The sequence below is a fragment of the Phormidesmis priestleyi BC1401 genome (genome assembly GCF_001650195.1).
Lineage (GTDB): Bacteria > Cyanobacteriota > Cyanobacteriia > Leptolyngbyales > Leptolyngbyaceae > Phormidesmis_A > Phormidesmis_A priestleyi_B.
The window spans coordinates 1-57671 of record NZ_LXYR01000026.1; the positions used below are offsets into that span (position 1 = coordinate 1).

The window sequence follows — 57671 nt, forward strand, 5'->3', positions numbered from 1 at the left end:
CAAGGCTAGAAACAGAACCAACCAGAGGGGATGGCTTTGACCGCGCTTGCTTCGCGGATCGGGAATCGTTTTTAATTGGTCTATGAGGGACATGGACGGCTACTTTTATGATGATTCCAGTCCATCCTCATTTTTCTCTCTAGACCTTGAAACCACCCTGCTTCCCCATATCCATCAAGGGGCTGCCACTCGCTAGAAAGCCGATCGTACAATTGGCGCGCTTTATCGGCTGTAACTTTATTTTGAATCGTCACGTGGGGTCGATAGCCTTGCCGATCTTGTTTACTTAACCAATCATTCTAACCCTGCGCGAGATGGTGCTGCAACTGAATTAAGCCAGGACTCTCGATTTCTATAGCAACGCCTCCACCCAGCGATCGCACTTTGGGAAACCGAATCGGCAACACTGAAGTCCGATCGCAAAGCGTTTGCAGCGTCTCTCGAATGGCGGGTTCTCGATCTCCAGGAAGGGCATGAAAGAGCGTAACGTGAGCAGGCAAAAAGTTTCGTTTGGGTGGAAAGTGCTGCTGACGTAATGGATTGAGAATCTCAAAGGCGATCGAGTCAAGCTTGAGGGTCAAGACTAGGGGATTTGAAATGTTTGGCGATCGAGATGACAAAATCCGCGTTCCATAAAACTCAAACCTAACGAACGAAACAAGACAATACTACTTCTTTAGGAAAGATTCTCTCTGCTGTAATGACTCAAGTATAGAAATTCAGTGATGCTACAACTTCTTCCCATTCTGAACTTATATCCCTAATGTTTAGAGTTGCGTCAATATTCATATTTCTATTTGCGTTATTTTTACCCGTATTAAAAGATGATTCGTCGTATAGCCATCGCCACTTTGCTTAGGACATTTTTGGTAGTGTGCTTCGCGTGCTGCCAAAAATGTCCCTGTCCTAACCTATGTGGCGGTAGCTATATATGAAAAATTAGCCCTGATACTATAATCAGAGCTAATGAGAAGAGAGCATTCAATATTGTTAATGTCTACTGAGTTCGTGTCGGTAATTGAAAAAACTTCTTGGGTGCAGCTTTCTCAACCACAACTTTTTCTGCTGGCTCCAGAATCAAGTAGCCGTCAACAGCAGATGATTCTGGAAGTGCTGTGATTTTCTGTTCAAACTCAGACGGGGTGAGTTCTTGAATCTTTAAGAGTTCATACTGAGCGACGTATCCCTCAAATACTTGGCTTCTAGCAATCAATTTTCTGATCGATGGAATGACCATTTGCTGCTCTTTTTTCAATCCTACACCGATGTTTTTGTTTAAGCCAGCGCCTCCATTCATCATAGGAAGCCAGCTTTTAGCGTACCAAGGCTCGTCCAACTTGCCGCGTAAGTCGTCAATCCACTGGTGACTTTTGGAGTCTTCGTTCGCAAAATCTAACCACTCAACCAGTTCAGAGACGGAGACGGAAGCAACGAAATCACTAGCTAAAAATCGTTCTGAGTGTTCTCCAATCAAAATCTCTTTAGCGATACGTTGTCCTTGTGCTTGCCAAATTTGATTTACCTCTTGAGCTTCATGATGAGCAACCTCTAACATCCCTAGTTCAGCCGTGCAGCGCATCTGAGCGAGTGCAGTCAAAGCAAAATATTCTTCACACGCCATTGCTGTTTCAATCGTTGTCGCGCTTGCTAACAGTTCTCGATAGCGCATATTGATTTCGGTCAGTGTTTGTCGAGCGTTGTGCAGAATGATATGGCGATGCTCAGTGGGCGTTTTGTCTAGCTTGAGTAAGGAACCGAGTGCGGCAAATAGTTTGGCACGTTCACTGCTGGCTAGAAACTGTTGAATCGCTTGAACGTCTTTTTGGATATCTTTGAGCCTGCTGTCAATTGTGTTGAGCTTTTTATTGATGGCAATAAAGCCGACACAACTCACCGCAAGCCCTAAACCAGACAGTAAAGCAGTGCCTGTAGCAATTTGGAGAACCTGTTGGGTAGTTTGAGAAAGTGCTCCAACTTGAGTAGAGAGCGCCGCAACTTGATTAGAGACTTGAGCAATCTGAAGGGTATTAGCTTGAGCAATATCCTTCAACTGAGACATCTGCACACTCGCGACGATGCCAGGAATGAAGTTGAGTCCTGGAATGAAGTTGAGAAATTGTGACCCCGCTGGAAGTAAGTGGCGCACAATCTGCCCAGCGTTTTCTGTACCACCTGCCCAACGAATGACACCGCCGTAAATTTTGTATTGTCCAGCCAATAAACCCGTTATCACATCTGGCGGAATTAGCCGTGCTATAGCTACCGCCACATAGGTTAGGACAGGGACATTTTTGGCAGCACGCGAAGCACACTACCAAAAATGTCCTAAGCAAAGTGGCGATGGCTATACTTCCCAGCCTGGAAATATCATAATCTTGTCCTCGACTAATTAAGTTCTGAGCAGCACTTCGGCTACTCATAGCACTTAGTGTTCACTGTCGATCGTAATATCTAACCTGCAAAAGTCTGATCATTAGGCGATGTGCAGCTTTAAACTTTATCTTTGAAACCCTTAGGCGATGTGCAGCTTTAAACTTTATCTTTGAAACCCTTAATTGATCCTGGAACAAGCATCTTGCCTGTTTCATCCAGGTAAGCGGGATGCTCACGCCACAAGCACTTTGAAAAAGTTGCACATCGCCTATCTTTTAACGCAAACCTCTCTGTTTCAACAGCGTCAGCAGCACATCAGGAAAATCGGTGATCAGACCATTCACGCCCAGATCGATTAGTCGCTCCATAATAGCGACATCATTTACCGTCCACGGAATGACTGGAAACCCTGCCTGCTGAATCTCTTGAGTTGATTGAATAAAATCTTTTGAGTTGGGCAACAGCGTCTCAAAGTTGGGAGAGTAACGATCGATAAACTCTGCATTTTTGAGCAACTCTGCAATGTTGCCGCGATAGCGCCTAAAGTCTAACCCCGCTAAAAATGGAGAAGCGATTCCCGCTTGAGACAGCAACGTGCCAGGTTTACCACGCTTTTGTCTCACCAATGCCGCCGTTTGAATCTGAGAATCTATCTTCTTAACTGCCAGCAGCACCCGCCAGTCAAACGACTGAATCGTGACCCGATCGAAGATCCCATAATCACGTACCAGATTCACAACACATCGGGCAAACAGATCTGGGCTAAACGTGTCTCGCGATCGCAGAGGGCTGACCTTACACTCGATCGTATAGCGCACCTGCGACTCTGGAAAGTGCTGCATCTGATAGTCAAACACTTGAGCCAGCGAGGGCATTTTTTCACCTGGCACAAGCTGCTGATTAGGAAACTTCACCGGATCAGGGTTGAGTGAGCCACAGTCAAAACGCTGTACATCTTCTAAAGTCAGCTTGCGAATTAACAGCCGGGGATAGCGCCGCACAGATTTGCCGTTTGGATGTAGACAAAGCGCTGGAGAAATTTTTGAGTCGTGGCTGACGACCAACGCTCTATCTGCCGTCATGCCCACATCTAGCTCTAACGAATCGACTCCTAAGCTCAATGCCAGACGAAAGGCAGACAGGGTGTTTTCGGGTAACAGTCCGCGTGCGCCTCGATGCCCGATCGCTTCAAAGTTCCAATCGGGTGTCTCAATCGGCTGACTCACACTGCTGTCGATGAGCGATCGCGTTGTCTGAATGACCATCTGACTCCTCCTCCGTTGTGTTTCCAGACTACCCAAGAAAGGTGAACTCTGTGTTAAGCCTTTGAAGCAAATCACAGATTAGATGGAGTGAACCCCCTCTGTAGTGATCTGCACTACATCAATAGGTTGAGGGAAGCTTCTCTTTCTTAAGAGAGAGTTATTCAATCGGGAGGAATGGAAAGATAGATCGCGGCATTGAAATTTACGCAATCTTCAGCAGGACTTAACCACGCTACTCAGTTGGGTGGCTATGATCACTGGTGAACGGTTACGCAAACTGGGCGATCGCGCTTGTTTAAGTGTTAAGCTGCGACCTTTTCTCAAACAGCCAATCGCTGTGAAGTCCGTCATGGTTCTTGTTACGCACTCGGCTAAAAATGGGCACTTTCAGAAAGCTTCCAACGTTTACTCTTCCTCACACTAAGTCAACATGAGCAAAAAAACTGAAATTCAGTTCCCGGAGCGTTTGCCGGAAACCCTCACAACTCTTGAGTCTTTGTCTGGTTCTTACGATCGTTCGTTTAACTTTGAGCAATGGGCACAGCAAGTCAGACCGCAGCTACTGGCGGCGCTTAACAAACGCGGGGCAAAATAAGGGAATTTCAGCCCAACGAAGTAACGACGAGCTTCGACTGCATTCAGTCCTCGACGTTTAGCCAAGGAGGTAAGCGCAGTCGAAACTAGCCATTGACTAGGGCTGACACCCTTGCCCGAAATCCTCCCTTGGTCAGGGCAGTAACGGTTGCCTGTTCATCGTGCACTCGAAACTTTTGCCCAAACCGGACGAAGTGACGGCGATTGTGAGCACTGACGATCGCCACTACCGGGATTTTTGCGCTGTGGTCTTCGCCTCGCTGCTCCTGCAAAATCTGCCGCAGTCGATATTGTTCTTGACTGTCGTTCGCCGCACTGGGTTCGAGTTCGACCATCACCATCCGAACCGTCTCGATCGATTCTGCATCGTCGATGATGAATTGCACTTGGTCATCGCGGCGATCGACTTTGCCCCACACCATCAAACGGGCATCGGGGACGATCAGATCGCCAATGCGCTCAAATGATTTGGGAAAGACGACAGCTTCTGAGTGCCCGGTCAGGTCTTCGATCGTGATGATTGCCATGCGATCGCCCTTTTTAGTCGTAACGGCTTTAACCGCAGTGAGCATAACGATCGCGCTAATGCTGTCTCCTTCTTGGCGATCGCCCAGATCACTCAAGCTGATGGGCGCAAGCATCTTTGCCGACTCCTGCAACTGTTTGAGCGGGTGGTCAGAAATATAGAACCCCAGGACTTCTTTCTCTAATCGCAGTTTCTCTTGCTGCTGAAAGTCGGGCACTTTCGGCGCTTTGGGTGCTGTCTCAAAGCTCGACTGCTGACTTGCACCGCCGCCCATCAAGTCGAACAAATTGCCCTGACCGCTGACCCGATCTTTGGCGCGAGATTGTGCCCAATCCATGACCAGTTCTAGGTCTTGGATCAACTGATTGCGGTTTGGATCAACGGTGTCAAAGGCTCCGCAATAGATTAAAGATTCTAAGGCTCGACGGTTAATCGCGCGGGAGTCTATGCGATCGCACAAGTCTGCCAAGGATTTGAATTCACCTTTTTCTTCTCTAGAGACAAGGAGGGCTTCGACTGCGCTTTGTCCCACGTTTCGCACGGCGTTTAAGCCAAACAAAATACTTTCTCCGGTGGGCGTAAAGTCTACACCAGAGCGATTAATGTCAGGCGACTGCACCTGAATATTCATGCTGACGCAAGTGGCAATATATTTCTGGACTTTATCTTGATCGCCACTGTTTGCAGTGATCAATGCCGCCATATATTCGACAGGATAATTTGCTTTTAGATAAGCTGTTTGATAAGTGACATATCCATAAGCAGTCGAGTGAGATTTGTTGAAACAATATTCGGCAAATTGCACCATTTGCTCAAACAAAGCATCCGCAATTTTGGGCGCAACTGCGTTTTTCCCGGCACCCTCCACGAACATTTCGCGGTGCTTTTCCATCTCAGATTTTTTCTTTTTACCCATTGCCCGACGCAGCAGATCCGCCTGACCGAGCGAATAGCCTGCCATATCTTGAGCAATCTTCATGATTTGCTCTTGATAAACCATGATTCCATAGGTTTCGTTGAGAATCGGTTTGAGAATGTCGTGGGCATACTCGATCGCTTCTCGCCCGTGTTTGCGGTTGATAAACTTGGGAATCAGCCCTGCATCAAGGGGACCCGGACGATAAAGGGCAAGCACTGACGAAATATCTTCAATGCCTGACGGTTTGAGTTCGCGGACGATTTGCCGCATTCCCGACGACTCAAGCTGAAACACGCCTTCTAACTCGCCTCGTGCCAGAAGCTGATAGACGGCGGGGTCTTCGAGCGATAGATTGTCGAGGTCGATCGTCACATGGCGGGTCTGCTCAACCAACTCCACCGTTTTTTGGATCATCGTCAGGTTTTTGAGTCCCAAAAAGTCCATTTTGAGCAGACCCAGGGTTTCGATGTCCTCCATGTAGTATTGGGTGAAAACGGCTCCGTCGGCGTTGCGTTGTAGCGGCACAATTTCGTCGAGCGGATCGGATGAAATCACGATTCCGGCAGCGTGGATGCCCACACTTTTGTTGGTGCCTTCAATTCCGATCGCCGTATCTAACCAGTGCCGCACTTTCGGATCTTTGTCATATTTCTCTTTGAAGTCTGGCGCAGGCGTTTTGTCAGAAATCATCACCTCTAACTTGACGGGCTTACCTCGAATCACGGGGATTAGTTTTGCCATGCGATCGGCATCCCCGTAGGGCACATCCAGCACTCGCGCGGTGTCTTTGAGAACCGCTTTAGAAGTCATGCGGTTGTAGGTGATGATCTGCGCGACGCGCTCAGTCCCATATTTTTGGGTGACATATTGAATGACTTCATCTCGGCGATCGATGCAAAAGTCGGTGTCAATATCTGGCATTGTATTCCGTTCGGGGTTGAGAAACCGCTCGAACAGCAAGCCGTGATGTACCGGATCGATATTGGTGATTCCAAGGGCATACGCCACCAGTGATCCGGCTGCCGATCCCCGCCCCGGACCGACAGGGATGCCGTGATCTCTGGCATATTTGATGTAGTCCCACACGACTAGAAAGTAAGTCGCGAACCCCATCTGCTGCATCATTTCAAGTTCATAAACCAGACGATCTTGATAGACCTGGTTAACCTCGGCGCGAGACTGACATTTCAGTCGCTTAAACAGTCCTTCCCAGGTGATTTTCTCTAGATAAGCATCGTGGGTCTGACCTGCTGGGACAGGATAGTTGGGAATCCGTGGCTCATCGAAAAGTTTGTATTCCTCGATTTTGTTGGCAACCTCGACGGTAGTGACGATCGCTTCTTCGATCACGTCATCGGGCAAGTGGTCGCGAAACAACATCCGCATTTCGTCGGCTGATTTGAGATATTCGGTGCCGCTATATCTCAGCCGTTTGTCTTCTGAGATCAGCTTGCCCGTCTGAATGCACAGCAGCGCATCGTGCGCCTCTACGTCATAGCAAGAAATATAGTGAGAGTCGTTCGTCGCAATAATTTTAATGTCTAGCTCACGGGAAATCTTGACGACTTCAACGTTGACGATCCGATCTTCGGGTGAGCCGTGATCTTGAATTTCTAAATAATAGTCATCGCCAAATAGATCTTGATACCACTTGGCGACGCGACGAGCGATTTCGGGCTTGCCTTGCAAAATCGCTTGCGGCACCTCACCGCCAAGGCAGGCACTCGTAACGATTAAGCCTTCGTGATATTGCTCTAATAAATCTTTGCTGATGCACGGGCGAGAGAAAATTCCTTTTCCCTGGACTCCTTTGAGATGGGAAATCGTGGTGATTTTGACTAAGTTTTTATAGCCTTGAGTATTTTTTGCCAGAACGACCTGATGGTAGCGAGGGCGGCGTTCTTGCTTGGTGATATCGCCGTTGATCACATACATTTCATTGCCGATGATCGGCGTAATCTTGCCTTTGCAGACCTTCATTAGCTCGATCGCGCCATACATTACGCCGTGATCGGTGAGGGCGATCGCGGGCATTCCCAGTTCTATTGCTCGATCGACCAGTTTAGGTAACTGGCTGGCACCATCAAGCAAGCTGTAGTCGCTATGAATATGTAGACCAACAAAAGACATAACTGCTCAAACCACACAACGGAATGAGATTAGAGTAACCGATCGTAGACGCTATGGATAACATTTTTTTGAGTCGCTGACCCTATATGTGGAGTCAATGCCACTTGAAGACGTAAATCTGAGATTTCTCTCCAGTCCTACGCCTTCCGCAAAAATAGCTTAGTACCAATGTATCAAACTTATGCAGAAAAGAGGTGATTTTGTACTATCTTTTCCCATGAGAAATCTCCCAGTTTTTTCAAGAAACCGAGAGTCAGATCGCGTTGAGTGTGGGAAATAATTTGCTGACTACTTCTGAATTTGCTTGACCTTTCCTTGTTTTGCCAACGCCTCATAGACCAAGGCAGCGGCATCTGCGCGGGTTGCGCTCCGATTAGGGTTCAATTTGTTTGAGTCGGGATAATTGGTCACTAACCCAGACTCGATCGCCGCTGCAACCTTATCAACTGCCCACTTTGGCACTTCTTGAGCATCGGCATATTTGCCCACTACTTGCTCAGGATTTGCTGGGGTAGGGAGATTTAACCCGGTGATCAGCGCCACTTGAAGTTGAGAAAGCAGAATCGGCTGATCGGGACGAAACACCTCGCCAGGGTAGCCGTTCATAAATCCAGTTTGAACGGATTTCTCGATCGCTGCATTTGCCCAATAAGTCGGGGCAATATCTTCAAACTGCAACGAGGGTTGGGTCGGAGCTTGATCAAAAGCTTTACTGACAATTCCGGCAAACTCGGCGCGAGTGACAGGCTTGTCAGGCTGAAACGTCCCGCCCGGAAAGCCCCCTAGAACGCCGCGCTGGGTCAAGGCTATGATGTAAGGAGCCGCCCAATAAGTCGGTGGCACATCTGAGAATGCAATCACTTCTGGAGATGGCGCAGGAGTCGAAAAGGGTTGAGCAGGGAGAGGCACCGGGACCACAGAAATCACCGGATCAGAAGTGAAACCTTCAGGAGACGGAGATAGCGTTGCTTGCGGAGCCGGAACCGCCGTAATCGAAGAGTTTACTCTAGGCGCGATCGTCGTCAGTGGACTGGGCACGGGAGCGGGTCGAGGAATTAACCCTCCAGACATTGAGGAGAGATCAAATCCAGAATCTGATTGTCCGATCGCCCAAAAGAAAATGGTGCCAATGCTGCCGAACGCTACCAGGATGGCAATTAATTCGTCAGTGTCGAGCTTTTTACGAGAAGGAGGCGGTTCAGGTGAGGCAGTCATATTAAATTACGACACTTTAAAGAATTCTTTGTCCAAATCCTAAGTCAAATCCCTGAGAAGCGATAGAGCTATCCCAAATCTTTGAGCAATTTTGTGATATTTCTCGATCGATCGACCTCTAGCTTGCGGCTGATAGCAAGGTGACACGCCAAAAGCTGTAATCGGGAAGTAGCAATCAAGACACTTTTAACGGGTGGCTGCTCATAGATTTCCTTGAGCATGAAGGATGAAAATCTCTGCTTAGAGTCAATCTCTGGCTTTACGATCGTTCATTCATCACGATTTCACCCACCAGCTTAGCGAAAAAAATCTACACGCCATCGCGCTCAAGCCGATTGCCTCACCCCCGCCTTGGTAGAGAAACCCATAGAATATTAAGTGTATCTGTAATTTTTTACCTTATCATTAACTGGGTTCTCACCCTCGTGTTGAATGACTTCCACCACTTCTCACTCTCACTCATCTATTCGCTACGCTCAAAAAACGCTCGATCGGGCAGAGCGAGCCGTTCGATGTGCGCCTTTTCGAGTAAAGCTTTATGCCACAATGGTGACGCAAAGTGTTCCACTTTTAGCCGTTGTGGGCACGACGGGGATACGTCATCAATATAGTAAGCGTTCAGTCACAGAATTAATTGCCGAAAGTGAGTTGCTGTGGCTGATTCAAGTTGGGCTTCTCAGGCGAGAAGTCGATGGTCAAGGTCTCACCGACAGCTTTCGCCTCACGCCGCTCGGTCGGCAACTCGTTGCCCGATGGCACAACTCAGGACGCGTTGAGCTAAAGCCCAGTTGGAGCGATCGCTTCTACAACATTTTGAGTCGCTGGTTTCGACTGCCCTTCTAGAAATCACCCTCTACCCGGAGTTTACACGTTATGCTGCTCTGCCCCTCTAGCCGTCTTGGAGGTATTTGATGAAAGCCATTATGGTGGTGGGCACAACCTCCCACGCTGGAAAATCATTGATCACGGCTGCCCTGTGTCGAATTTTGGCTCGGCGGGGTTGGCGAGTCGCTCCGTTTAAAGGGCAGAATATGGCGCTCAACTCCTACGTGACGGCAAACGGGGGCGAGATTGGCTATGCTCAGGCGGTTCAGGCTTGGGCGGCAGGAGTGGTTCCCTGGGTCGAGATGAATCCGATTTTGCTCAAGCCGCAGGGAGATATGACTTCTCAAGTGGTGCTTAAGGGCAAAGTCATCGGCAAAATTGGAGCCGCCGAGTATTATGAAAAGTTCTTTGATCAAGGTTGGCAAGCGATCGAAGAGTCGCTGCGTCGCTTGGGTGAGGAGTTTGATCTCGTGGTTTGTGAAGGGGCAGGCAGTCCGGCTGAGATCAATCTCAAGCATCGTGACCTGACCAATATGCGGGTCGCCAAACATTTAAATGCGCCCACCTTGCTGGTCGTGGACATCGATCGGGGCGGAGCCTTTGCCCATGTGGTTGGCACTCTAGAGCTTCTCGACCCAGACGAACGGGCATTGATCAAAGGAGTGATCATCAACAAGTTTCGCGGACAGCGATCGCTGCTGCAATCAGGCATTGACTGGCTCGAAGAACGCACCGGAATTCCGGTCATTGGCGTAATTCCTTGGTTAGATACGGCGTTTCCGGCTGAAGACTCGCTGAGTCTGTTCGATCGTCAGGCGGCTCCTAGTAGTGAATTGACGATCGGAGTGGTTCGTCTGCCGCGCATCTCAAACTTCACTGATTTTGACCCGCTCGAAGCCGAGTCCACCGTCTCAGTTAAATATATCCACCCCAAACAATCGCTGGGGCACCCGGACGCGGTGATTATCCCAGGTTCAAAGACGACGATTTCTGACCTGGTTGCGCTCCACAAGTCTGGCATGGCAGAAGAGTTGCAAAACTATGCGGCAGCAGGCGGCACGATTTTGGGCATCTGTGGCGGCTATCAAATGCTGGGCAAGATTTTGGCAGACCCCGAAGGCATCGAAGGTCAAGAAGGTCGCTATCGCGGGTTGGGGCTGCTGCCTATCAAAACCGTGATTGCGGGGCAAAAAATCGCCCGTCAGCGCAGTGTCACGTCCAATTTTCCTCAAGAAGGGCTGCCTGTCACGGGCTATGAGATTCACCAGGGACGCACCCGCTTGATCGAACCAGAAGGCACCCAGTTCTTATTTGACGACCAAAATCTGGGGCTGGTTGACGAAACTCATTCAATTTGGGGCACTTATCTGCACGGCATTTTTGATAACGGTCCTTGGCGGCGTGCCTGGTTAAATCGCCTCCGTCAACAGCGTGGGTTGCGATCGCTGCCGACGGGCGTTCCTAACTATCGCGAGCAGCGAGAACTGTTGCTCGATGAGTTAGCCGATGCGGTTGAGCCACATCTTGACTTAAAGACTGTTTTGCCTTAGCTCAAATTATAAGCGCCCCTTTTGAGAATTTTGCTATGAGTGTTAGCATTCATTTTTTGCCGGATAATGTGACGATCGCTGCCGAAGCCGGAGAGCCGCTGCTGCAAGTGGCTGAACGGGCGGGGGTTTTGATTCCGACGGGATGTTTGATGGGGTCTTGTCACGCCTGCGAGGTCGAAGTCAACGGAGAGGAAAGCATTTGTAGCTGCATCAGCGCTGTTCCGACAGGGCAAACGCATTTGACGATCAACCTCTACTCCGACCCAACGTGGTAAATCTGCTTTCTCTTTAATCTGCACTGAACTATCAAGCCATAAGTTTTCTGAAGGATAGGTGAATCGTCCATTCTTTAGATTACTGAGGACTGGGAAGTGAGTAAAACCGAAGATCGCGGAGGGTTTATTGAGCGATCGATAGTAAACAGAATCAACTGTAAGATGCGTTTGGCTCCATTCAAAGCCAGAACTTCTAGCAGATTGAGCACAGCCAAAACTCACTTATCCGAGTTGACTTTAATTAAGTCTGCCTATTTAGCAAAACGCACCGACTTTAATCTTCGGCTTTGACCCGCGCTAATCTTCGGGCTTGACGATCGCTGACTTACGTTTGTGAAGTGCAGCAGCCCCCAGACCGATGAGACCTGGAAGCAAGGCAGGTGTGGGAACACTGGTTGCGTTCTTTGATCCGCATGGGTTATTCGAGTCCTTCGCTAAGTCTCTCTGCCCGCATCGTGTCTGTGTTTCTTGAGTCGGCGGAGGATCACCGCTGCCGGGACCAAAAAGCAAGCAAATTATATAGACAACTGCTGCGACAATTCCAGGTACAGGCATACGGTTATCCTCTAGGTATACTTAGAAAAATACTGAGGTAGGCTGACGAATCATGATCTTTTAGCTGCTTCTCTTAAATTTTTTAACTAAGCATAAGATAAATAAAGCTCTTGTAAAGCTTGCACTATGACGCAGTTAGTCAATGAAAAATATGCAACAGGGATAGACTGCCTAATAGTCGAATCTGAAAACGGGATGCCGATGACTAAACGTCGAGTGCTGCCTGGGCATTCATCGCATAGTCTCGAAATCGCTCTAAGTCAGCTTTTAGCGACGACTCAACCACTCGACCGAGAAACAAGTTATCCATCAACTGACCGAGAAACCCAGGAATCGCGTAAGCGACGGTCATTTTGACAACGCTGCTAGTGTCCCGATCGTAAAACCGAATCGCCCCCCGATTGGGCAGTCCGTCCACCGATTCCCATTGAATAATCTGATTGGGAATTTGTTTGAGAATGCGAGACTGCCAGCTAAACTCTAAGCCGCCCGTCGCCAGTTTCCAGCGAGACAGTTCTGGGTTGTCTGGCAAAATCGTCACCGAATCGATCCATTTCATCCAGCGCGGCATTTGCTGCAAATCTGACCACAGACTCCAAACAAACTCGATCGGGGCATCTACTTCGACCTGGACGGTGTGTTCTAACCAATTGGACATAGGTGATCAAAAGAAGGTTAATACTTAAACAATCCGTTGCCCTGAACTTTGTAGCCTGTGGGTTCAAGAATGGCTTGAGCGGCTTGCATACCAGAGATTGTCGCACCTTCCATGCTATCGATATAGTCCTGTTGGGTATAGCTTCCGGCTAGAAAGAAATTCTCGATCGCTGTTTTCTGACGCGGACGATAGACATCCATTCCAGGATTCTCGCGATAGAGCGACTGGGCAAGCTTGACGACGCTATACCAGGTCATCGTCAGTTCTCGCGATGACGGGAACAGATCCTGAATTTGTTTGAGCGCGTGTTGAGCAATCTCTTCGTTACTCATTTTGATAAAGGGGTCACCGGGAGTCAGAACAACCTGCATTAAAGATCCTTGTCCTTCTCGGTAATAGTCTTTGGGACTGGACAGTGCCAGATCGGCAAAACAGGAGAAATCGGCATCGGCACTGTAGAGCAAATTATCAATGCCAGCCGCGCGATCGACTTGTTTCCGGGCTTCTGGGTCGTTAAGTTCGGTCACCCAGCCGTTAAAGCGCAGTTGAACGGTCGTTACTGGAACCGCTTCGAGCTTGTAGATATTGTCAAATTCTGGAATGCTGCGCCATTCTTTGGGCAACAAGCGCTGAATTCCGGGCACATCACACGCGGCAAGATAGATATCAGCCGTCACCGTCTCTTCGGTTTCGCCGTTTGCCACCTGCAAACCCGTCACCTTCAGCGACCCGTTGTTGTCTTCAAACAGAATCTTGCGCGTCTGGCGGCGAGTGTGAATTTTGCCGCCTCTGGCTTTGATGTAATCGACGATCGGTTTATTCAAATATTCGCCCGGAGACCCTGCCAATAGATTGAGCCGCGACGCTTCGGTTTTGGACGCAAACATCATAAAGATGGTCAGCATACAGCGAGCAGAAATCTCTTCGGTGTTGATGAAACCTAGGGCAAGGGCGATCGGGTCCCACATGCGCTTGAGGCTATTTTGTGAGCCGCCATGACTGCGAAACCAATCGGCAAAGCTGATGCCATCGAGGTCACGAATCAGCTTCATCGCAAAGTCAGGGTTGATCAAACCCGGCACGATCGGACTTGTGCCCAGAGCGATCGCGTTCTGCAACTTGTCTTGAAGGGTCAACTGTCCGGTTGTGAAAAACGCTTTCAGCCCGTGAAAAGGCGCACCTAACAGGAACCGAAAATCAAGTTCTTTCGTAACGCCGCCCCGATTGACAAAGGTGTGAACGTGTTCTTTAGGCAACAGGTTCTCAAATGCGCCGACCTTCTTCGCCAAAGCAAACAGGTTATGGTAATTGTTGAAAAAGACGTGCAGCCCCATCTCAATGTGGTTGCCATCGCCATCGACCCAACTGCCCGCCTTGCCGCCGATGAAGGGACGCGACTCAAACATTTCAACTTCATGCCCGGCATCAACGAGTTCGACTGCCGCCGCTAACCCCGCCAGCCCTGCTCCCACGATCGCAACTCGCATTCCGCATTCTCACTGAGACTTCATTTACAGATTGTAATAGAAATAGGGAATGAGAGGAATTCTGGGGTGTGAATATAATTTGGGATGTTGCAACGATTCGAGTTTCGATCGCGCCTATTCTTTATGCTCAACCCTTCTGCCTCGTTTACTTGCGTTTCCTGTGGGATTGCCCTTCTTGGTTTAGTCTCCGCCTGCACGCCCCTATCTCCGTCATCTGTCACCCAAGAAACTCCTCGCCCCGTAAAGCCGTTGCCTGCTGAGGCGTTCATTAAAGTGACAGAGACCCCAAGCTATCGGTTGAGTCCGAGTCCGGTGGCTAAATCGCTGACTGCAACATCTAAACTGTCTGCCTCAGAGCTAGCGTCTCAGCTTCAGCAGGCAGACGATAAAGCCATCAGTGCTGAGAATCTAATGCAGTCTGCCCAGTCTAAAGAAGATTGGACGCTGGTGATCAACCAATGGAAACGGGCGATCGCGCTGTTGCCTCCACTCTCGGCGGCAGGTGCTCAAAAAGCGGCGGTGCAGCAAAAACGGGCGGACTATCAGAGCAAACTTTCTGATGCCCAGCAAAAAGCGAAGACCAATCCTCGTCAGCTTGTCACGGGTGCTCAACCTACAGGCGGAAAGGGCATTCCGCTGATTGTTGCGCCCAATTCACCCGATGCAACCACAGCATCTCCGTCGCCTACCAATTCGCCCTCTCCATCACCTTCGCCAAAGAATTAGAGTCCTCCCATCTGTTCGTAGAGTTCTATGAGAGCGGCATTATCTAACGAGCCTTTGCCCTGGGCGATTAAAGAATCCATGAGAGCAGTCACCTGACTGCTTCCCAAAAGCGGTAGGCTCACCTCACGTCCGGTTTGCAAAACGATGTTCATATCTTTGCGATGCAGGTCGATCGTGAAGCCAGGTTGAAAACGGCGGTTGAGCATCCGATCGCCATGCACTTCGAGCACGCGACTCTGGGCAAATCCGCCTAGCAGCGCGGATCTAACTTTTGCCGGATCGACTCCTGACTTTTTGGCAAGAGTCAGCGCTTCTGCCACCGCCTGAACGGTGAGAGCAACCACAATCTGATTGCAGGCTTTTGTCACCTGTCCGGCACCCGCTTCGCCAACGTGGACAATGCTTTTGCCCATTGCTTGCAAAATCGGCAATGCTCGTTGAAAGGCAGATTCTTCACCCCCGACCATGATCGAAAGCGTGCCTTGTTGAGCACCGATATCGCCTCCAGACACCGGAGCGTCGAGAGATTGAATGCCATTGACTTTCAGCGTTTCATAGAGTTTTCGAGCAGTGGCAGGCGCGATCGTAGACATATCAATGCACAGCGTTCCTGCTTTTGCGCCTTCTAGCACGCCCTCACTGCCCAAAATCACCGCCTCGACATCGGGCGAGTCGGGCAAGCAGGTGATGATCACATCTACTTGTTGGGCGACTTGTTTAGGAGAGTCAGCGATCGTCGCTCCATCTCGCACCAATTCTTCTAAGACTGCACGGCTGCGATTATGAACCGTCACAGAATGTCCTGCTTTGAGCAGATTCTGGGTCATCGGTTTGCCCATGATGCCGAGTCCAATAAATCCAAGTTTTTCCATGAGTGTGACAGAGTGGGTAAAAGTCCTGCTATCTTACAGGACTTGAACCTGCAACCCCTGCGACCCCAAAGTAGTGCGCTGTGCCCTGAGTCATGCATTACATCCTTATCTCCTGTGTTTTGCCACAAATATATTCATAAGTACCCGTGGCAAAATGGCAAATTGGCAAAAATACCTTTAATCCCCTGCTAGATGAAGGATCTAGAATGGCAAGGATTTCGGCGAGGATTTTTATTTTGGCAAAAACTCTAGCAAGGCTACCAAAATGGGCTGAAATACTCAGACTGTAGATCTTAAGTTAGCCGCGCCAAAAACTACACCAAGTATTTACACTCATCGATTATTCCTTCCAAACCTTATTGCTTCATATAGATAAAGTATAAGTAGTGATTATGGGTATTAAAAGAATCAGATCTTAGAGTGGTGAAAACACGCAGAAAGCCCCACAGTGAAAAAGCTACTTCTCTCTCTACTGGCAGTTTCTTCTACCGTACTTATTGCAGTCTCTCCTGCTAAAGCCTCCAATTGGGTGGAGATGGGTGTTTCAACTGTAACTAAAGAAACTATTGCTCTAGACGTTGATTCTATCGATCGAGTATCTCAGTACGATGTCAAGTTTAGATACTTGATTGGTAAGGATATTGTGCAAGCGTCTGCTAATTGCGATTCATCCATGATTATGCCGGATCAAGGGAAACCATTTCAGCCTAATATGTCAGGGGCAACGCGCAACCTATTAAACCGTGTGTGTAAGGGTGGTACCAGCGACGAAACAAGTTATAGCCAAAGGGAAAGGTTCCAGGTTTCACAAGCTGATATTAAAACTGTTCGCCGCATCTCAGAGTACGATTTTGGAAGAGAAATGTGGTCAACTGCGATTTACAACGATTTACAAGTTATTTGCACAGCCAGATCTAACGGCGCTACAACTCAGTCGTTTTTGACCGCGCTTCGTAATAGAGGCTTTTCTGATGCGCGTCGTGACTACACTACGTCTTTGCTTGTTGTAGCCGAGCAATCAGTCTGCCCTTGATAGCTCAGTATGGGATTCTTATTTATGTTGCAGCAATTTAAAAAGTCTGTACTAAATACCGACTCCATTAAAACAATACTCCGGACATTTTTTGAGGCAGAGGCTGAAACCCGCATTCCACCGTTGGTATTTGCCTCAGTGATGATGCTGAAACCCGCATTCCACCATTGGCGATTTAAAATTGTCCGGACTGTTGTTAAAAAGAACCCCTGAAATAGCTTCTAGAATGACAATGGAAAGCCCTAGAAAGCTTTCACGGTGGTTTGCGCGTTTTATAAAATCTCTCTAATTTGCCCCTAGAAAGCCTTCAATTGCCATTTTTTCTGGTAACTAGCGCTTCATCTCAACTCCCTTACTTAAGCGATCGAAATGGGGCGAACTGTAAATCCGCTGGCTACACCTGTATTGGTTCAAATCCAACCCGTAACTAGCTACGGTTTGATTCTCAAACCGTCCTAACGTAGGCTGTTTTCTTAGGAGAGATTTAGGACGAAAGCTAGCTGGTACGGCGGGAGTCCCTACCGATTTAAAAAGCCCGTGATCAGGATTGAACTGATGACCTCACCCTTACCAAGGGTGTGCTCTACCACTGAGCCACACGGGCAAATAAAGGAAACATAGCAAGGGAAAATTCTTACTTTTACCTTGACCTATGTTCTACCGTGGAATGGACCGGGTTGGATTTGAACCAACGTAGGCGTAGCCAGCGGATTTACAGTCCGCCCCCATTAACCACTCGGGCACCGATCCGTCACCCCACGGAAATAAATAGTAGCACATCCCAAGGGACGGTTTGCAACAGATTTAGGAAGCAGAATTTTTTAGGTTAGCAGCATCAACTTGCTGTCGCAGCGCTGGAATCAAGAATTGCGTCAGCGTATAGGCATCGACTCCCAATTCTGTCCGCTCTTGGGCAGCTAAAATTCCGGCTTGAGCGTGCCACCAGGCAGCCGACTGGACTAAATCGACGCTGATGGAGTTTGAAGCAGGTTCACTTGAATTTTGAGTCGTAGTTCCTGCGGAGTTGCGCTTTGCGCTAATCGCTTGAGCCAGCAGTCCTCCTATCAAACCCGTTAACACATCGCCACTGCCGCCGCGTGCCAAAGCCGGAGTGCTCTCTGGATTGATGCGCGTATTGCCGTTGGCATCTGCGATCGTCACTCTTGCCCCTTTAAGCAAGACGATCGCGCCCGTTTGCTGTGCCGCCTTCTGAACGGCGGTTGCTCGACACTCTACTGCCAAGTCGGGAAACAGTCGCTCGAACTCTCCTAGATGAGGAGTCAGAATAGTGGAAGCCTGACGATGTTGCAAGGTTGGGATGGTTCCTTGCTGTGCCAAGACATTTAAGCCGTCTGCATCAAGCACTAAAGGGCATTGACTGGCGAGAACTTGCTGGACGATCGCGGCTGCGTCAAGCGTTAAACCTGGACCACACGCGATCGCGTCGAAAGAGGAATCCAGCGTGAGAGAGGAGGGAAATGCCGCGATCGCCCCGTCCGGAGTTTCGGGACAGCCGAGAATCAATGCCTCTGGAAGTTGGGCAGAGAGAGCAGATTTGAGCGATTTGGGAACAGCGACCGACAGCATTCCGACTCCGCTCGATCGTGCGCCCAAACCCGCCAGCAGTGCGCCGCCCATATAGCGACGAGAGCCGCAGACCAGCAGCAGATGCCCCATTTTATATTTGTGAGTGGTGAGCGATCGAGCTAAGGGAAGGGTGGCGATCGCGCTCTGAGCCGTTCCTCGCTGGGTTAGAGGCGGATCACCAACTACAGTCAAAGCGTCAGCTAGAGGGATGTCAAAATCGATTAACTCAGCGCTGCCGACAAATTCGAGTGCTTGATCTTGCAAAAGTCCTAGTTTCCACAACCCCAGACAAAAAGTGTAAGTCGCTCGAATAGCGGTTCCTAAAATCTTTCCGGTGTCAGTGTGCAAACCGGAGGGCACATCAATGCTGAGAATGGGCTGCTGCCACTGATTTACCTGGTCGATGAGCGGGGCAACGGGTTCGGTCAGCGATCGTTCTAGCCCAACGCCAAATAAGCCATCAATCAGCAAGTCGCAGGTTTGCAGAGCCTCTACTTGCGAATGGCAAGGAATTCCTAAACTCGTTGCGTAGCGCAAATGACTTGCTGTGATGTCTTTTAGCGTCGAGATGGGACAGCAGATCATCACCTCATAGCCTTTGACGTGCAGTTCACGGGCAACGACCAGAGCGTCTCCGCCATTGTGTCCAGGTCCGACTAGGATGCCGATGCGCCGAGTATTGGGCAGTGGGTAGAGTGCGGTGATGCGGCGAGTCAGCGCTGCGGCAACTTTTTCCATCAGCGCGGCAACGGGCATTCCGGCGGCAAAAATGCGGGACTCGATCGCGCGCATCTGGTCTGCCGTGACAATGATGCGTTGAATCTGCTCTAGCCGATCGTGGGGAGAAATCACGAGGGAAGTCTTTGTAAGAATTCTTTTAGGCTAGCAGGGAATTGAAAAGCGGGATCAGGAGTTATCCCTTACCAGATTCTATCAATCTCAGACCGCTCATCGTGGTGAGAAAAAAGAAGGGAACAAAAAACCAGTTTGGAGAACTGAGATAAAGCCAAATCATCAGGATGAGCCAGAGGATGAGGCAAGTTGTCGCCAAGATCGTGTGCATAGACTGAGCAAGCCAATTCTCAGAGGTTGCTCAGTACTTCGGTATCTCTATGAAGGAATCAGTTAAAAAACATTAAAGAGACCGTGAAGAGAGCAAGGTTTTAACCTGACTCCTAGACGCTGCTTTTATCGGTAAGCCTGCATCGGTTCTTTGATGAAGCGGATGTAGAGATGCTTAAAGGTTGACTTTAAGACACGCGGGGCACCGAAATCGATCGGCATCATGGTTTCAGGAAGCTGCCAGTCAGTGAGGCGCAAGTCTTCTGGACGGGACTGCGGGAAATGAATCTCGCTCAAATCGGGACATAAGCCCAACTTTTGAGATGCGGCAACGGTGGGCACGATCGCGGGATCGACGTTGAGAATTTCAACAATTGCACGATCGAGGGCAAACACATTATTAGATGCGGCTAAGATGCCTAACGCTCTCGGTTCGCCGCCGCTCGGACCATTTCCTTCGTGCCCGATAATGCCGTCGAGAATCGTCAGATCAGGGCTGATAGCGCGGGCGGTTTCGACGAGCATCGCCCCAAAGCGTTCTTGATCTTTTCCGGCTTCCATGTGCCACCAGGCTTTCATCTTGCCGGGAACGCAGCCGAACAGGTTTTTAACGCCCATCGTCAGGGTAAGCTGCACATGAGATTTTACTTTCGGCAAGTTGATCACGACGTCGGCTTCCATCGCTTCTTTTGAGAGCAGCAGATGATTAAAATCTTCACCGACGACTTCATAGCGCTTACCGCTAAATTCGACGATCGGCACCCCCAATTCTTCAATCAGGGGCAAATAGCCATTGGCTTTAGCAACGCCTCTCGCACTTCCAAACGCCGGACCGTCGCCTAAAAATGGTTTTCCTCCGGCTTCTTGCACGAGTTTTGCAACCTCGTAAACAATCTCTGGACGAGTGACACATTCTTTCGTCGGACGGGCACCCGTAAGCAGATTGGGCTTGAGCAGCACGCGATCGCCCGGTTTCACAAAAGCAGAGATGCCGCCGAGGGGTTCTAGCAGCGTCTCGATCGAGGTGCGAAGTTGAGTGCGATCGTAGGAATTTGCTCGAATCAGGCTAACCGAAGGCTTTTGGCTTTGCATAAAGGGCACTAGGTACAGAGCAAACGATGTCTGAACTATACCAAATGTGCCCCAAATCTGCCCTTGGAGCAACGCTGCGGTTAACGCACCAAATCGAGAGGCTGGCTCAACTTGATTTCGATGAATTCGCTGCTATCGGGCTGTCCCGCCGTTCGACCAACGCTAAACGGGTAGTTGTTGTCATTAATGACGAGTAAGGTCTGAGCATCGATCGGCAACACATCTTCGATCGTCACAAACGGGAAGGTAAACACGCCATTTTTGGTGCCGTTGCTGCCGATTCCTTGCGAGTCAGAGATATTTAGCAAATCGACTAATAGCTCTTTCTCCACAAAGCCGTCTTGATCGATTACGTTCAAGTCAATTTTGTAGAGTTTTTTAGACCGCGCAGGATTAGTAAATGCTGGATCGCTCGCATTCCCTTGTCCGTTATCTCGTTCAATCACGATGAATTCGTGATCATTGATCGCTGTTAAGTCTCCGATCGCTCGTCCCGGTGCGTTTAACCGATAGGAAAATGTTGCCCCAGTGTATTGGCTAGTTTTGGGATCAAACTCATTGATCAGCAGTCGATTTTGATTAGAATCGCTGACGATCGCGCCTTCTAACAGCGTATAGAGTTTGTCGCCCGTGGCATTAAGCGCCATGCCTTCAAATCCTTTCGATCGAGGCAGGTTGGCAGATTTAACTTTCTCTGCCTCTGAGAGATTGGCAAAAGCGGGGTTATCAGGCGATCGCACAAACTCCTGAGTGACAAAATCACGCGCCGCTTTGCCAGTGCCCGCAAAATCGGTGAAGAATCCATCTACGCCTAAGCTAATAAACTGCCGAATTTCTAGCTCTGGGTCGCCTTTATAGTCAGATGCCAGATAGCGACCCTCGTTGCGGAAGGTGTAAGGATGAACGAGCAAGCCTGCGCTATGAGCGTCGGTGATTAGCGACGTTGGCGGAGTGATGGTCTTATCGGCATCATTGACTGCGCCGTCACCATTCACATCATCAGCGATGCCATCGTTATTAGCATCGACCCCTTTAACCGAGACAATCATCCGCTTCCAGGGACCGATGCCATCGGCGTAAGTTGCCACTTCTGCCAGACCTTCAGGCGTTCGCAAGTCGGCGTATGTGCGCTTGTCACCGCTCACCACAAAATCGTAGGGCTGGATTTCGATTAGCGAACCATCTAGCGCCACATCGTCGGCATCATAAAGCTGAATCAGAGGCACATCAATTAACTGATTCAGCGTCTTCAAGTTGCCCACTTCAAACGACTGAATAAAGACGCGACTGGGATCGGTGAAGTTATTAGCTTTGAGAATGTTGACCAACGGGACTTCTAACGCTAAACCCACACTCGTATGATAAGTCGGATGTTTGGTTTCAGGATAGATGCCGATTTTCTTGCCCGTAGTCGCTTCTACCTTTTTCACCAGGTCAATGATTTCTTGAAGGGTCGGAATTTCAAACTGACCGTTAAACGACTGGTCTCGGAAAGAAAGCCGCTCTTTTGCCCGCAGAGTCTTGATTTCGGCAAGGGTGAAGTCATCGGCAAACCAGCCCGTCTCGGCGGTTCCATCGATCGTTTTGGTCGTAAAGCGGTTTGCAAACTCTGGACGATCTGCAACGTCAGTCGTGTCTTTGATGTTGACTTCGTGACGCGCAATCAGCACTCCATCTTTTGTCGAAACTAAATCTGGCTCAATAAAATCTGCGCCTAAGTCGATCGCTAACTGATAAGAAGCCAGCGTGTGTTCTGGTCGCAAGCCGCTTGCGCCCCGATGCCCAATGACGATCGAGTCTTGCCCGTTGAGCGTGTTTAGCGGCAACGTGTTGGGCGTGGGAATTGGAGCCTGAAGCAGCGTGCCGTTCGCGTCGGTGTGCAGCAGGAACGGACCGAACTCTTCGCCAAACCAGTAGGTGCCATCGGCAACCTGGCGGAAAGATTCAAGGTCAAAATCGGCTCCGGTCAATAGACGACCTGCTGTGATCGTCGGGTCAACTAGAATCCCGCCGGGTGTAAGTTTGTCGCTGCCAGGATAGGTGTTGAGATCGGCAACAATCGTCTGAAAGCCTTTGAGGACGTTGTTGCGATCGTTGAGTTGAAAAATGCTGTCAGTCGTGAAATCACCTACCCGATCGCCCGTCTTGACGCTGACTGGGTAAACCTTGCCCGTCGCAAAGTCTGGCTCAACCCCATAAAATCGCAGCAGCGAATCGGCAGAGTTTGCTTTTGCGCCATAGCCGTTATCGACCATGACTAAATAGGTTCCTGGCTTTGCACCGGGCAAGACCGCAGAAAATCCCTGCACGGGCTGCCCACCAAAAGGAACGGGTTGCCCATTGATGAGGTTGGGGGTCAAAAACTGTCCAGATTTGGCTCCGGTTGCAAACGTCGCAGCAGGAAGAACGGCTCATCCGACGAGTTGGCTAATGCCATCTGCAACGATTTTATAGTCACTATCGACTCTGACAAAGGCGGTGTCGTCGATCGTGGTTGATTTAACTCCTTTGAGAATGGCAAGAATTTCGCCTGTTTTGACTTCTCGAATCAGCGTGTCGTTGGCGTTTGCGTTGGTGCCTGCGTCGATCGCTAATTGCTCAAAGGTTAATCCTTCAGCTAGCGCAATTCGGTCTTTGTCTTTGAGACTAAAGTCTTTGATTGTGTCGGTTCTTTCACCCCGCGCCAGCACGAAAGTGTCGCTGCCTGCACCGCCCTCTAGCTGGTCGTTTCCTACACCACCGCGCAGAATATCGTTGCCGTCTCCACCGCGCAGAAGGTCATTACCGCTCTTACCTTCTATACGATCGTTTCCGCCTTGACCATTGATCACATCATCAGAGTTATCGAATCCCTGAATCGCGTTGTTTAAGTCGTTCAGAAATGTGACGCTATCATGGTTAAAAACCTGCTTTTGCTGCCAATCGGCGTTAAAGACATCAAAGCTATCAGCTACACGATTCTGCCCGTTGAAGATAACGTTTCCTAAATCAACTGTTGAACCAGTCGCTTTTTGTAGGTTGTCTAGGTTTTCTAGCTTGAAATTCTTTAAAGTGACTTTTGTATCTTTAATGTTATCAAACGTAATCACTAAATCATTGCCTTGCTGGGTCAAGAGCATTGATTTTGCGATCAGTCCCTCTCCCTGAAATGTGATGACATCAGCGTTTAGGATTGTCTCCTTCGATGGGTTGACTCCGGTTCCTACGCCGTTAAAGTGCTCGATCGAGACATCTTTATCTCCACGAGACACCCGATAAGAATGGGAGCGTTGAGCATCTAGACCGGATGCCACAAATTGACGAGAGGTACTGATTTCGGTCGTCAAACCAGAATTTGCAGAAATGGGAGAAGCTGAAGGTAGACCGTTACTATTCATGAAATTTTATCCAATGGCAAAGAACTAGACCCTAAAACTTAGCCGCTCATTTGAATGATCCGCTCAAATGAATGGCTCTGAAAATTATTCAAAACAGCGAGCTGATTACATCGCAATGTCAATTTGACTCACTGCTTAGTAAATCTGTGTAGGCAAGTGAGAAGTTATTGACACATCAGTTTGAACAGTAGTCTGTCGAGTTAATGAACGCGATAATTAATGGTTAAGAGTTGAATAAGAAAATTCTGTCAATAGAGAATGATTTCTGCGATCGTGAGAGTGCCCCGCCAAGGATAGGAATGTCTATACTGAATGCACTGGGGCGGTAATACTCACATGAGCGATCTTTTAAAAGACTTTGAAGAGTTCATCGATCGGGGATTTGAAGATCTCCTGGGGTTGGTCAGAGAGCTAGAGGGGCGAGGCGATGGTGAAGGATTTAGGATTGATGTGCAAACTCGCACTCACGTCGATCGTCGCTATTTTCGACAAGATGCTGCTGAAGATGGCGCTCAAACCACCACAACCGTCAGCGAGGTGATTATCACGCCGCCCCCTGCCGACAGTTACTCGCCCGAATCGTTGAGCGGCATCGGCGGACTGTCAGAAATCGTCAGAGAACTGCGGGAATTGGTGGAACTGCCCCTCAAACGCTCAGAGTTGCTCACCAAATTGGGGCTAGAACCTCCGCGCGGCGTTCTCTTGGTCGGTCCTCCAGGCACTGGCAAAACGTTGACCGCTCGTACACTAGCCGAAGATTTAGGCGTAAACTACATTGCGATCGTCGGACCCGAAATCATGGGCAAATATTACGGAGAAGCCGAAGCGCGACTGCGAAGTCTGTTTGAAAAAGCCTCCCGCTCTGCGCCCTGCATTGTTTTCATCGACGAGATTGATAGCCTCGCGCCCGATCGTTCCAAGGTCGAAGGTGAGGTTGAAAAGCGCGTCGTCGCTCAACTGTTGAGCTTAATGGATGGATTTGCCAAAACCAAAGGCGTGATCGTGTTAGCGGCGACTAATCGGGCTGATCACCTTGATCCTGCGCTGCGCCGTCCCGGACGGTTCGATCGAGAGATTCAGTTTCGCATCCCCGATCGGGCAGGGCGATTAGAAATCCTTCGCATTCTGACGCAGGCGATGTCGCTGGATGAAACGGTGAATTTGGACACGATCGCGGATTTTGCGGGAGGAATGGTCGGTGCAGATCTAAAAGCCCTGTGCCAAAAAGCGGCGTATGTGGCGCTGCGTCGTTTGGTGCCTTCTTTCAGCGATCCGACTCCCCACACGATGAGCGTGACGCAGAGCGACTTTTTGAAGGCGATTAAGCAGATTAAACCTGCTGTTTTAAGATCCGTAGAAGTTGAGTCGCCCAACATTGCATGGGACTCGATCGGCGGACTGGAATCAGTCAAACAAAGCTTGCAAGAGTCGGTTGAAGGGGCACTGCTCTATCCCGAACTCTATCAGCGAACGAAAGCCAAAGCGCCGCGAGGCATCTTGCTGTGGGGACCTCCGGGCACGGGCAAAACGCTGTTGGCGAAAGCAGTTGCGTCTCAGGCACGAGCAAATTTTATTGCGGTCAACGGTCCTGAGTTGATGAGCAAATGGGTTGGGGCATCTGAGCAAGCTGTACGAGAACTGTTTGTGAAAGCGCGACAAGCCTCTCCCTGCGTCGTGTTTGTCGATGAGATTGACACGCTTGCTCCGGCGCGAGGCAGCTATCAGGGTGATTCAGGGGTGAGCGATCGCGTCGTTGGTCAACTGCTCACCGAGCTAGATGGCTTGCACGACTGTTCTAATGTGCTGCTGATTGGAGCGACCAATCGCCCAGAGGCACTCGATCCTGCCTTACTGCGATCGGGGCGGTTAGACTTGCAGATCAAAATCGATTTGCCCGATCGAGCCAGTCGTTTCTCAATCTTGCAGGTTCACAATCACGATCGTCCCCTAGCCGATGTCGATTTAGATACTTGGGCAACTCAAACCGAAGGCTGGAATGGGGCTGACCTGGCGCTTTTGAGTAATCAGGCTGCCTTAGAAGCAGTGCGTCGCTATCGCGGTCAGGGCTTGAGCGATCCGAGTGCGATTCACATTACAACCGATGATTTTGGATCGGCTTACGATCGCCTATCTAGCCAGCGATCGCCCGTGTAGCTCAACTCGCAAACTCGGCTTGTAGGGCATCATCGTTGTCATCAGCGATCGTCGCCACGACGGTGATCAATCGCGAAATTTCACCGGGCGATAACTCGGCTACTGTGCGGCTTGACAAGACGACAACCTGATTTTCAAAGATGGCAAACGCCGACTCGAAGGTGGTTTTCCAGTTCATTTCGAGCAATTTTCTCATGAGCTGCGGCTCATTTTTAGCGGGTAATGTCAGAACGGTTGCCCAAGCCGTAAACGTATCATCATCAGTCGTGCCCGTAAGCTGCACAAACGCTTCAACGCTGCCATATTTAAACTTCCAGACATTTCCACTGTCATTGTGGCTGACCATTGCGCTATTGGTTTGATCGAGGCTGTTAATGACCGTTTCAATCACCTCGACAATGTTGATGCCATTTGCACCACCCACCAAGTTTTCACCTGACAGATCAGATGTTGAGGTTGTTTCAGGATTGGACGGATAGTTCACCATAAGTACGTTTGTTTTGGCGTTATTGCACAGTTAGCGTTGAGTCTACCTTATCGTTAGTTACTGCGATCGCTTCTGTGCGTTCTACATTTCTTTATTTTTATACTCAATAAGCTGATTTTGTGCGATCAATCTGCCTGATGATATAAATCTTGTCTACAACAATGTCACTCCTGGCAGATGACTTGATCAGCAGGATTGCGTAATAGTTTTGATGTCGTAGACACGACACTTTCGACGCTATTTAATACAGGAGATTTGTTATGCCGATCGCCATTCGAGATGACGTAGTTTATATCATGTTAAAAAAGATTCACGACAGCGATCGAGTTCCCGGTCCTGACCCAGTGAATTTTACAGATACCGATTTTGCAGGTCTTGAGATGTCGATCGCAGACATTTTGGGACACTTAGACTATCTCAATCAACGGCAATATATTAACGCTGAGTTTTCGGGCAATGCTTATGCAAATCAAGATGATGTTCCCGATCTGGTAGATGAAGAAGAATTCGGCTTGAGAATTGCCAATACTTACGGCGCACCGGATGGTCCGTTGCCTCACCTGATTGAGTTCAAAAAGGCAGAACTGACCCCAAAAGGCGAAAAAATGCTGGAGGAAATGGAGGCAAATCCTCCCAAGAGTATGAATCAGGGTGCGGCAGTTCCGGTTTACAGCAAAGATATGCCGTTCTTAGAGAAGGTCATGCTCAAAACAGGATTGCAAGAGCATTATGACGCGAGAGACATTACCGAAGTCGTGTTCCGCACGATGCGCGACATGATGACCAACGAAGCGGTCGAGCACGTCGCCGAAGAACTCCACGAACCGATGGAAGAAGGCAACACCGACAAAACGCTCTATGCCGCAACTCCGCTTGCTACAGAAGTCGCAGACCTGTGGGAAGACACGAATCCGATCGTTCATTTTCTCAGCCGTATTCGTCCCCCGCTCAAAATTAAATCCAGCACATTTTTGTTCCGCATTAAACAAGAAGCGGGTTTAGCGGTCACGATTCCGCCAGAGTCGGCGGTCGAAGCAGTCTTCTCAGCCACAAAAGATGAGTTGTCTGACGATCGCATCAAAGAAGTCGCAAATTTCTTACCCGACGAAATCCGAGCCATTTGGGAAAAAGCATAGGCATCCCCATTCGTAGAGACGTTTCGGTGAAACGTCTCCCGACGACATCGGGTAAACCAACCCTCCACCGCATTCGTAAATTTTTTATTCGCACCGTGATGTAAAACGTCGGACTGTGGCACGATCGGGCAACCCAACCGATGATTTTGGAGACGTTTCACCGAAACGTCTCTACATTAATTCTTGGCGCAATCGATAAATAATGGTGTTGGGTTCAACTTGGTTAAGAATGTCTTGAATCACCGTACTGGCACCTTGCGAACCCCACGTACAGCCTTGTTCTAAATAGATTTGCGCCGCCCGACCGACTGAATATGACCCGTAGCCTGCGATTCCAGCCTGGACGATCGAGACTCCTGCCAAAGCTGAGAATCCGGCTGAGGTGTCTGTGCCCGTGGCGATCGCGGTGGCGCTTTTGCCCACTCCCAGCAGAATGCCGCTGCCGATTTCGCTCAACAGCAGACTGCCAGAACTGATCAGAATCGTCTTTAATAATTTGCCTGCTTCATAGCGCGTCATCGGCAACCCGTATAACTCAGCCAACGCGCGAATCATCGCCAGATCTGAGATTGCACCGCCCATTAAATCGAGGATGGCGATCGGGTTCAGCCCCACTGCCAGCGCTTTATATCGGGTGAATTTCCAAATTAATGCCTCTGCATCGGTGTTGCGGATTTCAACGATCGCCTCTGCCATACGTGTCTCAGCGTTTTTTGCCTGAAAGAGAGCATTGAGCGCAAGCAGCGATCGACCTTCCCGATTCAAGATCGTGAGAATCTTGTATTTCAATTCATCAATTTGCGACGGTGGCGTTTCCCATTCGTGAGTCACCCGTCCGTCTGCCCACTCAACGCGCATTTGCAGGGGGGCTGGCTCTGCCGCAACCATCACAATCTCGTCGGCGGTTAATAATTGCTGAAGTCGTGCGCCGTTTCCGGTTCTTGCGCCTAATCGCTGCAAACTTTCATAAATCGCCTGCCGACTCTGATCGGGATATAAGTCAATTTTGTTAAACACGAGAATCAAAGGCTTTTGCGCCTGTCGCAGGTCACAGAGGGCTTTGTATTCGGTGCGGGTGATGTCTCCAGCGACGATAAACAGAATCAGATCTGCTTGTTCTGCTACGTCTCGCGCCATATCTGCGCGGGTTTGCCCATCGACTTCATCGAGTCCGGGGGTGTCGATCAGTTCGATTTGCACCTTGGCACCTTGAGGCACGATCGCACGTTCTGGCGGCACAATTCCTCCCGTTGGCGACCATCGAATCACCTGCGGTTTGAGCGTCACTCCGTTAATCGGACCCGTTTCTAAAACTTTCTCTCCGAGCAGCGCGTTCAAAATCGCAGACTTGCCTCGGCTCACCAAGCCAAACACGGCAATCCGCACGATCGCGTTATCCAACTTATTGAGATTGGCAGACAGTCGATCGAGGTCTTTCTTGAGCGACGTTTGCAGGGCGGGATTTTTAGACGATCGAAAATAGCGCGAATAATTCGCCACGGCTTGACGCAAACTTGCCCGTGCCCGTGTGAGCTGCGTCTCTTGAAGTGTGGGGCGTGAAGTCGATTGAGAAGATTGAGCTTGACTCACGGTTAAACCGATGAACGCTAAATCTATTTTCGTGCAGAATGGCAGGTTTGGGCCGGGATTATGCGATCGTGAAAACCCTACCTGACGACTGGCTACCGAGGAAGCGGATTTTGTCGTTTAAAGAGCGGCAATGGTGAGGGTGAAATGCCTTCTCGCTTAAAAAATGGAGCATTCGAGTCGAGACACTGCTGCAACGTTGTGCCGATCGTTCTCGTAGTCTCATAGTCTGAAGTGTAGGCATTCATCTGATTGACTTCTCCATACAGCAACGTTTTGATGTCTTGTTGATAAAGCACCAGATTATCCAGTCCATTAATGCGATAGACTCCCTGAAATTTTGAATCGGGCACGATCGAGCCAACTGCCGAGCCTCTTGACGAAAACCCGTTATAGCAAAGTCGATCGCCTTTCACCGCAATTTGAATATAATTACTCGATCCCATACGATACATTCCGATTTGCAGGGGCAATCCACTTGCCATTGCGGCAGGAGCGATTCCACAACTCAACAGCGTTGCCATTAGCATTCGTAATTTCATTCTCACACCATTCGTAAACGATTTAAGAGGCAATAACTTCCTCTTGAAGCATTTCTAGAAGAATTGGGCTTTGAGACGATCGTGGCTCCTCTTTAAGTTTTGCTCCCAGTTGCAAAAGCTGCTCTTGCGGCGCGGGCAGTTGGGCAGATGGCTCAGTCGTCCACGGTTCTATTTTAGGAGTCAGCGTTGTCGATTTGAGTTTATCGACCGCTTGTTTAACAAACGCTTGCAAGAATGGGATTCGCTGATTTTGCTGGAAAATCTTCTCCATAATTTGCTGAAGTAGATCTCGCTTCACCGTCCCATCTGGGATGTCACCCTCAAAATACTCAATCAGCGTCAATCCGGCGAGTCGCGTCAGATAGGCAGCACTGACTCCTTGCAGCAGCCCACCCGCGATATAAGTGACGACATTAGTTTTAAGAACGGTGGCGATCGCTTGGGTCGAGATTTCTACGACTCCCAATTTCACCATCAAACTTGCCATTGTGGTAGCAACCGTTTTTGCCTGGTTTAGAGAGAACTTTTGCTGATAGAGCTTACTCAGATCCATCACCATTTGGGCATTGATCGCCGCCGCCGCTAGCAGATCCAGTGCGGGAAACGGGTTGGCAAAGGCAGTCGTTGCCACAATCCACTGCGCCTGATCGATCAGGGGAAGCGCCCGATCGCGACGCACCGTATTCAATGCCTTTTTTGCCTCTGTTTTAATCTCAGCAGCGTTGCCAAACGAACTCGCTAAAACCAGTTGTTTACCTTCTTGCATGAGAATTTGACTCAAGCGATCGGTCAACGCTGAAATCTGTGGCTCTGGCGTTTCTAGCCATTCTTTAATAGAACCATCGGCTTGATGCTGTCGGACTTTTCTGGGTTTGGGATTAGTAGCGATCGCTATTACATCCTGCGAACCTAAGATTCCGTCTACTCGTTGTCGAAGTTGATTCAGCAACTGTTGCTGTTCGTCTGGCAAATAGTGATCTTGTTTGTTTAACACCAGCACGATGCGTTTGTGTGCGGCGGTCAATTTGCGAATCACCTGAAGTTGAGTTGCGGTCAGATCGCCATTCGTCAAAAACAGAACCAGGTCTGCCGATCGTGCCACATTCCAGGCATCTCGTTCTGCAATGATGCCGCTCTCAGTTGCCGCAAACAATTCTGGAGTGTCAGTGAGACTGAGACTTTGCGATAGCTCTGATGCCCATGTCGATCGCAGGAGCTGCGTCAGCGATGTCTTTCCGACCGATTTACCGCCCATGACAGCAAGCCGAATCTCTTCTCGTTGCAGTTCGGTGGTGATTTGATTGATTTGCGATCGCAACTCCAACAATTGTTGAGCGCTGCCGTCGATCGTCCAATCTTTCGCTTCAACTGCCAGTTGGTTGATTACTCCTTCGGCATCTGCCAGAGCAGTTTTGACAGTTGCCAGATTTACGGGTGCGACAGGTTTTGCGTCTTCAGTTGACTGAAACCGCAAAGATAACCAGGCAATGCCACTGCCGATGACGATCGCAGGTGCCCATTCGCCCAAGCTGTGAACGTTTTCAAATAACCAGATAAAGAGTGTGAAACCCACTCCCCCAAACACGAGCGATCGGCGCAACTGAACCGTCATATCAGATATACTGCGAAACTACCTGCTTCCTCAGCATAGGACAAACTCTAAGCGTTGAGCCAAAACCATTAGAACTTATGTCTTAGTGACGATCGTGGCATCTCAAAGAGCGATCGTTTGACTTCAGAAGTCGGTTTTTTCACCTCAGAGGTCAATCATTCCACTCCCAAGGGCGATCGTTTGACTTCAAAGAGCGATCGTTTGACTTCAAAGGTCGATCGTTCTGCTTCAGAGGTCGATCGTTTGACTTCAGAGGTCAATCGTTGCCTAAAAAAGAACGAAGGATGGTATCACGGCACAAAATTGTGAGAGTAAAGTCCGATCGCCCAGAGACCAGGCTAAAGTAGAACTCAGTGAATAAAGAGATTGAGTGCTTTGGAAGCCGTTCCTCTTTCTGTCGAAATCTATGAAACTGAAGCGGGACGGGTGCCGTTTTCGGAATGGCTAACTGCCTTGAGAGATTTGCAAGCGTCTGCCAAAATTTTGTTGAGGATTGATCGGGCAAAGCGAGGAAACTTGGGAGATCACAAGCCGATCGCCGACGGAATGTTTGAGCTTCGCGTGGATACAGGGGCTGGCTATCGTGTGTATTTTGGACGAGTCAGCAGTCAGGTGATTGTGATTTTGTGGGGTGGCGATAAGAGTACGCAGCAGCGAGATATTGAGAAAGCGGAACAGTATTGGATTGATTATAGGAGTCAAGATAATGCCTAAGAGCAGAAGTTATGAGCAAGAGTTGATGGGTTATCTACAAGACTCTGAACGGGCAATTGCCTATTTAAATGCGGCGCTGGAGGAGGAGGATTTAGAGTTATTTTGGGTGGCGTTGCAGAATGTGGCAAAGGCAAGAGGGAAAGGGGATGATTGGTTTGAGCAATTATCGGTTCAAACTCCGGCGGTGGAAGGCAAGGTAGAGCAGTTGTTTTTCTTGTTGAAGGAGTTAGGGCTGGGGTTGAAATCAATGGAATTGCCCCAAGCGTCCTAGTTTAGCTAGGTTTCTGCGATCGGAGTCTAAATCAAAACGTTCTAATTCTGAAATTCGATCGTTCCTGACTCGACCGAAGCGATGGCATTGCTCAAGCGAACCCGATCGAGATAGAAGTGTCGGGCTTCAAAATCCCCTGACTTCTCCAAGATGCGATCGTTGCAGCTCAAAGAGCGATCGTTTGACTTCAGAAGTCGAATGTTTCACCTCAGAGGTCAATCATTCTACTCCAGAGGGCGATCATTTGACTTCAAAGGTCGATCGTTGCACCTCAAAGAGCGATCGTTTGACTTCAGAGGTCAATTGCTGTCTAAAAAAGAACGGAGGATGATGTTACGGCATGGAATCGTGGGAGTAAAGTCCGATCGCCTAGAGATATATCATGCTTACAAGGAATTACAGATTAAATTGGTGTAGTGCGATTTATGCCCTCTGATGGTTGAGGCTCATGCGTAGAAGAATCGATCGTCCTTTCCCCCGCTTTCCGTTCCGCGTTCATCGTTCTGTGTTCATCGGGTGCTTCCTTGCGTTCCTCTTTTCGCTCTCCATCGGTGTTTCGTTTGGGAATGCCAAGGAAAAACCGAAGCCAAAACTTCAGGAATGGCAAATCAACGGCATTTTGGCAGCTTTGGATGATGGATATTCAGGAGTTAAGCAGAAGGCTTTTGAAAAACTAGTCGAGTTTGATGCAGCAGATCTGAAAGCGTTTCCTAAGCAGTCAGAGGAGATTGGGAAAAGAGCGCTCGCTGCTCTCAACGACAGCAAAGAAGACTCCTATCTCCGCCCCAGCGCGGCTGTGGCACTAAGCAATTTAGATAAAACCAACCCTGCTGCGGTACAAGCCCTCACTACTGTTCTCAACAACAGCAAAGAAAGTTCCGATCTCCGCTACAGTACGGCTGTAGCACTAAGTAATTTGGACAAAACCAGCCCTGTTGCGGTGCAATTTCTTACCACTGTTCTTAATGACAGCAAAGAAAACTTCGATTTTCGCTCTAGGGCAATTGTGGCACTAAGCAATTTAGACAAAGCCAGCCCTGTTGCGGTACAAGCCCTCACTATTGTTCTCAACGACAGCAAAGAAAACTCCGCTCTCCGCTACAGTGCAGCTCTGGCATTAAGTAATTTAGACAAAGCCAGCCCTGCTGCGGTACAAGCCCTCACTACTGTTCTCAACAACAGCAAAGAAAGTTCCGATCTCCGCTACAGTACGGCTGTAGCACTAAGTAATTTGGACAAAACCAGCCCTGTTGCGGTGCAATTTCTTACCACTGTTCTTAATGACAGCAAAGAAAACTCCGCTCTCCGCTCCCGTGCCGCTGTAGCACTAAGCAATTTGGACAAAACCAGCCCTGTTGCGGTGCAATTTCTTACCACTGTTCTTAATGACAGCAAAGAAAGCTCCGATCTCCGCTCCCGTGCGGCTTGGGCACTCGGAAATTTAGACAAAACCAGTCCTGTTGCAGTGCAAGCCCTTGTCACTCTTTTCAGCGACAGCAAAGAAAACTCCGATCTCCGCTATAGCGCGGCTGAGGCACTCGGAAATTTAGACAAAACCAGTCCTGTTGCGGTGCAAGCCCTCACCACTGTTCTCAACAACAGTAAGGAAGGTTCCGCTCTCCGCTACAGCGCGGCTGAGGCACTCGGAAATTTAGACAAAACCAGTCCTGCTGCGATGCAAGCCCTCACCACTGTTCTCAACAACAGCAAAGAATACTTCTATCTCCGCTATAGAGCGACTGAGGCGCTCGGCAATTTAGGCAGAACTAGTCCTGCTGCGGTGCAAGCCCTCACCACTGTTCTCAATAACAGCAAAGAATACTCCTCTCTCCGCTCCAGTGCGGCTCTGGCACTAGGTAATCTCAAGCAGTTGAGCTTAGGTGAGATATTTGTTCTCATTGATCGTACTTTTGATGTTGCTTCTGAGGATCTTTACAAAATGCGTTTCTCTTCTTACTTCTACAGCAGAGGAGACAGCAACATTAAAACATTAATGAGGTGGGTTAGTCCTCCTGAATCGCTTTCCAAGCCAGATGAGCTTTCCGCTGATGAACTCAGAAAAGCCTTGGGAGTCTTCAAGAAAGCCTGGGAACCCAGCCGTGATTTCCCCAGACTTCGCAAAGAACTGGCTGGAGCCATTGCCAGCGTCAGCAGTCGAGGAAAATGGCACCTCAGCGACGCTTTACTGCTCGAACAGCACTACAAAAACCTCAGCAGTGCCAACTTTGACGAAGCCGATACCGTCAAAAAAGCCATTGATGCCCTCACCGTTTGGAAACACCTCAAGGAATCTGGCTACGCCCTCGCTGCACACCTCCTCTTCTGGGTTGCCCTGATCTTTGCCTATCCCAAATATTCCTGGGTTCAAGCCGTATTCTTCTGGAATCCGTGGGTACGCAAAATTATCGGTGTCGGCTACGTCGGCTTTCTGCTTGCTTGGGTGCCCTTCCTCCGTCGCAAACTGTTTGAACCCTTCAAATTCTCCCTCCTTGCCGATGCTCGTCTCACAAACTTCGATCCCACTGCCTACTTTCCAGAGTCAAACGTCATTCTCGTCGGCTCTCGACACGTCACCCCGCTCAACACCACCCTGACCGCCATCCAAGGACAGACCATCCTCGAAGGCAGTTCCGGTTTAGGCAAATCGATGTTCTTGCGCCACCTCGTGCAGCAAAGCTCTCGCATCGTTGTCTTCTTACCCGCCCGAAAATGCGAGAACGGAGTCATCGAAGCTATCCAAGCCAAGCTTCACGGACAGGCACAAGACGCAGAATTCCTCAAAAATCTGATTTATAGTGGCGCGATCGACATCTGCATCGACGGCTTAAACGAAGTCAGTGCCGACACTCGCGCCAAGATTAGCCAATTTGTCGAAAGCTACTTCAAAGGCAACATCATTTTGACCACCCAACCGATCGAATGGATTGCCCCCACCACCGCCAAGATCTACGAACTGCAACCGCTCCAGACCGATCAGATCGAAACCTTCTTGCTTTCTAGATCTGCGATCGTGGCTCCCACATCAGAAGCCACCTATGCCGACTCGTGCCGCAGCTATCTCGCCCAAGCACTCAACCCCAACCAATCCTCTGAAGAACTCGCCGCTACCCAGCGCATCCTTTCTAACCCGATGGATCTCACCGTCGTTGCTCAGATGATCGCCCTCGGAAAAACACCCGATCTCTTCCGTTTACAAGAGCAGCAATATCAACTGATGGCGGCAGATTATCACGATCGCTGGAACCAAGACTTCCCCATAAAGAAATTTGCCGAAGCGCTCTATCAACTTCGCCTCAACGACGAGAAAGCCATTCCTCCCAGTGAATTTCTGCAAGAACTGACCAGCATGGAAGACGAACAATACAAGATGGTCGTCAGTCGTCAATGGAAAGATGCCAAAGGAGAACCCCAGCATGAATGGTATTGTCGCCACGACAAGATCATGGAGTTCTTTATTGTGCAAACGTTTTTGGGTGATGGTGAAACTGCACAGAATCGCCTGATCGATCACATGGGAGATTCCCGTTTTCGAGGCGTTTACTTCTTATTAGCCACCTTGCTTTCTCTCGACGCAGCCGCCGACCTGCGCGAAAAGCTCATCCTCTATGCTGCAAACACCAAAGATCACACCGTCAGCGACACCTTTGTACAACTCTTCCACAGCCGCGCCACTTTAAACGCCGAGGTTGCCAGTTTGATCTAGAGAATGTTTGAAACGGATTGAAAGTTTCTTGGCTTCGTTGCTCACCCGCCCGTGATTAAAAATCACGGTCTAACGGTGCGAAGTCCCTAAAGGGACTAAAAAAGCCAACCAGGTCAAAGCCTTTAGTCTGTTTCAACAGACTTCGCACCGTTAGCCCCGACTTTCAGTCCGGGGCGGGTGACGCGATAAACGATCGCGGTTCAAACATCCTCTTAGATCAATTCATCGCTCAACATTCCATAAATCGCCCAAATCGCCATTGCCCTTAGATAGTGACTCGCCCGAAACGTTCCGGTGGCAGTAATCGCTTCTGGCGTGCGAAACTGCAAGCCGTGATCATAAATTTGTCGCACGACTGCTTCCGTCAGAGTCATCGCTTCAGTTTTCATTCCCATTTGCACTAAGAATGCTGCTAGCCCAAAGTTGATGCCTGTCCAAACTTCGAGCGGGTGCGTCGCATTGGGGTTTTCAGGAGACCCATCAGGACGAACGCCGTTTGCAGCCCCAATTACAGAAGAGGTGCGCTGGTTAAATCGAACAAAACAAGCATCAAAGACTGTTTTAAGCGCCGACTCCGCGCATTCTTGCGAAACCACATCGGGTAAATTGAGCAATCTTGCATAAAATTGTCCGCAAAGCTGATCTGCCATCACCACATCAGATCCGCTGTTGCTGTCGAGACGATAATATTGACCATTCCAGAGTTTCGATTGGTAAATGGGACGAGATTGACTCAACCAAGTTGAAAAAATCGCAATGGATTCTGTAACGGATGAATGATTGGGATTGGTGATGAGAATCTGCCCGATCGCGATCGCTGCCTCCAACGCCGCAATCCACAATCCTCCACAGTAGGCGCTCACACCTTGCAATCGCCAATCGTCAAAGGTTTGATCCGGCGCACCAGAGTTTTCAGGAATGCCATCATTATCGAGATCAAACGCTTTTAGATAATGAAGTGTCTCAACAACTGCGTCCCAACACTCACTCAGAAATTCCACATCTGTTGCGCCTGTGAGCACATAATCGCGATAAACCTGCAACACAAAATCTGATCCCAAATCTTTCCAAAGATTACAGTCTTGATAACTGGTGTAATTGGTTTTTTCCCACACATGCTCATTCGGTGCGCCCAAGTCGTGAGGAGTGGCACCCGCAACTTTGCGAATCGCCATCGGACTCTCTGCCCCAATGGTGTAGTAATAGCCAATCACCCGCGTCTTCTCATCACTGGTTGGAATCGATCGAGCAAATGCCCGCATCACCGATTTTTCTAACTTAGACCACAGCATTAACAATCCGAACGAGCCATATAGTCTCACATCCAGACTTTCATACCAGCGATAGTCAAGACACTCTAGCACCGCAAACTGACCGATTGGATCGCGCTCATCGGCGGCACTCCACAACGCTCCGCCATCGGTGAGAATGTAAAGCTCATTAAACAACGCCATTTTGAACCAGTCGGGCAAATCGTCTCGATCGAGAATCGGCTGCTGCCAGGTCAGAATTTTTTCCTGCCAGGTTCGATAATGTTTCAACGCCGTGCGCGCGATCGTCCAGGCATTCAATCCGGTGCGCCCAAAGAAGTCAGTATAGCGTCGGAAATAGTTGACCCCGGCTGCAAACTCCGTCACCGGAAAATCCCAACTGAGGACAAACGGAATTTTGAGAGTTTGCCCCGGCTTGAGAGTGAATCGAACGGCGATCGCGCTTCCAATTTGCTCTCCGACGTTTGCGAGAGTTTCATCATCTAGATCGGGCAGTGATCCATCTTGAGAAAACGTCTGCCACAAATCACTCCCATCCCCGACTGGATTCCAGCGAGTGTGATAAGAAACCTCCCAAAGATACGGGTTAAGAAGCGTCCCGATCGCCCATTGCCCATCGCCTTCTAAGGGATCGTCTCCCTCACCTTTTCCCATAACGACACCGATTCTCTGTTCATCTCCGATTAGAGAATTAAAATTTCCCGCGCTTTGTCCCAGCCGAGGCTGATAGTCATAAAATGGGCTGCCGTCATCGCGCATCTGCACCTCTGGCGACTTGAGCGAATTGGTAAACCAGCCCGCCATATTTTCCCAAGTCAGCATCACACTGAGAGTAATCGGCTGATCAGTAGGATTGTGTGCAGTCCACTCAAAAACAGCGATCGGGTAGCTCGTCTCTTGATAGTTGTCCGCGATAATCGGCGAAAACTGTTCACACGTCAGTTCAGCTTGAAAAACATTCTCGTAGACAAACCAACTCCGAGGATAGAGTGCCGAATAGGTCCCGGTTGACTGTTCGGCTTGACTCGCAGGATATCGTCTCCAGGTTTTTAAGCGATCGTCATCCTCGGTACTCAACGCATAAACCTGAGTCTGGGTGCCAACCTGCTCAAACACACTAAACTGACACCCCGGCATTGTCTGAAAAACGTGTTCGCCGCCGTCAATGTGCCAGAGATTGAAATCGCCCCGTGACGATCGCCCAATGCACCCTGCTCCAAATCCGCCTAACGGCATCCCGTGCCACGGACCATCATCTAAATTGCTGGCATATCGGACGGTGTAAGGCTTTTCCCACCCCAGCCCGATCGGACGGCTCCAGGCACACGCGGGAATGTTGACGGACGGCTGCTGTTTTTTCATCTCACGATTTTACGGGAAATGGGAGACAGTGCAATCGGCTGATAAAAAACATCCTCAACGGTATACGATCGAGGCTCACACCAAGTCGCCAACGGGTTAAAAAATGGGACTTAAAATTATTGAAAACTTCGACAGCAGTTTCTCTCTCGACCCTGAAGTCAAAACGGTGTTGTTTGAACTGCTGAGAAGTGAGGCGTTTTTGCAGCAGGTCGCTCAAGCCCTGCCCTGCGATCAAGTCGAATTTACAGAACTGCTCTTTCAGCCCATTCCCTACACGACCGCCACACCCAAAGGAATGCCCGCCGAGTTTGAGAAATTTCATCAGTCTGCGGATCACGCGATCGTCAATGTGCCTCCAAACTTTATGTTCAAAGCGAAAGTTTTTAAGCCCAGTCGATTATGTGCCATTTATAGAAAAGTTCGATAACGCGATTCACCCGTTCCCTAGTTCAAAATGACTTCTCAAACCATCATTCCAACCCTTGCGAGTTTGGACTTTGTTCCCTACATCAGCGATTCAGGTCAACTGCCCGAAGACCTTCGCGGAAAAGTTGGGGCATACGCCGTGTTTGATCAGCAGAAAATCCTGCAATTCGTGGGATTTTCTCGTGACGTTTTTTTAGGATTAAAGCAACATTTAGTCCGTCAGCCTCAACGCTGTTATTGGGTGAAGTTTAGCCCAGTCGATCGTCCCAGTCGCACCCTGCTTGAAGGCATTCGAGACACCTGGATTGCTGAAAATGGCTCGATTCCTCTCGGCAACGGCATCGACGAAGCCAAATGGAATCAGCCCATTCAAGTTAAAGGCATGATGACTCCTGAAGAGGAGGCGAATTACACGAAGACGACGATCGAAGAAATCACCCAAATCAAAATTCTCAAAAATGTAGCGCGACGAGTTGAAGCCGAAATCTTGACTCAACTCAAAGCCCGTGGAATTCAAGAAGAAATTCGCTTCAATCCCAAGCTCAAAGAAGAAGGATTATTAGACTTGAAATAGGTAATGTCATACCAAATCGACCAATGAATGCGACGGATGATGGATCTACCCGATGCTGTAGAGACGCTTCGGTGAAACGTCTTGCCGATTTTGCCGTGGCACAAGATCTGTCACATTCAAAAATGAAATTGGCATCACAAAAAAGGAGCCTCAAAGAGACTCCTATATCATCAGAGTGATTGAGGCATCGATTATTTAACTGAAACCTTACCGCCAACGTCCTCGATTTGCTTCTTGATGTCTTCAGCTTCAGCTTTTGCAACGCCTTCTTTCAGCGCTTTTGGTGCAGCTTCCACGAGATCTTTTGCTTCCTTCAGACCCAATCCGGTGATCGTCCGAACGACTTTCAGAATTGCAATCTTCTTATCCGCAGGCACATCATCCAAGACCGCGCTAAATTCGGTCTGCTCTTCGACTTCTTCAGCCGGAGCCGCTGCACCCGGAGCCATCATCATCATGCCGCCAGCCGGAGCCGCCGCACTTACGCCAAAGGTCTCTTCGATTTGCTTGACCAGATCTGCCGCTTCCAGCAGAGTCAAACCTTTCAACTTGTCAATGATTTCTTCAACAGCAGCCATTTGATTACTCCTAAAATTCCAAAGTTTTGAACTGTGAGCGTTAAAGTCTAAGATTTGAACTGGACATTATCCGTTCGTCTCTTATCCTTCGTTTCTCATTCTTGAGCAGATTCCTTCTCAGAAATTTGCTTGATTGCGCGTGCCAGACCAGACGGCACTTCGTTAATACCAACTGCCAGTTGAGTTGCCACGCCGTTGATTGCGCCAGCAATTTGTGCCAGAAGTTGCTCCTTGGAAGGCAGTTCTGCGATCGCTTTCAAATCTGCCTCAGTCAGCAGTTTGCCGTCCATCACGCCGCCGCGAATTTCGGTTTTTTTGCTAGCTTTTTGGAAGTCTTGATAGGCTTTGATTGCGCCGCCCAGGTCATCTTTGACCATCACAAACGCCGAGTCACCCTTGAGAATTTCACTCACGGCTTGCCAGCGATCGTCGTTTTGGACTGCGATGCCCATAAACGTGTTTTTCGCCACTTGACAGCTTGCGCCCTTAGGACGAAGACGATTCCGCAAATCTCCGATCTCCTTCACGCTGAGACCTCGATAATTGACAATGAACATCAATTGCGATTCGCCCAGCGATTCCTTAAGATCAGCAATAATCTGCTTCTTGCTTTCTAACGTTCTACCCACTCGAAATCACCTCCTTAAATTGGGTTTCAGTCACACTTGATTTGCTCTCATGCCAAGCCAAAAACAAACCCCGACATTGATGTGCCGGGGCGAGGTGCATTCTAAGTCCGAGGCGATCAGTCACGCATCTAGACGTTTGAATGCAAACCTCGGCAGGGATTTATGCTAAACGCACCTGCTGTCTCCGGCTTGGCTTATTTAATTCGAGCAAAGTTTTCTTTAAGCCTTTCTCTCCATGAAGAACTGACTTACGCAGCGTCCTCTAGTTTAAAGTCACGCAGCGCGTTGATGTCAACCTCGATCGACGGACCCATCGTAGAAGAGATGTAAACGGTTCGCCAATATCGACCTTTCGCGCCCGCAGGACGGTTGCGATCGATGGTTTCTTGCAGCGCTTTCAAGTTCGCCATCAAGTCTTCAGTCGGGAAAGCGGCTTTGCCAAACAAAACGTGAACGATGCCCGTTTTGTCTGCCCGAAACTCTAGCTTACCCGCTTTGAATTCAGCGATCGCCGGACCCAAATCATAGGTGACGGTGCCCCCTTTAGGAGACGGCATCAAACCGCGCGGACCCAAAACTCTACCCAACTTTGCTACTTGGGGCATCATATCAGGAGTCGCGATCAGCAGATCGAAATCCATCATTCCCTTTTGGATTTCATCGATCAGTTCCTCAGAACCTGAGAGATCTGCGCCTGCAACCGCTGCCTCGTTGACCTTCTCGCCTCGCGCAATTACAGCAACCCGAATTGTCTGACCCGTTCCTCTAGGAAGCGATACGGTCGTTCTCAACTGCTGGTCGGCATACTTGGGATCGATGCCTAGACGCACGTGCGCCTCTGCTGACTCGGCAAACTTAGCCGTTGCCGTTTCCTTCAAAAGATTGAGTGCCTCCAAAGGATCGTAGGGACGCTCCTCAACTTTTGCCTGTAGTTCTCTAACTCTTCGCGATATCTTCGCCATGTTTTCTCCTGGGGTCACTAACGAGGACTGCCCTCTCCCCCAATTAAGTGTGATTGATGTCTTAAGCGCTAACCGTGATGCCCATGTTTCTAGCAGTGCCTTCGATGATTTTCATCGCTGCTTCAATGTCATTGGCATTCAGGTCAGGCATTTTGGTCTTTGCAATGTCCTCTAACTGAGCGCGAGTGATCGACCCTACTTTTTTACGGTTGGGTTCACCAGAGCCAGTCTCAATTCCCGCCGCTTTTGCAATGAGCTTAGACGCAGGAGGAGTCTTGAGAATGAAGGTGAAACTGCGATCTTCATAGACCGAGATTTCTACCGGAACCACCATCCCTGCCTGGTCAGCAGTTCTAGCGTTATATTCCTTGCAGAACATCATGATGTTGACCCCGTGCTGACCTAGCGCGGGACCGATCGGAGGGGCTGGGTTTGCTTTTCCAGCGTTAATGGCTAACTTAATAACCGCTGCGACTTTTTTTGCCATCGATCGTGATCTCTTTGCGAATCGAAATTAACTTTTCTGAACTTGATTGACTTCTAGTTCGACGGGGGTATCTCGCCCGAAGATAGAAAGCAGAGCCTTGAGTTTGTTACGCTCACCGCTCACCTCAATCACTTCGCCTTCAAAGTCCTTAAACGGACCTGAAAGCACGACGATCTTATCGCCTGCTGCCATGTCAATTTTTCTGACTGGCTCCTGCTCTTGGGACTGCTTGAAGATGCGTTCAACTTCAGAGTGACCCAAGGGCATTGGTTTGACGTGCCCTCGACCTCGACCATAACGGCGTTTCTGCTCCGCTCCGACAAAGTTGATTACGTTGGGCGTGTTTTTGATCACCTGCCATGTGTCGTCATCCATCAGCATTCTCACTAAGACATAGCCAGGAAAGACTTTTTCTGCGCCTTCTTTAGCCTTGCCGTCTTTTTGAGGTCTGAGAACTGGGGTTTCGGGAATCTGAACGTCCAAAATTCGATTGGTAACATCCAACGTTTGGATGCGCTGCTCTAGGTTAGCTTTGACTCGTTTCTCGCAGCCAGAAGCAACTTGAATGGCATACCAACGAGCTTTCTCAAGCTGGACGGCTTCTTCGGGGTTTTCGCCTGCTGCACTATAGGGTTGATTTAAGTCTCTCGACTCGTCTGATGTATCTGATGTAAAAGTCATCCAAACACCTTCACCTGTGCCCATCGAAAGAGTTGATCTACCAGGTAGATTAGGGTTGCAGAGAGCGTCACCATCAAAATCACCGCGATTGACTCGCTGATCAATTGCTGTCGGCTAGGCCACACCACTTTGTCCAGTTCTTCTCTCGTTTCCTGGACAAACGTGTTGGGGTTAAAGCTTGCTTTTTGCTCTGGAATCGTTGCCTCGTCTTTTTTTGCCACAGTTTTTAAGCGCTCCGTCAGGTTTAATCTACGAGTGGTTTGCAGCACTACAGGCTTGAAAATTTGACCTGAAGAAACCCTAAACTTTTCTCGGCTTTGAACCAGAGTGATTCAGCGCGCCCTGGAGGACTTGAACCCCCGACATCAGGTTTTGGAGACCTGCGTTCTACCAACTGAACTAAGAGCGCACAAGCCGAACAACTCTAATCACTGCCTTGTCTAGCTTAACAGCTATTGGCGGTTTAGCCTGTAGCGATTAGTTGCGTTCTATTGAAAACTAATCGCTAGAAGCTGACATCTTAAAGCGGACGATCGAAGCGTTGCTTTAATCGGGTTGCCTTGCCCACGCGATCGCGCAGATAGTAAAGTTTAGCTCGACGAACTCGACCACGACGCAGCACTTTAATGCTTTCGATGCGGGGAGAGTGCATCAGGAAAACACGCTCTACGCCCACGTTTTGAAAGACGCGGCGCACCGTGATGTTTGCCGTAACGCCTGCGCTACCTTTGGCGATGATTACGCCTTCATAGGGCTGAGTCCGTTCTTTGTCGCCCTCTCGAATTTTGACACCCACCCGGACGGTGTCGCCCACATGGAGGATGGGAAGATCTGACTTCATTTGTTCCGCTTCGAGTGAGCGGATCAGTTCCTGCGCTTTCATAGGGCTTCAAAAAACTCACAATTGCTTATCGTAGCTCAGAGCCTGTGATCTCGTCTAGAGATTCAGCCCAATTCATATTCTACCTGCGTAAGGGCGATCTGCACAGAAATGATCGAGAAATGAGATCGCGCTCACGCAGCTTGATTCCCTGTCTTTAGTTTGTAACATGCAATTAGATGGGTCTTCTAGGAGAGATGACTTGGATGTAGCGATGGAATATGGCGTTGACGACGACGCTGAAATTGCGTCCAAATTAACACGATTCCAAACACCAGCGTAGACAACAAAACAACACTCGCTCCTGATGCAATATCGAAATAGTAGCTCAGATAAATCCCCGCAAAAGATATTGCCGCACCCAATACTCCAGAGATTACCATCATGTAACCAAAGTGATTACTGAGCAACCGCGCGATCGACGCTGGAATCACCACGGCTGAGATAATTAGCGTCACTCCTAACACTTGCAGCGTGGCAACCAGCAGAGTCGCTAACATCAGCGCAAATAGCGTGTCCATTGCGAAGACGGGAACTCCTTGAACTTGAGCGACCTCTCGATCGAAGCACCAAAATAATAAAGGACGATAAAAGACAAAGACTAATGACAGTAGAAAGATCGTTACGCCCGTGACCACCCAGAGATCCGTCGGCGAAACCCCTAGCACATTGCCAAACAATGCCGCCTCAAAGTTCTGGCTAAACTTACGATAGCTGCTGATCACGGCAACGCCCAAGGCAAAACTGGCAGTGGTGACAATGCCGATCGCCGCATCAGAATAAACTTTTCGTCCGGTCAAGTATTGAATTAATAAGGCTGCACCAAAGCCCCAAATTCCAGAACCGATGTAGAAGTTTAGCCCTAGAACATAAGTCATCACGGCTCCCCCTAAAATTGCGTGGGAAAGACCGTGAGCGATGTAGCTCATGCGGCGAGTAGTAATGTAAACGCCCATCACGCCACAAAGCAGCCCGGACATGACCCCGACCATCATGGCGCGGCTGAAGAAATCGTATTGAAAGGGTTTGAGTAAGAAATCCATGCTGCAAAGTGCTAGTTAAGCGGATCTGGAATTGTTTCGTCGGAGGGCTGGAGGCAAATCGTTTCTCAACTCGTGCAACAAAGTTGTGGCATCGCTGGAAATCAAAACGCGTTCTTCTTGACGCAGAACCAGCATATCGGCTCCAAACGTTTGCCGTAACGTTGCTGGCGTGAAGACCTCAGTAGGTTCACCCTGGCAGATTAAGCCCTGGTTAAAACACACGACCCAAGGGAGGTGCGTGGCAACTGAATTGAGATCATGAGTCGAAAGTAGGATGGATAGCCCTTGCTGGCTTAGTTCTGCGAGTAAGTGCAACAGTTCATGCTGCACATGCAAGTCTGAGCCGCTGGTCGGTTCATCTAAAAGGACGAGTTCGGGTTCGCCAACGAGCGCACGAGCGAGAAAGACGCGCTGTTGTTGTCCACCAGATAACTCTCCGATCGGTTGATGTGCCACATGAGCAACGCCCACCCGTTCTAGCAGTTCTCTGGCTACCAGGCGATCGCGCCTCGACGACCAAGGCGAAAACTGCCGATGTCGATACCGACCCATCATCACCACTTCTTCTGCCGTCACGGGAAAATTCCAGTCCACAGTTTCAACCTGTGGGACGTAACCCACTTTGGGCGGAGAAGTGCCGGGTTTGAGACGTTTTCCTCGGACTAGAATCTCTCCTTGCCAAGGATGCACAAGTCCCAGCATTGCCTTGATCAAGGTGCTTTTGCCGCTTCCGGAGGGACCGACCAGCCCAGAGAGTTGCTTGGGGTAGAGGGCTAGATTTACTCTGGTAAAAACAGGTTCAGTTTGATAGCCACAGGTCAAGTTTCTGATTTCTAACAACGGTTCCATTCAATGACCTGATTTGACTATTTAGTAGAATTTGTAGCAACGGCAGTAGGACCGACCACGTTGGCAGTGGCGAGTCCGTCAACAAGTTCTGGCTTGCCGCCTAAGTTAGTTGCAATGATGCGAAGGTTATTCGCCATCATGCCAATGTAAGTATGTTGGGGATTCTTGTTTTCGAGTGCATTTGCTGAACCCTCTCCTGGCAGTTCGTCATCAGCCGTATTCGCTGTTTTGACGTTGGCTTCCCGTGCAATTTGTTCTTCAACTTTGCTGGGATAAACTTCTGAACCAAAAATGGCAGGAACCTTGACTTTCTTAATCTGATCAATCAGTTTTGCTACGTCTTGAGCAGAAGGCTCCTTGAAGTCAGAGGGCTGAATCGCACCAATCACGTCAAAGCCGTATTCTCTCGCCCAATAAGCCCAAGAGTCGTGGTAAGTCAATAGCTTGCGGTTTTGAGGTGGAATGCTGGCGACCACTTCACGAGTTACTTTGTCAAGCTCATCTAATCGTTGCAGGTAGTTTTTGAGATTAGTTTCGTAATAATCTTTGCCTGCGGGATCGAGGGCGGTTAATTGCTGCGCTGCGAGTTTAGCATACGCCTCGGCATACTTTGGATTGACCCACAAGTGAGGGTTTGGATCGCCCTTGTCTTTCGGGAAGCTGAAATCGAACATCCATTGCTCCTGAGTAATGGTGTTGCTGCCCATCTCAAAGATTTTGGTGTCTTTAGGCTTTGTGGCGTTGGCTAATTTTTCGGTTGGGGATTCTAGGTGCAAGCCGTTGACGAGAATTAGACTGGCTTTGGAAAGAATGTCTGTATCTGAGGGACGTGGCTCAAAAGTGTGTGAGTCGGTGCCTTCGGGAATGATGCCTTTGACTTCTACGCGATCGCCTGCAATATTGCTCACGATATTGGTCAAGGGTGCAACGGTTGTAACCACTAACGGTTTCTTTTGCTCTTGCTGATTTGAAGCTTGAGCAGGAACGGAGGTCGCGGCGGGGCTAGGAGAAACTGCCGTATTGGTTGTGGGGGAGGAGTTGCAGGCGGTTAAAGTGAGGGCAAGCAGTGATAAGTAGACGAAAGCTTTCATTGCAAATTCTATTTACGGTTCTGAGTCAATCAATGTTTAGTTCAGCATTCCTGTAGAGATAAAACAATCCCCCACGAGGGCATTCAAAGCCTGTTTTTTAGACTTCTTAAGTAAATATTTGGCTTTGTTACAATAGTTCGTTCGCTTTGGATCTCTGTTCGTCTGGTCTGAACCAGCCAAACCTCCTTGAGCAATTGAGTGAAACGAGTTTGAGCATCAGCAATCTTGATGGGTGCAAAGTCATCTCCCTAATTCAAATCCAAAATCAAATCTAAAAAATATTCAGCAGTTTCTCAAGGAACCGTGATGGCTAGGGGACGAAGTTGAACCTGTTCAAACATCTTCTAATCGATTTGAAGAAAGCTAGACTGGAGCTTGTCTTAGTTTCTGCATCAACTGAAACTTTATTCGCCCAACGTCGATCGCTAAATATCTATAGTCCATTTCATTCGCCTGACTATTGATTTCACAGGTTTTTGAGCATGTCATTTTTATCTTTGCTTCGACGATATCGTGTGCCTGGTTTTCTGTTTGCCCTCTGTCTAGCAACCGTGCTTCTATCAGGAGAAATTGCGTTTTTGCCATCAGCCAGTGCTGAACAAACGCCTTCTCAAAAACCGCTTACTTCGAGCGTGCCATCTGCCTCAACGACTCAACAGGTAAAGAAGACGGTTTTAGAGAATGGGTTGACCGTGCTCACCAAAGAAGTGCCGACTGCGCCCGTGGTTACGGTGCAGGTTTGGTATCGCATTGGGTCACGCAACGAGGCTCCCGGTGTGAACGGCATCGCCCACCAGCTCGAACACTTGATGTTTAAGGGCACTCGCGATCGCCCGATTCAGTTTGGACGATTGTTTAGCGCTTTGGGCAGCCAATCAAACGCCTTTACTAGCTACGATCAGACTGCTTATTTTGGCACCGTCGAGCGCGATAAATTAAAATCGCTCCTGGCTCTCGAAGCCGATCGGATGCAAAATGCAGTGATCGGTGCGTCTCAACTCACGAGCGAAAAGCGCGTCGTCATTTCAGAACTGCAAGGCTACGAAAACAGTCCGAGTTATCGGCTCGATCGGGCGGTGATGCGAGCCGCGTTTCCCGATTCTCCCTACGGGTTGCCTGTGGGCGGCACCAAAGCCGATGTCGAGAAATTTACCGTTGAACAGGTGCGCGATTATTATCGCAATTATTACAGCCCTGATAACGCGACTCTAGTGATCGTCGGAGACTTTCAAACCGATCCGACTCTGAAAGCAGTGCAGGAATTGTTTGGCAAAGTTCCCCAATCTAAAACGCCAAGAGCGGCGGCTCAACCTCCGGCTCCTCTGGTGATGAAAGGAGCCGAAGTCAAGGCTCCGATCGTGCTCAAACAGCCCGGAAGCGCTGCCCTTCTCCAAGCCGTTTATCCACTGCCTAATATCTCTCACCCCGATGTGCCAGCGATTAGCCTGCTGGATCTAGTGTTGACTCAGGGACGTAGTTCTCGACTGTATCAATCTCTGATCGAATCGGGTTTAGCCAGTGACTACGGCGGCTATCCCGCTAACATGATTTCTGGCGGATGGTATGGGTTAAGCGCAACGGCAGCACCTGGGCAAGACTTGGCGAAAATCAATCAAACGATTCAGGCAAGCTTGGCAGACCTTCGCACCAACCCTGTGACTGCCGACGAACTGAAGCGAGCCAAGACTCAATTAAAGTCTTCTGTACTGCTGCGAAATCGCACGATCACCAGTCAGGCAAATCAGCTTGGCGATGACCAAACTACGGCTGGAGATTATCAGTTTACCGATCGCTATTTGGCGGCGATCGAGAAGGTGACTCCCGCCGATATTCAGCGAGTCGCAAAAACCTACTTTGAGCCGAGTCAGCAAACGATCGGTTTCTTTGAGCCGACTCAATTAGATGCTAGGGCTGGAGGCTCGGTCAATGCAGGTCAAACCGCAGAACAGTTCAATCTAGGGGCACCCGTCGATCCGGCTGAGGTGGCGAAATATCTGCCGCCCGTGACGCAGAGCAATCGTCCGGCTCAGGCGTTGCCCGAAAAAATCGTGCTCTCCAATGGGCTGCGAGTTCTGCTGCTGCGCGATTCTAGCACGCCGACGGTTTCGCTCAGTGGTTATCTCGATGCTGGAACTGCGTTTGATGCGAGACAGAAAGCAGGGCTTGCCAAATTGACCGCTGACAACCTGATGAATGGCACCCAAACCAGAGATGCGTTAACGCTGGCGACAACCCTCGACGATCGAGGCATTAACCTCGGATTTGATGCCAATCGAGAAGGCGTGTCGATCGGAGCCAACGCACTGGTCGAAAATCTGCCAACGCTGGTGCAAATCATGGCAGACGTGATGCAAAACGCCGTCTTTCCAGACAAAGAGCTAGAGTTGAGTCGTCAACGAGCGCTGACTACCCTCAAAGTTCAGATGGACAGTCCTGCCGCTAAAGGGCGACGAACTTTTCAGCAGACCATCTATCCGTCTAATCATCCCTTTCACAACTTCCCGACTGAGGCAAGTTTAAAGAGCATTCAGCAGCAAGATTTGCTGACCTTCTATAAAACCCACTATCGCCCCGATAAAACAACCTTAGCTATCGTCGGTGACTTCGATCCGGCTCAGGTGAAGAGTCTGCTAGAAAAAGAATTGGGCACCTGGAAGGCAACCGGAAAAGCTCCGGCGCTGACGTTTCCTGCCGTGGCGTTGCCTGCAAATGTGGTGCGTCTCTATGATGGCATTCCGGGCAAAACTCAGGCGATTACTTACCTGGGGTATGCAGGAATTAACCGCACCGATCCTCGCTACTATTCTGCGATCGTCATGAACCAAATTTTGGGCGGCGACACGCTGTCAAGTCGGTTGGGAACTGAGATCCGCGATCGTCAAGGACTCACTTATGGCATCTACAGCGGCTTCCAGGCAGGCATTCATCAAGGTCCGTTTTTGATCTCGATGCAGACTGCCCCCGAAGATGCGCCCAAAGCGATCGCCAGCACCCTCAAACTCTTGGAGCAATTCCGTAAACAAGGGGTGAGCACAAGTGAAGTGTTGACAGCACAGCGATCGCTGACCAGCAGCTATCCGGTAGACTTGGCAAACCCCGATAATCTGGCGGAGATCATTCTGATGAACGACGTGTATGGGCTAAACCCCGCAGAAATTCGTCAGTTTCCTAAGCAGATTGAAGCGGTGACTCAGGCTCAGGTGAATGAAGCCACTCAAGAGTTATTGCACCCCGATCGTCTCGTGGTCGTGACAGCAGGACCTCCGATTTCCCGTCAATAAATTGACGCGATGTGTAACTAATTTGCCCTCCTCACGCAGTGGGGCAAGCCCTCGTAACCCTTCTCCCCAAGGAGAAGGGCTTTCGGACATTTCTGGTTCCCTCTCCCGCGGGAGAGGGCTAGGGTGAGGGCAGCCTTTGCGGATGTTTCAGAAAAGTTGCACATCGCGTTAAATTGACAAAAAGATGGGGGATAATCCTAATTCGATTCATCCCTGATCCTTTGCCTACCCAGGGCTAAGCGAGTCTGCGAGAATTAAGCTACCTTAAAAGATGGTGAAGACGTGTGCTTCTCGATCGCTCCTCCACTGCTGAACTAACTGCTGATCTCCATGAATATTCTCAGTAATCTTCTTCCTCAGTCCTCTCCTAAAAAGCGCCGAGGCATTGAAATCAAGTCTCAGCGCGAAATCGAGATCATGCGGCAGGCGGCAAAAATCGTAGCCATCGTGCTCAAAGAAATTTCAGAAATGGTCGAACCCGGAATGACGACGGCTGACCTTGATGCCCACGCCGAAAAACGCATTCGAGAAATGGGAGCCACGCCTAGTTTCAAAGGCTATCACGGCTTTCCTGCCTCGATTTGCTCCAGCATTAACCATGAAGTGGTTCACGGCATTCCCAGTCGCAAAAAGGTGATTCGGACGGGGGATGTGCTGAAAGTCGATACGGGTGCCTTTTTTGAGGGCTATCACGGTGACTCGTGCATTACGATCGCCGTTGGGCAAGTCACGCCCGATGCGGCTAAACTCATTCACGTTGCAGAACAGGCACTTTATAAAGGCATTGAGCAAGTTCGAGCCGGGGCTTTCTTGCTCGATCTAGCGGGAGCCATTCAAGATTATGTCGAGGCAAACGGCTTTAAAATCGTAGAAGATTTCACGGGGCATGGGGTGGGTCGCAATCTGCACGAAGAGCCTTCTGTCTTTAACTTTCGCACTTACGAGATGCCCAACGTCAAACTTCGGGCAGGAATGACGCTGGCGATCGAGCCGATCGTCAACGTAGGCACCAAAAGTACTCGCGTGTTGCCTGATCGCTGGACGGCGGTGACGTTAGACAATTCTCTCTCTGCCCAGTTTGAACATACGGTTCTGGTGGCCGAAGAGGGCTATGAGATTTTGACCGATCGCACCAACGTCTAAAAATAAGGGATGGGTCGTGTCTAGCTTCAAAACTCATCCCCCAAAATTTCTACTCTACCAACTGCGTCACCCAATTCGAGCCATTCTCTTCACGCTGTTGCTGGGCGAGTCGCCACGTTTTTCCTTCGGTTTGCCGCTGTAAATAAACCTCAAACGGATTGTCTTTTTGAGTCACCGTCCGTTTAGAAAGTTTAAGCGTGTAGTCGTAGTTGCCCTGCACCCGATAAGCTCGCAAATCTTGAATGGTCAAAGGTTTTTGGCTCGTCACCTTAACTCGATTGACCTTTAGACTGGGCGATTCTAGCCGCAACTGCTGGCTCAATTCTTGCTGGGTTTGGGTGGCTTGCAGCGCGATCGCTCGTCGCACGATCTGAGTGCTCGGAGTCAGATTGCTTGCGCTACAGGCAGTGATTAGACTTGCTAAGATCACCGCCAAAATGATTTGAATCGATCGCCGCACGTTAGTTTCCTCAAAGCCCACTCTTAGAGTATCAGCGATACGATCAGCCTGAAAGCGACTTAGGGACACGATGTACAAAAAATCTTTTGGAGTCAGCGATGACCTCTACCGCTATGTCTCGGCGAACTCGCTGACCGAGCCTGATATACTCGCTAAACTGCGCCAAGAAACCGCCAATCATCCTCAAGCCAGGATGCAGATTTCGCCTGAGCAAGGTCAGTTTATGGGGCTGCTCGTGCAGTTGATGGGCGCTAAAAAAACGCTCGAAGTGGGCGTGTTTACGGGCTATAGTTCTCTCTCGGTGGCGTTAGCGCTGCCTGCTGACGGCAAGCTCGTCGCCTGTGATGTCAGTGATGAATACACCTCGATCGCTCGTCGCTATTGGCAAGCGGCTGGAGTAACTGACAAAATCGATCTGCACATCGCTCCTGCTTTAGAGACGCTCGATCGCTTGCTTGAAGACCAAGCCGAGACCTTTGATTTTGCGTTTATTGATGCTGACAAAGGCAACTATGAGAACTACTATGATCGTGCCTTTCAGCTCATTCGCCCTGGTGGACTGATCGCGATCGACAATGTGCTTTGGTCAGGACGAGTGGCTGATCCCGATGATCACGACAAAATTACCGAAACGATTCGGGCGTTTAATCAGAAGTTGGTGAAGGACGATCGAGTGGTTTTGAGTTTGCTGCCGATCGCGGATGGGTTAACGCTGGCGCTTAAGAAGCAGAATTGATGGATTTGTGATGGCGAAAAAACGGGAAGAGAGGCGTTCCAGCGAAACGTCTCTACGGAGGTCGGGAATTGGTTGGCGATCGCTTAGACTTTCGCGTTTTTGTGATCGTCTAAAAATTGCTCAAAATTGGGCGTGAACCGATCGGTTTGTGGAGATGCTTTGGCTTTTCGTTGCTGCTCCCAAACGGCATCTAACGCGGCGCGAGTCGCTTCATCCATCGCCAAAAAAGCCAGCGATTTGCCAGATGCTTGAGCACGCTTCATGCCTGCTAGCAAAATTGCAATGCCCTGATCATCCACACGGTTTACCCACAGCAAATCGACAATGACCGCCGCCGCGTCTACGATCGCCTGATTTAGACTACTCTGAAACGTGACTCCTGTCTCACCTGAAAGCGCTCCATGAGGTTGCAAAACCACTGTTTTAGGCGACTCGCTTAACGATTCGATATCATCAACGATTGAAAGTTCAGCAACGTGATTAGAAATTTCCATAGGTCTCTCCCCAAATAGCGTTTTGACATAAATAAGCGTGAAGCAATCAATATTTTTATTTCCTCTAACGTGAAATAAAAATGCCCTAAAACGGTCGATCGCCATCACGATCGGCTGAGATGACATTTTTGAGAATCGTTCGCCACTGCTAAACCTCTAGGAGAAGCAAAACTGTCACTGCATTACTTGAGTCAAGTTTGTTAATGTGATTAAAATAGCCAGAATACCCGAAAGTCCGAATTTATTAACTTTCCTGCAAACTATCCTTTTCAGATGTTTATCTGTCCACTTTTAGGATTCTATAGGTTATCTCCGTGACTCCCCAGACTGAACAGGCTGCTCTCCCATCGTCTTCTGCATCTACTTCAGACACCGATTTGAATGTAGTCAATCGACAGATGATCGTCATTCTCGACTTTGGCTCACAATATTCTGAGTTGATTGCACGGCGCATTCGCGAAACTCAAGTTTATTCGGAGGTGCTCTCCTATCGCACCTCGGCAGAACATCTCAAACAACTTAATCCTAAAGGCATCATTCTTTCGGGTGGTCCCAGTTCTGTCTATGACCAGGGCGCTCCTCAAAGTGATCCTGAGATTTGGAATTTGGGCATTCCCGTTTTGGGGGTTTGCTATGGGATGCAGTTGATGGTGCAGCAACTCGGCGGCGGCGTTGAGAAGTCCGATCGGGGCGAATATGGCAAGGCGAGTCTAGAAATTGACGATCCTACCGATTTGCTGACCAATGTTGACGACAACACAACGATGTGGATGAGCCACGAAGACTCGGTGACGAATCTTCCGACTGGTTTTGAGCGATTGGCGCATACGGCAAATACGCCTTGTGCAGCGATCGCCGACCACGATCGCAAACTCTATGGCGTTCAGTTTCACCCCGAAGTGGTGCACTCAAAAGGCGGGCAGGCGCTGATCCGAAATTTTGTCTATCACATCTGCAAGTGTGAGCCGACCTGGACAACGGCAGCGTTTGTCGAAGAAGCGGTGCGAGAAATTCGGGCACGGGTCGGTGATAAGCGGGTGCTGCTGGCGCTGTCGGGCGGAGTCGATTCTTCAACGCTGGCGTTTTTGCTGCATCGGGCGATCGGAGACCAACTCACCTGCATGTTCATCGACCAGGGTTTTATGCGAAAGCTAGAGCCGGAGCGATTAGTGAAACTATTTGCTGAACAGTTTCATATTTCAGTGGTCTATGTGAATGCTCGCGATCGCTTTATCAACTCGGTGAAAGGCATCACCGATCCCGAAGAAAAACGCAAGCGCATTGGGCACGAGTTTATCAGCGTGTTCGAGTCAGAATCGAAGCGGCTCGGTCCGTTTGACTATCTCGCCCAGGGCACTCTCTACCCCGATGTGATCGAGTCTGCTGACACAAATGTTGATCCCCAATCGGGCGAACGAGTCGCGGTCAAAATCAAGAGCCATCACAATGTGGGAGGGTTGCCCAAAGATTTGCGATTCAAACTCGTCGAGCCACTCCGCAAATTGTTTAAAGACGAAGTGCGAAAGGTGGGACGCTCGATCGGACTACCCGAAGAAATCGTCAACCGTCAGCCTTTTCCAGGTCCCGGTCTAGCGATCCGAATTTTGGGAGAAGTGACCAGCGAGCGACTCAATATCCTGCGCGATGCTGATTTGATTGTCCGACAAGAGATCAACCGAGCGGGAATGTATCACGATCTCTGGCAAGCGTTTGCGGTGTTGTTGCCGATTCGCAGCGTCGGAGTGATGGGGGATCAGCGCACCTATGCCTATCCGATCGTGCTGCGTTTTGTCGCTAGTGAGGATGGCATGACCGCAGATTGGGCACGGGTTCCTTACGACTTACTAGAAACGATTTCTAACCGCATCGTCAATGAGGTGCGCGGAGTCAATCGTGTAGTTTATGACATCACCTCTAAACCGCCTGGCACGATCGAGTGGGAATAAGCAAAGTAGGCAAGAATTGAGGTGCCCTTGAAATAACGGGCAGAAAAGCGAACAGCTTCGCTGCGGGGAACCCGTTCGCTAATCTTCTCTGATCAGAAACAGACGATCGCTTTTTGATTTTGGGCACGTTGAGTCGAACGTTTCTGGTCAGACTGAATGAAGAAACTTATCGTTCTTGCTTAAGCCGAAGCGTCGCAACCTGGTAGGAAGTTGATCGTTGAAAATATCGACCCGACAGAGATGTTTTAGAACGAGTCTCGATCGTGCTGGTGAGTCCCCTGGTGAGAGCCGGGGGTTTTTTTGGCTATGCGCCGTTGCTAGTGAATCGATTTTGTAAGGCGCTGACCAAGCTCTCAACGTTGGCAGTCAGTTGAGCCATGCGAACGTCTTGCTGTTCCTGATTAGCTGAGACTTGCGCCACGTCGTTTGAGAGGTCTGCAACAAACCTGCCTACTTGGTCAAGGTGTTGTTGAGTGCGGTCTTGCTGTTCTTGCATCCAGTCCTGTTTGACCTGCATATCTCGGAGGGCGATCGCGGTCGATTCAACGATCGCTTCGATCCGATCGAGCCTGTCAGGTGGGTTAGCCGTCATAATTGAGCTATGCAAGGTGTGTGATTTGGATTTTAAGCCCTGTCAGATCGTTCTGGCACGTTCGTTTAGTCTATCGAGTGCATGAACTGGTTCTCTAAGTCTCAAGAGTGGATAAGCTGTGGAAAACTGCCCAAACTCTGTGGAAAACTTCAACCAACTGTGGAAAACCTATTTTTCTACTGGTGAGCCATAGCTGATCTGATCAGATTTGTAGGTCGGTGGTTCTACATGAATCATCACCCTCACAGGGCTGTATTTTTCAGCGAGTCGGGCTTCCACTTCTTCAGTCACTTCATGAGCCGCTTGCACATCACGCGGCTCTACGATTAGGTGCATCTCAATAAAAGACTGCCGACCGACCACGCCCCGCGACGCAATATCGTGACAGTTGAGCACACCGGGCACCTGCATCGCCACTTCATAAATGGCTTCTGGCGCGATCGCCATCTCATCGACCAGCGAGGGCAGATTTTGCTTCAGCACTGACCACCCGCTGCTAAAAACCATCAGCGCGACCGGAAACGACAGCGCCAGATCTAGCCACTGCCAGTTAAACGCCCAAACGCCAACCAAACCTGCGAGAACGCTGATCGTCACCCAGACATCGCTCATCGTGTGTTGAGCATCTGCAATCAAAATCGGACTGCCTACACGTTGACCTTCCGCACGTTCATAGTAAGTGACGAAGATATTGATTCCCAACACAATCAGCAGCAGCCACAGTTCCCCGGCTGAAATTTGAATCGGCTTGCCTGTGCCCATCAGTCGCTCGATCGCCCCCTGCAAGATTTCAAAACAGGCGATCCCCAAAAATGCAGCGATCCCCAGTGCGCTCACAGCCTCAAATTTTTGGTGCCCATAGGGATGATCGCGATCGGGCATTGGTGACGAAAACCGACTGGCAACGAGTCCCAAAACGTTACTTGCGCTATCGGTCAGACTGTGCAGCGCATCTGCTAACAAACTCAATGAACCCGTTGTTAATCCTACAAATGCCTTGAGTCCTAAGACAAATAGATTCAGCAACAGAGTAATGATTAACACTCTGCGAACCGTCGATCGATTATCTACTATCACAATCACTCACCTTGCCGTTTAGCCGCTATGACATTCAGTGTAGATCCTGTAGATTGAAAATACTCTAAAGTCTTATTCGTTAAAGCTTTGAGCTATCTATAACGGGTCTAAGCTCTTGACAAGATTCTCAATTAGCATATCGATAAACCAACAAGATTCCCTCCATGACTCAAGTTTTGAGAGAGTCTTTTTGTAGATCTTTGTCATCTAGAAGCGTTAATTTTTCTTCCTAACGTCTAATCCTCAATCCTGCTTCCCAGTAGGATGAAATGACCGCAATCTTGGATGAACTGTATCTATGTCTTCTCAACTCACGTTGAATTTAGTCGAAGGCTCTATGTCTTTTCGCTTCAGTCCAGAAGCCGCTAGAGACTTAAAAGCAACCCTTGCAGAACTGATGGAGCGGCTGAAAGTCACCGCAAATAAGCCAACTCCCGGTGGCAAAGTTACGCCCCAAAAGCCTGTGGAATATCGCTATGCAGGCGACGTTTTTTTAGAAGTCTTTTGTAACCCCAATATTTGGGCAAGTCCCTTTGCTGCCAAGGTGCTGATCACGCTGAGAGACGATCGCATTCGCATCACTACCGAAGCCGAACTGAGCCGCGTCAATGACGATATCAGTCAATATCTAGAGCAGACGGGCTAGGAAATCGTTCTGAACGGTGGATCTTGACCCTTACAGTAAGATTAGAGCAACGACTTCTCTATTCATCTTTCATATAAGCCATGAATGATACGGTCCTCCAACTGTTGAAGAAAGGGTTTCGCGTCACGATCGGGGC

At 49.4% G+C, this 57671-nt stretch carries 51 protein-coding genes, 3 tRNA genes, 1 pseudogene and 1 other annotated feature (1 of these 56 running past the window's edge); of the genes and pseudogenes, 19 read left to right on the forward strand and 36 right to left on the reverse strand.

Annotation, left to right across the window (positions count from 1 at the left end; all coding sequences use genetic code 11):
• Positions 1–80: 80 nt before the first annotated feature.
• From A8707_RS30480 to A8707_RS14450, 3 genes and pseudogenes are all read right to left on the reverse strand, one after another.
• Positions 81–620 (reverse strand): annotated as a pseudogene (locus A8707_RS30480) (2'-5' RNA ligase family protein).
• Positions 621–997: 377 nt separating this feature from the next.
• Positions 998–2269, reverse strand: a complete 1272-nt coding sequence (locus A8707_RS14445) for a hypothetical protein (protein WP_156518582.1) — start codon at positions 2267–2269, stop codon at positions 998–1000.
• A gap of 379 nt (positions 2270–2648) precedes the next feature.
• Entirely contained in the window at positions 2649–3638 is a 990-nt protein-coding gene (locus A8707_RS14450) for a glycerophosphodiester phosphodiesterase family protein (RefSeq protein ID WP_068817953.1), read from the reverse strand.
• A 430-nt stretch (positions 3639–4068) separates the two neighbouring features.
• Between A8707_RS14450 and A8707_RS29085 the strand changes: the two genes are divergently transcribed.
• The gene (locus A8707_RS29085; protein ID WP_197484778.1) at positions 4069–4233 is read left to right on the forward strand and encodes a hypothetical protein; all 165 of its coding nucleotides are present in this window, start codon (positions 4069–4071) and stop codon (positions 4231–4233) included.
• Between the two features lie 85 nt (positions 4234–4318).
• Here A8707_RS29085 and A8707_RS14455 read toward each other — a convergent pair whose 3' ends face one another.
• The 3 genes from A8707_RS14455 to A8707_RS28190 form a co-directional block, all read right to left on the reverse strand.
• Entirely contained in the window at positions 4319–7807 is a 3489-nt protein-coding gene (locus tag A8707_RS14455; protein WP_068817954.1) for a DNA polymerase III subunit alpha, read from the reverse strand.
• Between the two features lie 288 nt (positions 7808–8095).
• Positions 8096–9022 (reverse strand): S-layer homology domain-containing protein, encoded by a 927-nt coding sequence (locus A8707_RS14460; RefSeq protein ID WP_068817955.1) that lies wholly within the window; start codon positions 9020–9022, stop codon positions 8096–8098.
• Positions 9023–9090: 68 nt separating this feature from the next.
• On the reverse strand, positions 9091–9243 hold the full coding sequence (locus tag A8707_RS28190; protein WP_156518584.1) for a phosphoheptose isomerase family protein: 153 nt from the start codon (positions 9241–9243) through the stop codon (positions 9091–9093).
• A 211-nt stretch (positions 9244–9454) separates the two neighbouring features.
• Between A8707_RS28190 and A8707_RS14465 the strand changes: the two genes are divergently transcribed.
• From A8707_RS14465 to A8707_RS14475, 3 genes are all read left to right on the forward strand, one after another.
• Positions 9455–9865, forward strand: a complete 411-nt coding sequence (locus tag A8707_RS14465; protein ID WP_068817956.1) for an Npun_F0494 family protein — start codon at positions 9455–9457, stop codon at positions 9863–9865.
• A 68-nt stretch (positions 9866–9933) separates the two neighbouring features.
• Positions 9934–11397: a cobyric acid synthase CobQ gene (cobQ, locus tag A8707_RS14470; RefSeq protein ID WP_068817957.1), complete on the forward strand. Its 1464-nt coding sequence runs from the start codon at positions 9934–9936 to the stop codon at positions 11395–11397.
• Between the two features lie 35 nt (positions 11398–11432).
• Positions 11433–11672 (forward strand): 2Fe-2S iron-sulfur cluster-binding protein, encoded by a 240-nt coding sequence (locus A8707_RS14475; protein ID WP_068817958.1) that lies wholly within the window; start codon positions 11433–11435, stop codon positions 11670–11672.
• Positions 11673–11969: 297 nt separating this feature from the next.
• Here A8707_RS14475 and A8707_RS30640 read toward each other — a convergent pair whose 3' ends face one another.
• The 3 genes from A8707_RS30640 to zds all read right to left on the reverse strand — a co-directional run bounded on the left by A8707_RS30640 (position 11970) and on the right by zds (position 14372).
• Positions 11970–12227 (reverse strand): PTPA-CTERM sorting domain-containing protein, encoded by a 258-nt coding sequence (locus A8707_RS30640; RefSeq protein ID WP_156518586.1) that lies wholly within the window; start codon positions 12225–12227, stop codon positions 11970–11972.
• Positions 12228–12432: 205 nt separating this feature from the next.
• The gene (locus A8707_RS14485; protein ID WP_068817960.1) at positions 12433–12885 is read right to left on the reverse strand and encodes an SRPBCC family protein; all 453 of its coding nucleotides are present in this window, start codon (positions 12883–12885) and stop codon (positions 12433–12435) included.
• A 17-nt stretch (positions 12886–12902) separates the two neighbouring features.
• Positions 12903–14372 (reverse strand): 9,9'-di-cis-zeta-carotene desaturase, encoded by a 1470-nt coding sequence (zds, locus tag A8707_RS14490; RefSeq protein WP_068817961.1) that lies wholly within the window; start codon positions 14370–14372, stop codon positions 12903–12905.
• A gap of 84 nt (positions 14373–14456) precedes the next feature.
• On the opposite strand from zds, the gene A8707_RS14495 reads away from it, so the two are divergent.
• Complete coding sequence (locus A8707_RS14495; protein WP_068817962.1) at positions 14457–15098, forward strand: hypothetical protein; 642 nt, start codon at positions 14457–14459, stop codon at positions 15096–15098.
• On the opposite strand, the gene A8707_RS14500 is transcribed toward A8707_RS14495, so the two are convergent.
• A complete protein-coding gene (locus tag A8707_RS14500; protein ID WP_068817963.1) occupies positions 15095–15970 on the reverse strand; it encodes a 2-hydroxy-3-oxopropionate reductase in 876 nt (291 codons plus the stop codon). The two genes, A8707_RS14495 and A8707_RS14500, sit on opposite strands and share 4 nt — an antisense overlap.
• Positions 15971–16418: 448 nt before the next feature.
• Between A8707_RS14500 and A8707_RS14505 the strand changes: the two genes are divergently transcribed.
• On the forward strand, positions 16419–17003 hold the full coding sequence (locus A8707_RS14505; protein ID WP_068817964.1) for a hypothetical protein: 585 nt from the start codon (positions 16419–16421) through the stop codon (positions 17001–17003).
• A gap of 532 nt (positions 17004–17535) precedes the next feature.
• Here the strand turns inward: A8707_RS14505 and A8707_RS14515 are convergent.
• The 6 genes from A8707_RS14515 to A8707_RS29090 all read right to left on the reverse strand — a co-directional run bounded on the left by A8707_RS14515 (position 17536) and on the right by A8707_RS29090 (position 24121).
• Positions 17536–17607, reverse strand: a tRNA-Thr gene (locus A8707_RS14515).
• A gap of 64 nt (positions 17608–17671) precedes the next feature.
• Positions 17672–17753 (reverse strand) — tRNA-Tyr (locus tag A8707_RS14520).
• A 54-nt stretch (positions 17754–17807) separates the two neighbouring features.
• The gene (locus A8707_RS14525) at positions 17808–19442 is read right to left on the reverse strand and encodes an NAD(P)H-hydrate dehydratase (RefSeq protein ID WP_269452729.1); all 1635 of its coding nucleotides are present in this window, start codon (positions 19440–19442) and stop codon (positions 17808–17810) included.
• A 336-nt stretch (positions 19443–19778) separates the two neighbouring features.
• Positions 19779–20744: an Npun_F2552 family protein gene (locus tag A8707_RS14530; RefSeq protein WP_068817966.1), complete on the reverse strand. Its 966-nt coding sequence runs from the start codon at positions 20742–20744 to the stop codon at positions 19779–19781.
• Positions 20745–20824: 80 nt separating this feature from the next.
• Complete coding sequence (locus tag A8707_RS14535; RefSeq protein ID WP_068817967.1) at positions 20825–23104, reverse strand: esterase-like activity of phytase family protein; 2280 nt, start codon at positions 23102–23104, stop codon at positions 20825–20827.
• A gap of 51 nt (positions 23105–23155) precedes the next feature.
• Entirely contained in the window at positions 23156–24121 is a 966-nt protein-coding gene (locus A8707_RS29090; RefSeq protein ID WP_068817968.1) for a calcium-binding protein, read from the reverse strand.
• A 336-nt stretch (positions 24122–24457) separates the two neighbouring features.
• Between A8707_RS29090 and A8707_RS14545 the strand changes: the two genes are divergently transcribed.
• A complete protein-coding gene (locus tag A8707_RS14545) occupies positions 24458–26275 on the forward strand; it encodes an AAA family ATPase (RefSeq protein WP_068818004.1) in 1818 nt (605 codons plus the stop codon).
• Position 26276: 1 nt separating this feature from the next.
• On the opposite strand, the gene A8707_RS14550 is transcribed toward A8707_RS14545, so the two are convergent.
• Positions 26277–26762 carry a YbjN domain-containing protein gene (locus A8707_RS14550; RefSeq protein ID WP_068817969.1) on the reverse strand — a complete coding sequence of 162 codons (486 nt, stop codon included), beginning with the start codon at positions 26760–26762 and terminating at the stop codon, positions 26277–26279.
• 260 nt (positions 26763–27022) lie between these two features.
• Here A8707_RS14550 and A8707_RS14555 point away from each other — a divergent pair, with 260 nt between their 5' ends.
• Positions 27023–27898: a DUF2267 domain-containing protein gene (locus A8707_RS14555; protein WP_068817970.1), complete on the forward strand. Its 876-nt coding sequence runs from the start codon at positions 27023–27025 to the stop codon at positions 27896–27898.
• A 171-nt stretch (positions 27899–28069) separates the two neighbouring features.
• On the opposite strand, the gene A8707_RS14560 is transcribed toward A8707_RS14555, so the two are convergent.
• The 3 genes from A8707_RS14560 to A8707_RS14570 all read right to left on the reverse strand — a co-directional run bounded on the left by A8707_RS14560 (position 28070) and on the right by A8707_RS14570 (position 31639).
• On the reverse strand, positions 28070–29488 hold the full coding sequence (locus A8707_RS14560; RefSeq protein WP_068817971.1) for a GTP-binding protein: 1419 nt from the start codon (positions 29486–29488) through the stop codon (positions 28070–28072).
• A 92-nt stretch (positions 29489–29580) separates the two neighbouring features.
• Positions 29581–30027 carry a hypothetical protein gene (locus tag A8707_RS14565; RefSeq protein ID WP_156518588.1) on the reverse strand — a complete coding sequence of 149 codons (447 nt, stop codon included), beginning with the start codon at positions 30025–30027 and terminating at the stop codon, positions 29581–29583.
• A 22-nt stretch (positions 30028–30049) separates the two neighbouring features.
• Entirely contained in the window at positions 30050–31639 is a 1590-nt protein-coding gene (locus A8707_RS14570) for a slr1306 family protein (RefSeq protein ID WP_068817973.1), read from the reverse strand.
• Between the two features lie 375 nt (positions 31640–32014).
• Between A8707_RS14570 and A8707_RS14575 the strand changes: the two genes are divergently transcribed.
• The 3 genes from A8707_RS14575 to A8707_RS14590 all read left to right on the forward strand — a co-directional run bounded on the left by A8707_RS14575 (position 32015) and on the right by A8707_RS14590 (position 36327).
• Positions 32015–32353, forward strand: coding sequence for a type II toxin-antitoxin system RelE/ParE family toxin (locus A8707_RS14575; protein ID WP_068818005.1), 339 nt, complete (start codon positions 32015–32017; stop codon positions 32351–32353).
• Positions 32346–32624: a helix-turn-helix domain-containing transcriptional regulator gene (locus tag A8707_RS29095; protein WP_068817974.1), complete on the forward strand. Its 279-nt coding sequence runs from the start codon at positions 32346–32348 to the stop codon at positions 32622–32624. Before A8707_RS14575 ends, A8707_RS29095 begins: the two co-directional genes overlap by 8 nt.
• Positions 32625–33072: 448 nt before the next feature.
• Positions 33073–36327 carry a HEAT repeat domain-containing protein gene (locus tag A8707_RS14590; RefSeq protein ID WP_068817976.1) on the forward strand — a complete coding sequence of 1085 codons (3255 nt, stop codon included), beginning with the start codon at positions 33073–33075 and terminating at the stop codon, positions 36325–36327.
• Positions 36328–36539: 212 nt separating this feature from the next.
• Here the strand turns inward: A8707_RS14590 and A8707_RS14595 are convergent, their stop codons facing one another.
• Entirely contained in the window at positions 36540–38960 is a 2421-nt protein-coding gene (locus A8707_RS14595; RefSeq protein WP_068817977.1) for a GH116 family glycosyl hydrolase, read from the reverse strand.
• Positions 38961–39063: 103 nt separating this feature from the next.
• On the opposite strand from A8707_RS14595, the gene A8707_RS14600 reads away from it, so the two are divergent.
• Complete coding sequence (locus A8707_RS14600) at positions 39064–39387, forward strand: hypothetical protein (protein ID WP_068817978.1); 324 nt, start codon at positions 39064–39066, stop codon at positions 39385–39387.
• A gap of 27 nt (positions 39388–39414) precedes the next feature.
• Positions 39415–39960, forward strand: coding sequence for a GIY-YIG nuclease family protein (locus tag A8707_RS14605; RefSeq protein ID WP_068817979.1), 546 nt, complete (start codon positions 39415–39417; stop codon positions 39958–39960).
• A gap of 191 nt (positions 39961–40151) precedes the next feature.
• Here the strand turns inward: A8707_RS14605 and rplL are convergent, their stop codons facing one another.
• The 11 genes from rplL to A8707_RS14660 form a co-directional block, all read right to left on the reverse strand.
• Positions 40152–40538 (reverse strand): 50S ribosomal protein L7/L12, encoded by a 387-nt coding sequence (rplL, locus tag A8707_RS14610; RefSeq protein ID WP_068817980.1) that lies wholly within the window; start codon positions 40536–40538, stop codon positions 40152–40154.
• Positions 40539–40633: 95 nt separating this feature from the next.
• Positions 40634–41167: a 50S ribosomal protein L10 gene (gene rplJ / locus A8707_RS14615; protein ID WP_068817981.1), complete on the reverse strand. Its 534-nt coding sequence runs from the start codon at positions 41165–41167 to the stop codon at positions 40634–40636.
• Positions 41168–41220: 53 nt separating this feature from the next.
• Positions 41221–41373 (reverse strand) — a sequence feature (ribosomal protein L10 leader region).
• Between the two features lie 42 nt (positions 41374–41415).
• The gene (gene rplA, locus A8707_RS14620) at positions 41416–42129 is read right to left on the reverse strand and encodes a 50S ribosomal protein L1 (protein WP_068817982.1); all 714 of its coding nucleotides are present in this window, start codon (positions 42127–42129) and stop codon (positions 41416–41418) included.
• A gap of 61 nt (positions 42130–42190) precedes the next feature.
• Entirely contained in the window at positions 42191–42616 is a 426-nt protein-coding gene (gene rplK / locus A8707_RS14625) for a 50S ribosomal protein L11 (RefSeq protein WP_068817983.1), read from the reverse strand.
• Between the two features lie 27 nt (positions 42617–42643).
• Positions 42644–43297: a transcription termination/antitermination protein NusG gene (nusG, locus tag A8707_RS14630; protein WP_068817984.1), complete on the reverse strand. Its 654-nt coding sequence runs from the start codon at positions 43295–43297 to the stop codon at positions 42644–42646.
• Positions 43294–43518: a preprotein translocase subunit SecE gene (secE, locus tag A8707_RS14635; protein ID WP_068818006.1), complete on the reverse strand. Its 225-nt coding sequence runs from the start codon at positions 43516–43518 to the stop codon at positions 43294–43296. The genes nusG and secE overlap by 4 nt, the downstream gene beginning before the upstream one ends.
• Positions 43519–43633: 115 nt before the next feature.
• A tRNA-Trp gene (locus A8707_RS14640) sits at positions 43634–43706 on the reverse strand.
• A 111-nt stretch (positions 43707–43817) separates the two neighbouring features.
• Positions 43818–44138 carry a 50S ribosomal protein L19 gene (gene rplS, locus A8707_RS14645; protein WP_462686392.1) on the reverse strand — a complete coding sequence of 107 codons (321 nt, stop codon included), beginning with the start codon at positions 44136–44138 and terminating at the stop codon, positions 43818–43820.
• Between the two features lie 227 nt (positions 44139–44365).
• Entirely contained in the window at positions 44366–45220 is an 855-nt protein-coding gene (locus A8707_RS14650; RefSeq protein ID WP_068817986.1) for a metal ABC transporter permease, read from the reverse strand.
• A 15-nt stretch (positions 45221–45235) separates the two neighbouring features.
• Positions 45236–46069: a metal ABC transporter ATP-binding protein gene (locus A8707_RS14655; RefSeq protein ID WP_068817987.1), complete on the reverse strand. Its 834-nt coding sequence runs from the start codon at positions 46067–46069 to the stop codon at positions 45236–45238.
• Between the two features lie 17 nt (positions 46070–46086).
• Positions 46087–47160, reverse strand: coding sequence for a metal ABC transporter substrate-binding protein (locus tag A8707_RS14660; RefSeq protein ID WP_068817988.1), 1074 nt, complete (start codon positions 47158–47160; stop codon positions 46087–46089).
• Positions 47161–47642: 482 nt separating this feature from the next.
• Between A8707_RS14660 and A8707_RS14665 the strand changes: the two genes are divergently transcribed.
• Positions 47643–50441, forward strand: coding sequence for a M16 family metallopeptidase (locus A8707_RS14665; RefSeq protein WP_068817989.1), 2799 nt, complete (start codon positions 47643–47645; stop codon positions 50439–50441).
• A gap of 330 nt (positions 50442–50771) precedes the next feature.
• Complete coding sequence (gene map / locus A8707_RS14670; protein WP_068817990.1) at positions 50772–51584, forward strand: type I methionyl aminopeptidase; 813 nt, start codon at positions 50772–50774, stop codon at positions 51582–51584.
• A gap of 49 nt (positions 51585–51633) precedes the next feature.
• Here the strand turns inward: map and A8707_RS14675 are convergent, their stop codons facing one another.
• Complete coding sequence (locus tag A8707_RS14675; protein WP_197484779.1) at positions 51634–52113, reverse strand: hypothetical protein; 480 nt, start codon at positions 52111–52113, stop codon at positions 51634–51636.
• A 1-nt stretch (position 52114) separates the two neighbouring features.
• Between A8707_RS14675 and A8707_RS14680 the strand changes: the two genes are divergently transcribed.
• Positions 52115–52780, forward strand: coding sequence for a class I SAM-dependent methyltransferase (locus A8707_RS14680; protein ID WP_068817991.1), 666 nt, complete (start codon positions 52115–52117; stop codon positions 52778–52780).
• A gap of 83 nt (positions 52781–52863) precedes the next feature.
• Here A8707_RS14680 and A8707_RS14685 read toward each other — a convergent pair whose 3' ends face one another.
• On the reverse strand, positions 52864–53274 hold the full coding sequence (locus A8707_RS14685) for an STAS domain-containing protein (RefSeq protein ID WP_156518592.1): 411 nt from the start codon (positions 53272–53274) through the stop codon (positions 52864–52866).
• A 314-nt stretch (positions 53275–53588) separates the two neighbouring features.
• Between A8707_RS14685 and guaA the strand changes: the two genes are divergently transcribed.
• Positions 53589–55220: a glutamine-hydrolyzing GMP synthase gene (gene guaA, locus A8707_RS14690; protein WP_331711723.1), complete on the forward strand. Its 1632-nt coding sequence runs from the start codon at positions 53589–53591 to the stop codon at positions 55218–55220.
• 304 nt (positions 55221–55524) lie between these two features.
• Here guaA and A8707_RS14695 read toward each other — a convergent pair whose 3' ends face one another.
• Positions 55525–55812, reverse strand: coding sequence for a hypothetical protein (locus tag A8707_RS14695; protein WP_068817994.1), 288 nt, complete (start codon positions 55810–55812; stop codon positions 55525–55527).
• A gap of 168 nt (positions 55813–55980) precedes the next feature.
• Positions 55981–56889, reverse strand: coding sequence for a CDF family zinc efflux transporter Cdf31 (gene cdf31, locus A8707_RS14700; RefSeq protein ID WP_068818008.1), 909 nt, complete (start codon positions 56887–56889; stop codon positions 55981–55983).
• 298 nt (positions 56890–57187) lie between these two features.
• Here cdf31 and A8707_RS14705 point away from each other — a divergent pair, with 298 nt between their 5' ends.
• Together A8707_RS14705 and A8707_RS14710 are read left to right on the forward strand one after the other, a co-directional pair.
• A complete protein-coding gene (locus A8707_RS14705) occupies positions 57188–57535 on the forward strand; it encodes a hypothetical protein (RefSeq protein ID WP_068817995.1) in 348 nt (115 codons plus the stop codon).
• A gap of 80 nt (positions 57536–57615) precedes the next feature.
• Positions 57616–57671, forward strand: partial view of a hypothetical protein gene (locus tag A8707_RS14710; protein WP_068817996.1) — the start only. The gene runs 325 nt beyond the window's last position; only the first 56 of its 381 coding nucleotides appear in the window; the start codon lies at positions 57616–57618; its stop codon lies beyond the right edge, outside the window.

Coding starts and splice junctions, on each gene's coding strand:
- A8707_RS14500 (WP_068817963.1), bottom strand. CDS start 15,970: ATGGAAAAACTTGGATTTATTGGACTCGGCATCATGGGCAAACCGATG.
- A8707_RS14475 (WP_068817958.1), top strand. CDS start 11,433: ATGAGTGTTAGCATTCATTTTTTGCCGGATAATGTGACGATCGCTGCC.
- A8707_RS14685 (WP_156518592.1), bottom strand. CDS start 53,274: ATGGAAATTTCTAATCACGTTGCTGAACTTTCAATCGTTGATGATATC.
- A8707_RS14495 (WP_068817962.1), top strand. CDS start 14,457: ATGTTGCAACGATTCGAGTTTCGATCGCGCCTATTCTTTATGCTCAAC.
- A8707_RS14650 (WP_068817986.1), bottom strand. CDS start 45,220: ATGGATTTCTTACTCAAACCCTTTCAATACGATTTCTTCAGCCGCGCC.
- A8707_RS14600 (WP_068817978.1), top strand. CDS start 39,064: ATGGGACTTAAAATTATTGAAAACTTCGACAGCAGTTTCTCTCTCGAC.
- A8707_RS14605 (WP_068817979.1), top strand. CDS start 39,415: ATGACTTCTCAAACCATCATTCCAACCCTTGCGAGTTTGGACTTTGTT.
- A8707_RS14595 (WP_068817977.1), bottom strand. CDS start 38,960: ATGAAAAAACAGCAGCCGTCCGTCAACATTCCCGCGTGTGCCTGGAGC.
- A8707_RS14695 (WP_068817994.1), bottom strand. CDS start 55,812: ATGACGGCTAACCCACCTGACAGGCTCGATCGGATCGAAGCGATCGTT.
- A8707_RS14590 (WP_068817976.1), top strand. CDS start 33,073: ATGCGTAGAAGAATCGATCGTCCTTTCCCCCGCTTTCCGTTCCGCGTT.
- A8707_RS14545 (WP_068818004.1), top strand. CDS start 24,458: ATGAGCGATCTTTTAAAAGACTTTGAAGAGTTCATCGATCGGGGATTT.
- A8707_RS14450 (WP_068817953.1), bottom strand. CDS start 3,638: ATGGTCATTCAGACAACGCGATCGCTCATCGACAGCAGTGTGAGTCAG.
- A8707_RS14680 (WP_068817991.1), top strand. CDS start 52,115: ATGTACAAAAAATCTTTTGGAGTCAGCGATGACCTCTACCGCTATGTC.
- A8707_RS28190 (WP_156518584.1), bottom strand. CDS start 9,243: ATGCTCAAGGAAATCTATGAGCAGCCACCCGTTAAAAGTGTCTTGATT.
- map (WP_068817990.1), top strand. CDS start 50,772: ATGAATATTCTCAGTAATCTTCTTCCTCAGTCCTCTCCTAAAAAGCGC.
- A8707_RS29085 (WP_197484778.1), top strand. CDS start 4,069: ATGAGCAAAAAAACTGAAATTCAGTTCCCGGAGCGTTTGCCGGAAACC.
- A8707_RS14705 (WP_068817995.1), top strand. CDS start 57,188: ATGTCTTCTCAACTCACGTTGAATTTAGTCGAAGGCTCTATGTCTTTT.
- A8707_RS29095 (WP_068817974.1), top strand. CDS start 32,346: ATGCCTAAGAGCAGAAGTTATGAGCAAGAGTTGATGGGTTATCTACAA.
- A8707_RS14655 (WP_068817987.1), bottom strand. CDS start 46,069: ATGGAACCGTTGTTAGAAATCAGAAACTTGACCTGTGGCTATCAAACT.
- A8707_RS14565 (WP_156518588.1), bottom strand. CDS start 30,027: ATGAAATTACGAATGCTAATGGCAACGCTGTTGAGTTGTGGAATCGCT.
- A8707_RS14530 (WP_068817966.1), bottom strand. CDS start 20,744: ATGCAAAGCCAAAAGCCTTCGGTTAGCCTGATTCGAGCAAATTCCTAC.
- A8707_RS14660 (WP_068817988.1), bottom strand. CDS start 47,160: ATGAAAGCTTTCGTCTACTTATCACTGCTTGCCCTCACTTTAACCGCC.
- A8707_RS14550 (WP_068817969.1), bottom strand. CDS start 26,762: ATGGTGAACTATCCGTCCAATCCTGAAACAACCTCAACATCTGATCTG.
- A8707_RS29090 (WP_068817968.1), bottom strand. CDS start 24,121: ATGAATAGTAACGGTCTACCTTCAGCTTCTCCCATTTCTGCAAATTCT.
- A8707_RS30640 (WP_156518586.1), bottom strand. CDS start 12,227: ATGCCTGTACCTGGAATTGTCGCAGCAGTTGTCTATATAATTTGCTTG.
- A8707_RS14485 (WP_068817960.1), bottom strand. CDS start 12,885: ATGTCCAATTGGTTAGAACACACCGTCCAGGTCGAAGTAGATGCCCCG.
- rplA (WP_068817982.1), bottom strand. CDS start 42,129: ATGGCGAAGATATCGCGAAGAGTTAGAGAACTACAGGCAAAAGTTGAG.
- A8707_RS14570 (WP_068817973.1), bottom strand. CDS start 31,639: ATGACGGTTCAGTTGCGCCGATCGCTCGTGTTTGGGGGAGTGGGTTTC.
- A8707_RS14465 (WP_068817956.1), top strand. CDS start 9,455: ATGACTTCCACCACTTCTCACTCTCACTCATCTATTCGCTACGCTCAA.
- nusG (WP_068817984.1), bottom strand. CDS start 43,297: ATGACTTTTACATCAGATACATCAGACGAGTCGAGAGACTTAAATCAA.
- zds (WP_068817961.1), bottom strand. CDS start 14,372: ATGCGAGTTGCGATCGTGGGAGCAGGGCTGGCGGGGTTAGCGGCGGCA.
- A8707_RS14455 (WP_068817954.1), bottom strand. CDS start 7,807: ATGTCTTTTGTTGGTCTACATATTCATAGCGACTACAGCTTGCTTGAT.
- cobQ (WP_068817957.1), top strand. CDS start 9,934: ATGAAAGCCATTATGGTGGTGGGCACAACCTCCCACGCTGGAAAATCA.
- rplL (WP_068817980.1), bottom strand. CDS start 40,538: ATGGCTGCTGTTGAAGAAATCATTGACAAGTTGAAAGGTTTGACTCTG.
- A8707_RS14665 (WP_068817989.1), top strand. CDS start 47,643: ATGTCATTTTTATCTTTGCTTCGACGATATCGTGTGCCTGGTTTTCTG.
- A8707_RS14460 (WP_068817955.1), bottom strand. CDS start 9,022: ATGACTGCCTCACCTGAACCGCCTCCTTCTCGTAAAAAGCTCGACACT.
- rplS (WP_462686392.1), bottom strand. CDS start 44,138: ATGAAGTCAGATCTTCCCATCCTCCATGTGGGCGACACCGTCCGGGTG.
- A8707_RS14555 (WP_068817970.1), top strand. CDS start 27,023: ATGCCGATCGCCATTCGAGATGACGTAGTTTATATCATGTTAAAAAAG.
- rplK (WP_068817983.1), bottom strand. CDS start 42,616: ATGGCAAAAAAAGTCGCAGCGGTTATTAAGTTAGCCATTAACGCTGGA.